Origin of the sequence: Caenimonas sp. SL110, from assembly GCF_001044395.1 — a bacterium.
Taxonomy (GTDB): Bacteria; Pseudomonadota; Gammaproteobacteria; order Burkholderiales; family Burkholderiaceae_C; genus Ramlibacter.
On sequence record NZ_JANU01000045.1, the window covers coordinates 1 to 55,154 of the forward strand.

Annotated in this window: 42 protein-coding genes, 1 tRNA gene and 2 pseudogenes; 25 read left to right on the plus strand and 20 right to left on the minus strand. The window is 62.1% G+C overall.

Annotated elements, in window-relative coordinates; translation table 11 throughout:
* Nucleotides 1-133: 133 nt before the first annotated feature.
* Nucleotides 134-247: pseudogene (locus AQ12_RS22845) on the plus strand (IS5/IS1182 family transposase); the annotation flags it as partial.
* A 290-nt stretch (nt 248-537) separates the two neighbouring features.
* Complete coding sequence (locus AQ12_RS22850; RefSeq protein WP_152682860.1) at nt 538-1,224, plus strand: hypothetical protein; 687 nt, start codon at nt 538-540, stop codon at nt 1,222-1,224.
* Nucleotides 1,225-1,742: 518 nt separating this feature from the next.
* Here the strand turns inward: AQ12_RS22850 and AQ12_RS18930 are convergent.
* The 6 genes from AQ12_RS18930 to AQ12_RS18955 form a co-directional block, all read right to left on the minus strand.
* Nucleotides 1,743-3,365: a hypothetical protein gene (locus AQ12_RS18930; protein ID WP_152682861.1), complete on the minus strand. Its 1,623-nt coding sequence runs from the start codon at nt 3,363-3,365 to the stop codon at nt 1,743-1,745.
* Between the two features lie 57 nt (nt 3,366-3,422).
* Nucleotides 3,423-4,547, minus strand: a complete 1,125-nt coding sequence (gene fic / locus AQ12_RS18935) for a protein adenylyltransferase Fic (RefSeq protein ID WP_048441528.1) — start codon at nt 4,545-4,547, stop codon at nt 3,423-3,425.
* Nucleotides 4,548-4,776: 229 nt separating this feature from the next.
* On the minus strand, nt 4,777-6,309 hold the full coding sequence (locus AQ12_RS18940) for a SpoVR family protein (protein ID WP_048441529.1): 1,533 nt from the start codon (nt 6,307-6,309) through the stop codon (nt 4,777-4,779).
* Nucleotides 6,306-7,592 (minus strand): YeaH/YhbH family protein, encoded by a 1,287-nt coding sequence (locus tag AQ12_RS18945; protein WP_048441530.1) that lies wholly within the window; start codon nt 7,590-7,592, stop codon nt 6,306-6,308. Before AQ12_RS18945 ends, AQ12_RS18940 begins: the two co-directional genes overlap by 4 nt.
* 17 nt (nt 7,593-7,609) lie before the next feature.
* Entirely contained in the window at nt 7,610-9,532 is a 1,923-nt protein-coding gene (locus AQ12_RS18950) for a PrkA family serine protein kinase (RefSeq protein ID WP_048441531.1), read from the minus strand.
* 334 nt (nt 9,533-9,866) lie between these two features.
* Nucleotides 9,867-11,057 carry an ATP-binding protein gene (locus tag AQ12_RS18955; protein WP_161799047.1) on the minus strand — a complete coding sequence of 397 codons (1,191 nt, stop codon included), beginning with the start codon at nt 11,055-11,057 and terminating at the stop codon, nt 9,867-9,869.
* 133 nt (nt 11,058-11,190) lie between these two features.
* Between AQ12_RS18955 and AQ12_RS18960 the strand changes: the two genes are divergently transcribed.
* Genes AQ12_RS18960 through AQ12_RS18970 form a run of 3 tightly spaced genes read left to right on the plus strand, consistent with a single transcriptional unit; the run spans nt 11,191 to nt 16,876 of the window.
* Nucleotides 11,191-12,696, plus strand: a complete 1,506-nt coding sequence (locus AQ12_RS18960) for a glycine betaine ABC transporter substrate-binding protein (protein ID WP_082151686.1) — start codon at nt 11,191-11,193, stop codon at nt 12,694-12,696.
* A 10-nt stretch (nt 12,697-12,706) separates the two neighbouring features.
* On the plus strand, nt 12,707-15,454 hold the full coding sequence (locus AQ12_RS18965; protein WP_152682862.1) for a pitrilysin family protein: 2,748 nt from the start codon (nt 12,707-12,709) through the stop codon (nt 15,452-15,454).
* A 6-nt stretch (nt 15,455-15,460) separates the two neighbouring features.
* Nucleotides 15,461-16,876: a M20 family metallopeptidase gene (locus AQ12_RS18970; RefSeq protein WP_048441533.1), complete on the plus strand. Its 1,416-nt coding sequence runs from the start codon at nt 15,461-15,463 to the stop codon at nt 16,874-16,876.
* A 212-nt stretch (nt 16,877-17,088) separates the two neighbouring features.
* Here AQ12_RS18970 and AQ12_RS18975 read toward each other — a convergent pair whose 3' ends face one another.
* Both AQ12_RS18975 and AQ12_RS18980 read right to left on the minus strand, forming a co-directional pair.
* Nucleotides 17,089-18,054: a tripartite tricarboxylate transporter substrate binding protein gene (locus AQ12_RS18975; RefSeq protein ID WP_048441534.1), complete on the minus strand. Its 966-nt coding sequence runs from the start codon at nt 18,052-18,054 to the stop codon at nt 17,089-17,091.
* 77 nt (nt 18,055-18,131) lie between these two features.
* Nucleotides 18,132-18,980: a FadR/GntR family transcriptional regulator gene (locus AQ12_RS18980; protein WP_082151687.1), complete on the minus strand. Its 849-nt coding sequence runs from the start codon at nt 18,978-18,980 to the stop codon at nt 18,132-18,134.
* A 168-nt stretch (nt 18,981-19,148) separates the two neighbouring features.
* Between AQ12_RS18980 and AQ12_RS18985 the strand changes: the two genes are divergently transcribed.
* Complete coding sequence (locus AQ12_RS18985; protein WP_048441535.1) at nt 19,149-19,757, plus strand: 2-hydroxychromene-2-carboxylate isomerase; 609 nt, start codon at nt 19,149-19,151, stop codon at nt 19,755-19,757.
* Here AQ12_RS18985 and AQ12_RS18990 read toward each other — a convergent pair.
* Entirely contained in the window at nt 19,706-21,607 is a 1,902-nt protein-coding gene (locus tag AQ12_RS18990) for an acyl-CoA synthetase (RefSeq protein ID WP_053076806.1), read from the minus strand. The two genes, AQ12_RS18985 and AQ12_RS18990, sit on opposite strands and share 52 nt — an antisense overlap.
* Complete coding sequence (locus tag AQ12_RS18995) at nt 21,604-22,473, minus strand: amidohydrolase family protein (RefSeq protein ID WP_048441536.1); 870 nt, start codon at nt 22,471-22,473, stop codon at nt 21,604-21,606. Before AQ12_RS18995 ends, AQ12_RS18990 begins: the two co-directional genes overlap by 4 nt.
* A gap of 104 nt (nt 22,474-22,577) precedes the next feature.
* Here AQ12_RS18995 and AQ12_RS19000 point away from each other — a divergent pair, with 104 nt between their 5' ends.
* From AQ12_RS19000 to AQ12_RS19040, 9 genes are all read left to right on the plus strand, one after another.
* Nucleotides 22,578-23,351, plus strand: coding sequence for a crotonase/enoyl-CoA hydratase family protein (locus AQ12_RS19000; RefSeq protein ID WP_048441537.1), 774 nt, complete (start codon nt 22,578-22,580; stop codon nt 23,349-23,351).
* Between the two features lie 4 nt (nt 23,352-23,355).
* Nucleotides 23,356-25,188: a feruloyl-CoA synthase gene (locus AQ12_RS19005; protein WP_048441538.1), complete on the plus strand. Its 1,833-nt coding sequence runs from the start codon at nt 23,356-23,358 to the stop codon at nt 25,186-25,188.
* Nucleotides 25,185-25,949, plus strand: a complete 765-nt coding sequence (locus AQ12_RS19010) for an SDR family NAD(P)-dependent oxidoreductase (protein ID WP_048441539.1) — start codon at nt 25,185-25,187, stop codon at nt 25,947-25,949. Before AQ12_RS19005 ends, AQ12_RS19010 begins: the two co-directional genes overlap by 4 nt.
* A 38-nt stretch (nt 25,950-25,987) precedes the next feature.
* On the plus strand, nt 25,988-26,974 hold the full coding sequence (locus AQ12_RS19015; RefSeq protein ID WP_048441540.1) for a Bug family tripartite tricarboxylate transporter substrate binding protein: 987 nt from the start codon (nt 25,988-25,990) through the stop codon (nt 26,972-26,974).
* 65 nt (nt 26,975-27,039) lie between these two features.
* The gene (locus tag AQ12_RS19020) at nt 27,040-28,032 is read left to right on the plus strand and encodes a Bug family tripartite tricarboxylate transporter substrate binding protein (protein WP_048441541.1); all 993 of its coding nucleotides are present in this window, start codon (nt 27,040-27,042) and stop codon (nt 28,030-28,032) included.
* Between the two features lie 28 nt (nt 28,033-28,060).
* Nucleotides 28,061-28,513 carry a MarR family winged helix-turn-helix transcriptional regulator gene (locus tag AQ12_RS19025; RefSeq protein WP_048441542.1) on the plus strand — a complete coding sequence of 151 codons (453 nt, stop codon included), beginning with the start codon at nt 28,061-28,063 and terminating at the stop codon, nt 28,511-28,513.
* Nucleotides 28,514-28,611: 98 nt separating this feature from the next.
* Nucleotides 28,612-28,938: a helix-turn-helix domain-containing protein gene (locus tag AQ12_RS19030; RefSeq protein ID WP_048441543.1), complete on the plus strand. Its 327-nt coding sequence runs from the start codon at nt 28,612-28,614 to the stop codon at nt 28,936-28,938.
* Entirely contained in the window at nt 28,935-30,104 is a 1,170-nt protein-coding gene (locus AQ12_RS19035; RefSeq protein ID WP_048441544.1) for a fumarylacetoacetate hydrolase family protein, read from the plus strand. The genes AQ12_RS19030 and AQ12_RS19035 overlap by 4 nt, the downstream gene beginning before the upstream one ends.
* A gap of 23 nt (nt 30,105-30,127) precedes the next feature.
* Nucleotides 30,128-30,478 (plus strand): FKBP-type peptidyl-prolyl cis-trans isomerase, encoded by a 351-nt coding sequence (locus AQ12_RS19040; protein ID WP_048441545.1) that lies wholly within the window; start codon nt 30,128-30,130, stop codon nt 30,476-30,478.
* Nucleotides 30,479-30,573: 95 nt separating this feature from the next.
* On the opposite strand, the gene alaS is transcribed toward AQ12_RS19040, so the two are convergent.
* The 3 genes from alaS to AQ12_RS19055 all read right to left on the minus strand — a co-directional run bounded on the left by alaS (nt 30,574) and on the right by AQ12_RS19055 (nt 34,002).
* Nucleotides 30,574-33,198, minus strand: coding sequence for an alanine--tRNA ligase (gene alaS, locus AQ12_RS19045; protein WP_048441546.1), 2,625 nt, complete (start codon nt 33,196-33,198; stop codon nt 30,574-30,576).
* A 178-nt stretch (nt 33,199-33,376) separates the two neighbouring features.
* Nucleotides 33,377-33,706, minus strand: coding sequence for a type II toxin-antitoxin system RelE/ParE family toxin (locus AQ12_RS19050; RefSeq protein WP_048441547.1), 330 nt, complete (start codon nt 33,704-33,706; stop codon nt 33,377-33,379).
* Nucleotides 33,707-33,708: 2 nt separating this feature from the next.
* Nucleotides 33,709-34,002, minus strand: a complete 294-nt coding sequence (locus AQ12_RS19055) for a type II toxin-antitoxin system ParD family antitoxin (protein WP_048441548.1) — start codon at nt 34,000-34,002, stop codon at nt 33,709-33,711.
* A gap of 266 nt (nt 34,003-34,268) precedes the next feature.
* On the opposite strand from AQ12_RS19055, the gene AQ12_RS19060 reads away from it, so the two are divergent.
* The 5 genes from AQ12_RS19060 (at nt 34,269) to AQ12_RS19080 (ending at nt 39,167) form a co-directional block, all read left to right on the plus strand.
* Nucleotides 34,269-35,024: a hypothetical protein gene (locus AQ12_RS19060; protein WP_152682863.1), complete on the plus strand. Its 756-nt coding sequence runs from the start codon at nt 34,269-34,271 to the stop codon at nt 35,022-35,024.
* 698 nt (nt 35,025-35,722) lie between these two features.
* A complete protein-coding gene (locus AQ12_RS19065) occupies nt 35,723-36,511 on the plus strand; it encodes a hypothetical protein (RefSeq protein ID WP_048441550.1) in 789 nt (262 codons plus the stop codon).
* Entirely contained in the window at nt 36,504-37,430 is a 927-nt protein-coding gene (locus tag AQ12_RS19070; RefSeq protein WP_369799036.1) for a ThiF family adenylyltransferase, read from the plus strand. The genes AQ12_RS19065 and AQ12_RS19070 overlap by 8 nt, the downstream gene beginning before the upstream one ends.
* On the plus strand, nt 37,427-38,515 hold the full coding sequence (locus AQ12_RS19075) for a nitroreductase family protein (RefSeq protein WP_048441552.1): 1,089 nt from the start codon (nt 37,427-37,429) through the stop codon (nt 38,513-38,515). The genes AQ12_RS19070 and AQ12_RS19075 overlap by 4 nt, the downstream gene beginning before the upstream one ends.
* Before the next feature lie 112 nt (nt 38,516-38,627).
* Entirely contained in the window at nt 38,628-39,167 is a 540-nt protein-coding gene (locus AQ12_RS19080; protein ID WP_053076807.1) for a class I SAM-dependent methyltransferase, read from the plus strand.
* On the opposite strand, the gene AQ12_RS19085 is transcribed toward AQ12_RS19080, so the two are convergent.
* Nucleotides 39,164-40,141 (minus strand): alpha/beta fold hydrolase, encoded by a 978-nt coding sequence (locus AQ12_RS19085; protein WP_048441553.1) that lies wholly within the window; start codon nt 40,139-40,141, stop codon nt 39,164-39,166. The genes AQ12_RS19080 and AQ12_RS19085 overlap by 4 nt on opposite strands.
* An 85-nt stretch (nt 40,142-40,226) precedes the next feature.
* On the opposite strand from AQ12_RS19085, the gene AQ12_RS19090 reads away from it, so the two are divergent.
* Nucleotides 40,227-41,777, plus strand: a complete 1,551-nt coding sequence (locus AQ12_RS19090) for an amidase (RefSeq protein ID WP_082151688.1) — start codon at nt 40,227-40,229, stop codon at nt 41,775-41,777.
* 13 nt (nt 41,778-41,790) lie between these two features.
* Here AQ12_RS19090 and AQ12_RS19095 read toward each other — a convergent pair whose 3' ends face one another.
* Together AQ12_RS19095 and AQ12_RS19100 are read right to left on the minus strand one after the other, a co-directional pair.
* On the minus strand, nt 41,791-42,279 hold the full coding sequence (locus AQ12_RS19095) for a hypothetical protein (RefSeq protein ID WP_048441554.1): 489 nt from the start codon (nt 42,277-42,279) through the stop codon (nt 41,791-41,793).
* Nucleotides 42,245-42,847 carry a nucleotidyltransferase domain-containing protein gene (locus tag AQ12_RS19100; RefSeq protein WP_048441555.1) on the minus strand — a complete coding sequence of 201 codons (603 nt, stop codon included), beginning with the start codon at nt 42,845-42,847 and terminating at the stop codon, nt 42,245-42,247. The genes AQ12_RS19095 and AQ12_RS19100 overlap by 35 nt, the downstream gene beginning before the upstream one ends.
* Before the next feature lie 145 nt (nt 42,848-42,992).
* Here AQ12_RS19100 and AQ12_RS19105 point away from each other — a divergent pair, with 145 nt between their 5' ends.
* From AQ12_RS19105 to AQ12_RS19120, 4 genes are all read left to right on the plus strand, one after another.
* The gene (locus AQ12_RS19105) at nt 42,993-44,141 is read left to right on the plus strand and encodes an ABC transporter substrate-binding protein (RefSeq protein ID WP_082151689.1); all 1,149 of its coding nucleotides are present in this window, start codon (nt 42,993-42,995) and stop codon (nt 44,139-44,141) included.
* Between the two features lie 78 nt (nt 44,142-44,219).
* Nucleotides 44,220-45,548 (plus strand): TAXI family TRAP transporter solute-binding subunit, encoded by a 1,329-nt coding sequence (locus AQ12_RS19110; RefSeq protein WP_048441557.1) that lies wholly within the window; start codon nt 44,220-44,222, stop codon nt 45,546-45,548.
* Nucleotides 45,549-45,589: 41 nt separating this feature from the next.
* Nucleotides 45,590-48,973, plus strand: coding sequence for a DUF748 domain-containing protein (locus AQ12_RS19115; RefSeq protein ID WP_048441558.1), 3,384 nt, complete (start codon nt 45,590-45,592; stop codon nt 48,971-48,973).
* A gap of 85 nt (nt 48,974-49,058) precedes the next feature.
* A tRNA-Gly gene (locus tag AQ12_RS19120) sits at nt 49,059-49,132 on the plus strand.
* Here AQ12_RS19120 and AQ12_RS19125 read toward each other — a convergent pair.
* The 4 genes and pseudogenes from AQ12_RS19125 to AQ12_RS23040 form a co-directional block, all read right to left on the minus strand.
* Entirely contained in the window at nt 49,133-50,188 is a 1,056-nt protein-coding gene (locus tag AQ12_RS19125) for an acyltransferase (RefSeq protein ID WP_082151690.1), read from the minus strand.
* A 23-nt stretch (nt 50,189-50,211) separates the two neighbouring features.
* Nucleotides 50,212-51,174 (minus strand): glycosyltransferase family 2 protein, encoded by a 963-nt coding sequence (locus tag AQ12_RS19130; RefSeq protein WP_048441560.1) that lies wholly within the window; start codon nt 51,172-51,174, stop codon nt 50,212-50,214.
* A gap of 44 nt (nt 51,175-51,218) precedes the next feature.
* Nucleotides 51,219-54,734 carry an error-prone DNA polymerase gene (locus tag AQ12_RS19135; protein WP_048441561.1) on the minus strand — a complete coding sequence of 1,172 codons (3,516 nt, stop codon included), beginning with the start codon at nt 54,732-54,734 and terminating at the stop codon, nt 51,219-51,221.
* An 18-nt stretch (nt 54,735-54,752) separates the two neighbouring features.
* Nucleotides 54,753-55,154, minus strand: a pseudogene (locus tag AQ12_RS23040) (hypothetical protein); the annotation flags it as partial.

Genomic DNA, 55,154 nt, shown 5'->3' on the forward strand with positions numbered 1-55,154 from the left:
GCTCAATCCTCTCAGAGAATGGAGCCTCCTCAAATACCGGGGCGGTTCAGCTTGACACGTTGGCGGCGCCTTCGGAAGGCGGAACTGAGATGCGGCGCGCGTGAAGGTAGTTGGAGCCTCATTCATGCAGTCAGTCAAGCGGCAGTTCGGCTTAACCAAGGTGCGCTTTCGCGGTCTGCAGCAGAACACTGCGCATCTGCTGCCGCTGTTCGCGCTGTCGCACCTGTGGATGGCGCGCAAAAACTGATTGGGCTGAAGGGGCAGGTGCGTCCGAAGACGGCGTAATGGGCGAGCGAAGCGCCCAAATCTCACTTCCAAGCCTTCCAAACATGTCAATTTCGCATATTCACAAATCGACCGACGTCACAACGCGACCGCGTCCGAGTTGTTCTGACCGTCCTTAACCCATCGCGATTCATCATTTCAACTCGTTCTTCGAAAAATTCGCGAATTAATGTCAAGCATGTCCTGTCAATGTTGCAGTGCATCTTTTACTTTAATTCGCTTTTTTGAGACCATTGTTCTTTTGGAGGCGAGATGGCTGCTAATCAACGGAACGCGTTCGAGGTTCTTCGTGATCTGATTCCAGCTACGCAGCTGAAACAGTCAGGCGTTGTTTTTAATTCGGGGCGCAATGCATTTTCGGGAACTCGACCGCTCTACATACTCGGGCTCAACCCTGGAGGTGGCCCTGACGATCATCAACACGAAACGCTGGAGTCGCATACTCAGGCAGTGAGCGAACGAAACGCAGACTGGTCTTCCTTTCGCGACCAGTCGCTCAAAGGCAAGCCGCCAGGCACATTTGGATTTCAGCCTAGGGTTTTGCACCTCCTCGATGCTGTGCAGCAAAAGCCCAGCGATGTGCCAGCAAGCAATTTGATCTTTGTTCGCACAAAGCGGGAGAAGAATCTTGACGGGCGTTTAGATGCGTTGGCTGAGGAGAGCTGGCAGTTCCATGAGACCGCTATCCGCCTTCTTGGCGTAAAGGTTGTTCTCTGCTTTGGCCAGACAGCAGCACATTGGGTTCGGCGTAGGCTGGATGCAGACCCAAAGCCGGTAGCAACCTTCACTGAGACCAATGAGCGGCGGTGGACATCGTCCACTTACTACTCTCCTTCGAGAAAGATTTCGATCGTGGCTGCAACCCATCCAAGTATTGCAAAGTGGACCGTTGAAGCGACGGATCCGTCCCGATTAGTGCGCGACGCACTAGCTGTTTAGAAGGGCCTGCCTGATGCCGCGCAACATGATGGATGATTACTGGGATATCCAGACGGCCAAGGAAATCGTGCAATCGCGGTCGCAACCTCGAGTGCGCCAATCAGAGAGCTATTCACCCCCACCCTTCAGAGTAGACAGCCCGTCGCCGGCGCAGGCATTTTGGATACTAGTTCGTGTGATTTGGGCCATCGGCATGCTGGCGCCATGCGTCATTGGCTTCTTCGTCGTGGGCCGATGGTGGGGAGGCACAACGCTCTGGGGTGCGACTGGGGGCGCATTCGGATTTTTCGTCGTAGGAACGATGCTGGTTTCCTGGGCGGCGCGAAGGTAGCCTGTGACCTGCCCCCCCCGTACCAGCGCAATTTCCCACAGTTCCGTCATCCGATCACGTCCCACAACTCCGCGATCCTGTCGCGCCCGCTGACCACGTACAAGGCCAGCGGGAACGAGACGGCGCTGGCCCTCATCACATCGGCATCGCCTCTAGCCTGACGGCAGGTCACAACGAAGCCCTGGTTTTATCGGTGAACTGAGGCAGGAGGCCTCATCACAACCTGGGTAAATTCTGGATCTTGCAGTGATTTATCAAGCGATATTCCGGCCCTGACCGATGGCGGCATTCCAAGCTGGTCGAGGTAGCTATCCACGTGGCTCTTCAAGGCATGGATAACGACTGGGGACGCCCCCTTCGCTTGAAGCGTCCTCAGCAACGCAGGGCCCAAACTCAAAGCAACGTTGGCTTTGTAAGTCCATTCCACGGACTGACTGCTGCCTGAACCCTGTCGTTTGAACAAATTGAGAGTCTCGATCGCAACATCGCTCTCCAGATTGAACTTCAATTCACTGTCGAATTGCGCTAACGTGTGATCGATGGCGGGTTGCTGCCTGGCACGCTCATCCATCTTGTCCAACTGGGCGCGCATCGGCTGCGAAAGATCGCCGTGTCCTTGCCCATAGAGCTGGATTTCGAACAGCCTGTAGATTTCGCGCGCCTGGGCAAGGCTGTCGACTGGTGCCTGCGTCTGTTCGCGTTGCAGGTTCACGGCGGCCTTGACTGCCTGGGCGAATGCAACCGGCGGATCAGGTTGACGGATGGCTTGGTCCAGCAATCCGAGCACGATGGCACGCCGTTCATCCGAACCCGAAAGACTTGCGAGCACCGCTTCAAGCTCTTTCGCGACGGCTTGCTGAACGTCTGCTGGCATGCCTTCCGATAACGCCACGGAGATACGGTGAGCAGTGAGTGCCTTGTAGTAAGGCTCAGCGTCATCGGCCCCGGGATACGACTGAAGCATCCGGTCGTAGAGCTTGTGAAAGGCCGAGATCGAACGCTCAATGGGGTTCGTTGCGGTGGGTCCAACCGTGCAAGCGCTGGCACCGGGCGCGAGCCCGTGCTCTTCTTCGTGGGCGAATCGCAGCAGGTAGATCAAAGCCTGGTGACCGGGATGCCCGGTCTCGATCTCACTGATGAAATCCACGTGCTGTTCCGCCCTGGCTTCTTGCGCGCGGGCCAGGTGCTTTTCTGCGATGGTTGCCGCTCGCATTCGCTGCTTGAAAAGCTCGACACAATCCCAGACGGTGCGAGGAACTTGCCACGTCCGCAGATCCCACATGAATGGCGCGGGCTGGGAGGTTACGGCTGAAGAAGCTGTATTTCCGAGCGGACGCAGCTCGAATTCCAGCGCTGCTTCAATCGCCTGCTGAACGCTGCGGGACATCCCAATGGAAAGTTTGCGCGCCAGGCCACTAGCGAGCTGGGCCCTGCAGACATGACGAGCGACCGCGACGGGCATCCCGTCCCTGCGGGCACGCTCCGCCACTGAGCTTTGGAAGTCTGCGGACGAGGCCAGGCGCGTCAAGCCCAACCGGAATTGATCCAGCTTTTCGAGGGCTAGATCATCGTCATCGGATTCGTCATCGGTTTCGTGACCAGGAGAGGACGCGCTTTGCAGCTCCAAAGGGGGCTTGCCACGGGAGACTTCGGCAATTGCATCGCGCGTGAGCGAGAGATGCGATCCGGCAGGTTTCCCATCGTTGTGCGGTTGCAGTTCGAGCCGTGCAGCTTCGACCCTCTTGAGTTCGCCAACAAACCTGTTCGTGTTCGCGGCACTGATTTTTGAGTTTTTCATTACTGTTTTCATTCACCGTTGAATCTGGAAGTTGATGCCCGGCTGAGAGCCAGCTGAAGTCGTACATCTTCAGACGTAGTGCTCAATGCGATTGCTATCCCGGCTGAGTAGCTGCATCAGCTTGGGGTGTATGAAGAGCTTCTCCTTGCCGAGGTTCATCTCTCGCAGGACGCCCAAGGTGGCAAGCTCATGCAGGTAACGCGAAGCCGTCTGGCGCTGGCCGATGCCCTTGTCGATCAGGTTGCCAATGCGGCAATAGGGCTGTTCGAAGATGACGTCCACCAACTCCCGCGTGTAGATCTTGGGAAGGCGTGTACGCACGTGATCGGTGGTGTGGTCTGCCAATGCGCGGATGGCGGCGATCTTGCCCGTTGTCCACTTGGACGTGTCGGCCACAGCCTGAAGCATGAAAAGCAGCCAGGGCTCCCAGGCCTGGTCACGTGTGACGTTGAGCAGAAGACGGTAATAGTCGGCCTTGTGTGCGATCACGTGGCGGCTCAGGTACAGAATGGGCAGGGTCAGCAGGTCTTCCTGGATGAGGTAGAGGATGTTGAGCACGCGCCCGGTACGACCGTTGCCGTCGATGAATGGGTGGATCGCTTCAAACTGGTAGTGGCCCACGGCCATTCGGATCAACGGGTCCAGATCTGTCTGGTTGTGCAGAAAGCGCTCCCAGTTGGCGAGCATGTCGCGCAAGCGAGCTTCACCTTCTGGGGGGGTATAGACCACCTCCCCGGTCCGATCGTTGGCGAGCTGGGTACCGGGGGTACGGCGGATGTCCATGTCCACCCCTTTGAGGGTGCGGCAAATGTTGACGGCTGTGGCGGTGCACAGCGGACGTTCTTTGAGCGAGTGATAGCCCTGGTTCAAGGCAGTGCGATAACGCAGCGCTTCTTTGGTAGCGTGATCGGCGTTGCCGTGGCCCTGACCTTGCGCATACCGAAACAGCTGGTCGGTCGTCGTGACGATGTTCTCAATTTCCGAGCTGTCTTTGGCTTCCAGCAACGGAATCGTATTGATCAACATCGCCTGATTGGGAATGAGCTCTGCTGCTTGTTTCAGCTCAGCCAGCGCTGCACGAGCCTCAATGCAGGCCTTGAGCACAGTCCGGCTTTCAAGCTCGACTGCCGGAGGCAGCGGGGGCAGTTGGTTGTACGGGTGATCGGCTTGCCAAGCCAATGCTGCGTCCGTCATGATGAAAGAATCCGGTTTTGTCGACACGTCGGCAGCTTATGTCGAAGCCATCGACACGTCAACAAAACGTGTCGAAATTTCAATGAAATATCGACACGTATACCTTTCTAACTATTTCTAATGAACGATTTGCGGACTTACCTGTGCAGAAAATCTCTACAAACTGCAAAAAATCTCTATTTCCAGCCCATTTCTGCGAAAAATCTCTATTCCCGAACCCCCGCGCCCCTCAATGCCCATGCCCCACCGGCGTCACCTCCCAATGCTGCAGCGCCTTGTCCTGCGCATCCACGCTCTCCAGCCGCACCCGGAACCCCCACAGCCGCGCCACATGCTTGACCACTTCTTCCGCCCCACTATCGAGCGGTCGGTCGTTGTGTCGGGTATGCCTCAAGGTCAGTGACCGGTCGCCGCGCAGGTTCACGTTCCACACCTGGATGTTCGGCTCGCGCCAGTTCAGGTCGTACTGCCTGGCCAGACCCTCACGCACGCGCCGATATCCCGCGTCGTCGTGAATTGCCGCCACTTCCAGTTCCTTCTGCGCGGAGTCATCCACGATCGAAAACAGCCGCATGTCGCGCATCACCTTGGGCGACAGGTATTGCCCGATGAAGCTCTCGTCCTTGAAGTGCCGCATCGCGTAGTCCAGCGTCTTGTGCCAGTCCGATCCGGCAATATCCGGAAACCACACGCGGTCCTCGTCGGTCGGGTTCTCGCAGATGCGCCGCAAGTCGGTGAACATCGCAAAGCCGAGCGCATACACATTGATGCCGCCATATCGTTTGTCGCCCACGCCCGGCTGGAACACGACGTTGGTGTGCGAACTCAATATCTCCATCATGTAGCCGTCGGTCAGCAGGCCCTGGTCGTACATGTCGTTGAGCAAGGTGTAGTGCCAGAACGTGGCCCAGCCTTCGTTCATCACCTGCGTCTGGCGTTGCGGATAGAAGTACTGCGCCACCTTGCGCACGATGCGCACCACTTCGCGCTGCCACGGCTCCAGCAGGGGCGCGTTCTTTTCGATGAAATACAGGATGTTTTCCTGCGGCTCTTCGGGGTAACGCTTCTTCTCCTTCTTCGCGTGCTTGTCCGCTGATCTGGGCAAGGTGCGCCACAGGTCGTTGACCTGCTGCTGCAGATAGGCCTCACGGTCCTTGCGGCGCACTTCTTCTTCCACCATCGAAATCTTTTGCGGCCGGCGATAACGGTCCACGCCGTAGTGCATCAACGCATGACACGCATCGAGCAATTCCTCGACTGCATCGATCCCATGCCGCTCCTCGCATTCGGTGATGTACGCCTTGGCATAGACCAGGTAATCAACGATGGAGCTCGCATCGGTCCACATGCGAAAGAGATAGTTTCCCTTGAAGAACGAGTTGTGCCCGAAGCACGCATGCGCCATCACCAGCGCCTGCATCGGCATCGTGTTCTCTTCCATGAGGTAGGCGATGCACGGGTCGGAGTTGATGACGATCTCGTACGCAAGACCCATGTGGCCGCGGCGATAGTTCTTTTCGCTCGATATGAACTGCTTGCCGAACGACCAGTGACGGTAATTCACCGGCATGCCGACAGACGCATATGCATCGAGCATCTGCTCGGCCGATATCAGTTCGAGCTGTACCGGATACGTGTCCAGGCCGTGGCGCTGCGCCGTCTTGCGGATCGCCTCGAAGTATTGTTCGATGAGCTCGAAGGTCCAGTCCGATGGGCTGGGCAGCTTCTTGCTGTCAGACGGTGTTTCGAAGACAGCGCTCATAAAACCCCCGCCGGACTCTTCTTGAACAGGTCGCGAAACACCGGGAATATCTGCGAAGGCGTCACGATCTTCTGCATCGCAAAGTGCGTGTTGGTGTCACGAACCCGCGTGTACTCTTCCCACAGGTTCTGGTCTTCATCGGCCACCTGCACATACGCAAAGTAGCGGCACAACGGCAGCAGCTTGTCGTTGAGCAGTTCGCGGCACTTGGCCGAGTCCTGCTGCCAGTTGTCTCCGTCAGAAGCCTGCGCGCCGTAGATGTTCCACTCCGACCCCATGTAGCGATCACGAATGATTTCGTGCATGAGCGTGAGCGCGCTCGACACCACCGTGCCGCCGCTCTCGGTCGCATGGAAGAACTCGTCTTCGGTCACCTCGGCGGCCTGCGTGTGGTGACGGATAAAGATCACATCAGTGCGCTCGTAGTGCCGCGACAAAAACAGATACAGCAGGATGAAGAAACGCTTGGCCAGGTCCTTGCGCGATTCGTCCATCGAGCCCGACACATCCATCACGCAGAACATCACGGCCTTGCTCGTGGGCACAGGCTCGCGCACGCGGTTGCGATAGCGCAGGTCGAACGGATCGAGAAACGGCACGCGCTTCAGACGCGCCCTGAGTATTTCAATCTCTGCTTCCAGCGCCGCGATCTTCGTGCCGGGCGCATCCTGGTCCCCGAGCAGTTCAAGCTCGGCCTCCAGCTTGCGCAGATCGGTCCGAGACTCCCCGCCCATCGCGATGCGCCGGCCCAGCGCAACACGCATCGAGCGCACCACATGCAAGCTGGTCGGGTTGCCTTCCGAAACGAATCCTGCGCGGCGGTTCTTCCATTCCGGTGCATCGGCGAGCAATTGCGTGCGAATGAGGCGCGGCAATGCGAGGTCGTCGAAGAAGTAGTTCATGAACTCTTCGCGCGTGATGCGAAACACGAAGTCGTCTTCGCCGCTTCCGTCCTGCGATGCGCCGTCGCCATTGCCCGAACCACCACCACCGGGCGGACGCGCGATGCGATCGCCCCGCAGGTATTCCTGGTTGCCCGGATGCACCATTTCGCGCTTGCCGCCTGCACCGTGATTGAACACGGGCTCGGACACATCGCGCCGGGGCAGCGTGATGTCGGTGCCCTCTTCCAGGTTCTTGATGCCGCGCTCGCCTACGGCCTTGCGGACCGCATCCTTGATCTGCTCACGGTAGCGACGCAGGAACCGCTCGCGGTTGCCAATGGATTTGTTCTTGCCACTGAGCCGCCTGTCGATGACCTGGTGGAGCAACGCCTTTGTCATTCAGGTGCTCCGCGTGGTCATGAGCTCTTGCGAACGCGCAGATACCACTCGCATAGCAATCTGACCTGCCTGTGCGTGTACCCCTTCTCGACCATGCGATTGACGAAGTCCTCGTGCTTTTTCTGTTCGTCGGCGCTGGCCTTGGCGTTGAACGAGATCACCGGCAGCAAGTCCTCGGTGTTCGAGAACATTTTTTTCTCGATGACTGTGCGCAGCTTTTCGTAGCTGGTCCACAGCGGGTTCTTGCCCGCGTTGCTGGCCCGCGCACGCAGCACGAAGTTCACGATCTCGTTGCGGAAATCCTTGGGGTTCGACAGGCCTGCGGGTTTTTCGATCTTCTCCAGCTCTGCGTTGAGCGCGGACCGATCAAAGATTTCGCCGGTATCCGTGTCACGGAACTCCTGGTCCTGGATCCAGAAGTCCGCATAGGTCACATATCTGTCAAAAATGTTCTGCCCGTATTCCGAATACGACTCCAGGTAGGCCGTCTGGATTTCCTTGCCGATGAATTCTGCATAGCGTGCCGACAGGTGTTCCTTGATATATGACAGGTACTTCTGCTCGGTCTCCGCCGGGAACTGCTCGCGCTCGATCTGCTGCTCCAGCACGTACATCAGGTGCACAGGGTTGGCAGCGACTTCGGTCGAATCGAAGTTGAAGACCTTGGAGATGATCTTGAACGCAAAGCGAGTGGAGATACCCGTCATGCCCTCATCGACTCCCGCGTAGTCGCGGTATTCCTGGTAGCTCTTGGCCTTGGGGTCGGTGTCTTTGAGGTTCTCGCCGTCGTAGATCTGCATCTTGGAAAAGATGCTGGAGTTCTCAGGCTCTTTCAGGCGAGTGAGCACGCCAAACTGCGCCATCATGCGCAGCGTGCCGGGCGCGCACACGGCATCCTTCAGCGAAGAATTGCGCAGCAGCTTCTCGTAGATCTTGACCTCTTCGGTCACGCGCAGGCAGTACGGCACCTTCACGATGTAGATGCGGTCGAGAAACGCCTCGTTGTTCTTGTTGTTCTTGAATGCCTTCCACTCGCTTTCGTTCGAGTGCGCCATCACGATGCCATCAAACGGTATGGCGCCAAAGCCTTCGGTGCCCTTGAAGTTGCCTTCCTGCGTAGCCGTGAGCAAGGGATGCAGCACCTTGATCGGCGCCTTGAACATTTCCACGAATTCGAGCAGGCCCTGGTTGGCCAGGCACAGGCCGCCCGAGTAGCTGTACGCATCAGGGTCATCCTGCGCATAGGTTTCGAGCTTGCGGATGTCGATCTTGCCAACCAATGACGAGATGTCCTGGTTGTTCTCGTCGCCCGGCTCTGTCTTGGCGATACCGCATTGCTTGAGGATCGACGGAAAGCGCTTGACGACCTTGAACTTGCGGATGTCACCGCCGTATTCTTCGAGCCGCTTCACGGCCCACGGCGACATGATGCGTTGCAGGTAACGCGGCGCGATGCCGTATTGCTCTTCGAGGATGGGCGCGTCTTCGGCGTTGCTGAAAAGACCTAGCGGCGACTCGTTGACGGGCGAGCCCTTGATGGCGTAAAAAGGCACCTGTTCCATCAGCGCCTTGAGCCGCTCTGCGATGGAAGATTTGCCGCCGCCTACCGGGCCGAGCAGATAGAGAATCTGCTTTTTCTCTTCGAGTCCCTGGGCCGCATGGCGAAAGCACGAGACGACCTGCTCGATGGGTTCTTCCAGGCCGTAGAAGTCCTTGAAGGCAGGATAGATGCGAACCATCTTGTTGCCGAAGATGCGCGACAGGCGCGGATCGTGTCGGGTGTCGACGATCTCTGGCTCGCCTATGGCCTTGAGCATTCGTTCCGCTGCGGTCGCATACGCGAGCGGCTCACGTTTGCACAGGTCCAGGTATTCCTCCAGGCTCATTTCTTCTTCGCGCGTCTGCTCGTAACGCTGCAGAAAATTCCGGACTACATCCATGAAACCTCCTAAGAAGTCAGTTGGCCGTGCGCCTGTTTAACGCTGAGCCATGATCGCAATCTGATCCCCAAATTTCTCACCCACCTGTCGGAAGAACGCTGCCTTCACTGTAGGTCAACGATAGATAAAAACAAGAGCCCAAGGTTCCTAGGTGGAAACGCTGTCGTCCGTTTTTCAGGTGGCTGCTGGAGCACACGCAAGCGCCGTGCCCGGGGGGCTGTCATGCCGGACTCGATCCGGCATCCACCGCGAAGCGGATGCGGCGCTTGATCAGTCATGGATTGCGGGTCAAGCCCGCAATGACAGTTCACGGGTCACGCCCGCAATGACAGCCTTACGAGGCCGCAGGTTCGCGCTGTCCGAGCGTGAAGTAAAAGCTCGCGCCTTCGCCTGGCGCAGAGCCCGCCCACACGCGCCCGCGATGGCGTGTCACGACCTTGCGCACGATGGCCAGGCCCATGCCGGTTCCTTCGTAGTCGGCCACGGGATGCAGGCGATGAAAGGGCTCGAACATTTTCGAGGCGTAACCCATGTCAAAACCCGCGCCGTTGTCGCGCACAAAGTACACCACCTCGTTGCCGGCGTCCTGCTTCATGCCGATCTCGATCTGCGCGTTCGCGGTTCGCGACGAGAATTTCCACGCATTGCCCACCAAGTGGTTCATGACCTGCATCAACAGGCGCTCGTCGCCATACGCGGGCATCGCAGCGGGTATCGAAACCTCGACCTGCCGCTTGCCCGAACGCTCACGGCAGGCCATCACCGCACCATGGGCCAGGTCGGCCAGGTCCACTTCTTCCAGGACCAGGCTGGTGCGCGACAGGGTCGATAGCGTGAGCAGCGCATCGGTGAGTTCGGACATCTGGCGTACACCGGCCCGAATCCGCGACAGGTAATGCCGACCGCGGTCAGACAGATCATCACCGGCGGCTTGCTGCAGCATCATGCTGAAGCCGTCCATCGAACTGAGGGGCGCACGCAGGTCGTGCGCGATGGAGTAAGAAAAAGCTTCCAGTTCCTGGTTGGCCGTCTCCAGTTGCGCCGTGCGTTCGCTCACGCGCCTGGCCAGCGCCGCCGCCAGCTGCTCGGCCATGTGCAACTCGCGCTCGGCCGCACGCCGCGTCTCCGATATGTCCTGCATGGCGCCTTGCAGCCGGCACACCCTGCCGTCCACATCCCACTGCGCTTCGCCGATCGCGCGGACCCACACGCGTTGCCCACGGGCAGTGATGATTTCGCCTTCTATATCGAACGGCGTTCCATCGGCCAGGCTCTTGCTGATCATGGCCGACATGGCATCGCGATACTCGGGCGAAAAAAAGGCCAGCGCCTCTTCAGGCGTAGGCCGTGCGCCGGACGCCAGGTGATGGATGGCGCAGACCTCTTCGGACCAGGTCACGCACCGCTCACCCACTACATAAGACCAGGCGCCCAGCCTGCCCATCTGCGCCGCCATGTGCAGCAGCGACTGCATCTCGCGCAACTGGTCTTCGGCGCGCTCCGCCCGCTGCCGTTCCGCAGCCACCTGGGGAGTTTCCGCATTCGCGATCAACTCAAGGAGGGGCGAAACAGAGGGTGGCATCACGCCCGGGAGTATCGTTTTCCCTGCATGCGCAGCCTTAGGGAATTTTCTTAAGGCACCCCCATAATCAGTTCGCATGAAACGCCTGGTGCTACTCGCCTGCCTGCTGGCCGGGCTCACGATCTGGACGCTCCCGGCGCCAGCGCAAGATGCAGGTGCAACGCTGCGGGTGGGCTCCAAACGATTCACCGAGTCGTACATCCTGGCGCAGGTGTTGGCGCAGACGGCGGCGCCGCATCTGCGTGAGCCGCCGCAGGTCAGGCAGGGCTTGGGCAACACCGCTGTCGTGTATGAGGCGCTGCGCTCCAACGCCATCGATCTCTATCCCGAATACGCGGGCACGATTGCCCTTGAAATCCTCAAGGCCGACAAGCCGATGTCGCTGCAGGCCATGCGGGACGCGCTGGCGGCGCTCGGGTTGGGCGTGGCGATTCCACTCGGTTTTAACGACGGCTACGCGCTGGCACTTCGGGAAGGTGATGCAGCACGGCTTGGCATTCGCACCCTCAGCGATCTGGCCAAACATCCGCAGCTGAAGCTGGGCCTGTCCAACGAGTTCATCGGCCGCGCCGACGGCTGGGCGGGGCTGGCCCAGCGCTACGGCCTGAAGCAGCAACCCACCGGGCTGGACCACGGGCTTGCCTATGACGCGATCACTGCGGGCCAGATCGACGTGATGGACATCTACACCACCGACGCGAAGATCGGCCACCTCAAGCTGGCCGTGCTGCGCGACGACCAGAACTACTTTCCGCGTTACGACGCGCTGGTGCTGTACCGGCTCGACGTGCCCCAGCGTTTTCCCCAGGCATGGGCCGCCCTCACCCGGCTTGAAGGCAGCATCGACGAGGCCCGCATGATCGCGATGAACGCGCGCGCCGAACTCGACAAGCAAGCTTTCGATGTGATTGCGCGCGACCATCTTTCGGGCAAGGGCAAGGCTGCGCAAAATGCTGCGCCGCGCGGGTTCGCGGCCAAACTGTTCGGGCCGGACTTGTGGCGGCTGACGGTGCAGCACGTGGGCCTTGTGATCGGCTCTGTGCTGATCGCCGCCATCCTTGCGATTCCTTTGGCACTTTTGACCTATGCGCGGCCGCGCGTTCGCGCCGCGTTGCTGGGCGTCACCGGCCTCTTGCAGACGATTCCTTCGCTGGCGATGCTCGCCGTGCTGATCTGGGCTGTCGGCGCGATTGGCATCGTGCCGGCGCTGATCGCGCTCACCATGTACGCCTTGCTGCCCATCATGCGCAACACCGTCACCGGACTTGGCGAAGTGCCGCAAGGCTTGCGCGATGCCGCATCGGCGCTGGGCATGAGCCACTCGCAACGGCTGCGCCTGGTCGAGTTGCCTTTGGCCTGGCCCACCATCCTGGCGGGCATCCGCGTGGCGACGACCATCGCCATCGGCACTGCGACCATCGCTGCGTTTGTCGGTGCCGGTGGATACGGCGAGCGCATCGTCACCGGGCTGGCCATCAACGACACCGGCTTGCTGCTGGCGGGCGCGGTTCCTGCTGCCGCGTTGGCCCTGCTGGCAGAAGGCTTCTTCGAGATCCTCGCGCGTGTTCGCGGGCGGCTATAGACTCAAATCCATGCGCACGTTTCTATTTTTCATCGCATTGCTGGCGTCGCTTACATCGCTTCCGGCCAGCGCCCTGCCCGCCAATGTCGAACATGTGGAGACGTTTCGCGGCGTCGCGCAGTACCGGCTCAAATCCAACGGCATGACGATCCTGGTGCTGCCGCAACGGGCCGCACCAGTGTTCACATTCATGGTTGTTTATCACGTGGGCTCGCGAAACGAGTCGCCGGGCAACACGGGCTCGGCTCACTTGCTCGAGCACATGATCTTCAACAAGTCCACGCAGAACTTCGGCCGCGCGAACGGGCACAAGACATTCCAGGAAGTGATCTACGAAGCAGGCGGCGACGCGGCCTCTTCCAACATGACGACCTGGTACGACCGCATGACGGGCTACTCGACCTTTCCGTCGGACAAGCTCGAACTCGCGATGCGCATCGAAGCCGAGCGCATGAGCCGCGCGCTCATCCTGGACGAGGAACGCAAGTCCGAAATGTCGGTGGTGCGCAATGAATTCGAGATCGGCGAGAACCAGCCGTCGCGCGTGCTGGCCAAGTCGGTGATCGCCTCCGCGATACAGGCGCATCCGTACCACTGGAGCACGATCGGCTATCGCTCGGACATCGAGGGCGTGACCACGGAGAAACTGCGTGAGCACTACAAGACCTTCTTCCATCCCGACAACTCCTCGGCCATCCTGATTGGCGACTTCGATACCGAGGCCGCGCTCACCGCATTTGATCGACAGTTCGGCGCGATTGCGCGCGCACCCCATCCCATCCCGCCGGTCATCACCGTCGAGCCGCCGCAGGAAGGCGAGCGGCGCGCCAGCGTCAGGCGGCCCGGAACCGTCGGCCTGGTTCATGTCGCCTACATGCGCCCTGCTGCCTCACATCCGGACTTCATGGCACTCGAAGTGCTGGGCGTCATCCTGGGGGACGGGGTCAATTCACGGCTGTACCGGTCGCTGGTCGATGAGGGACTCGCCACCAGCGTGGACGTCAGCAACTGGGCGCTGCGCGATCCCTTTGCGTTCTACATCACCGCGAGCAATGCGCCGGGACGCCCGCACCGTGATGTGGAAGCGGCGATCAAGTCGGTTGTGGCAGGCGTTGCAGACAAGGGCGTGACCGAGGTGGAACTTGCGCGCGCAAAGCGCCAGATTGAGATCGCCCACGTCCGCTCGCGTGAAGGCTCCAACAACCTGGCGCGCAACATGGCAGAGGCTGTGGCATCGACCGACTGGAAATGGTTCCTGACCTATACCGACCGGATCGCCGCCGTGAGTGCGGAAGATGTGAAGCGGGTGGCGGCGACATATCTGGTGACGGATCGCGCGACGGTCGGATGGTTCGAACCGACCCCGGCTTCCACTGCGCCAGGCACGCCAGCAGCCGGCATCGCTGCCCCGCCACGCACCTCCGCGCCCGGTGCATCCATAGCTGAAGCCGCAGCAAGCAGCGGCAGCGAACAGCGCCTGCCCTTTGCACAACGCACCTCCCGCAAGGTGCTTGCCAACGGCCTCATCGTCGACGTGGTGGTCAATCGCGCGCTGCCAACCGTCAGTGTTCGGGGCCTTGTAACCGCAGGCGGCATCACGAATCCACCAACGCAAGCTGCGCTGTCCGATCTCGTGGGCAAGATGCTCTCGCGCGGCACCACGCTGCGCACCAAGGAGCAGATCGGCGCGCTGCTCAATGATGCGGGCGCTACACGGCGCTACCTGCCGCAACTCGCGGAGCTTGGCATCGAGGCCAACGGCATGGCGCGTGATTTGCCCATGATGCTGGGCGTGCTCGCAGAAGAATTGCGGCAGCCCGCTTTCACCGCCGCCGAACTCGCCCGCGCCAAACGAGAACTCGAAAACGATTACCTGCGCGCCGACGACGACACTTCGTTTCGTGCGCAGGAGCGACTGGCGCAGCTCTCGTTTTCAGCAGGGCATCCGTACCATGCGCCGGGTCGTGAAGCGCGAGCTCGCAGCCTGGCAGCGCTGACGCAAGCCGACCTGCAAGCGTTCCACAAGGCCCGATTCGGCGGCGCTTCAATGATCCTGGCGATCGTTGGCGATGTGGACGCGAACGCCACGATTGCGTTGGTCGAGAAACTGTTCGGCAGCCTTGCGCGCGGGGACCGGCCTTCGTTCGCTTCGGTCGCACGCACCACACCTGCAGCGCAGCCTGCACGCGAAGCAGTCACGCTGCGAGGCAAGGCCAACATGAACATCATCATGGGCATGCCCAGTGGCCTGCGCCGCACCGATGCCGACTTCGAAGCTGCACTCGTCGGCAATGCCGTGATGGGCCAGAACGCGTTGTCGTCGCGCATCGGCAAACGCGTGCGCGACACCGAAGGCCTGAGCTACTCGATCTACTCGCGCTTTTTGCAGAGCGACGAACTGGACGGCGTGTGGCTGGTCAATGCCAACGTCGCGCCGCAAAACGTCGCCAAGGCGATCCGCTCCACGCGCGAAGTGATCGAGCTCTACGCGCGCGAAGGCGCAAGCGACGCAGAAGTCGCGGTGCAAAAGAGCTACTTCGAAGGCAACTTCAAGATCGCGCTGGGAACCAATTCAGGCATTGCATCCAACCTGGTCGCCGCCGAAAAATTCGGCTTCGGCCCGGCGTACCTGGACGAGTTTCCCAAACGCATCGCAGCCGTTACCACCGCGCAGGCCAACGAGGCCATGCGCAAACACTTTTCCCCTGCCAGACTCCACCTGGTCGTTGCAGGCGACCTCGACAAACTTCCGGATTGAACACACATGGATCGTTCGCAAGCTCCTTCCCGAGTGGAAGCCATTCACCGTTCCGAGCAGTCATTCGACTCCGGCGAATTCCGCGAGCTGATCGCGCGGCGCATCGCCATACCGACCGAGAGCCAGAACCCCGAGCGCGGCAGCGAACTGGCGGCCTACCTGCACGATGAAATCCAGCCCGCATTCGAGGCCATGGGCTTTGAGTGCCGCACGCTCACGCATCCCAAGGCGCGAGCGCCGTTTCTTTTTGCGCAGCGCATTGAAGGCGCCAACCTGCCGACGGTGTTCGGCTACGGTCACGGCGATGTGATCCGCGGCCTGGAGCCCGAATGGAAAGAGGGCCTGTCGCCCTGGAAGCTGACCGAGCGTGACGGCAACTGGTACGGACGCGGCATTGCAGACAACAAGGGCCAGCATTCAGTCAACATGCTCGCGATGGCGAACGTGCTCAAGCTGCGCGGCAAGCTTGGCTTCAACGCGAAGTATCTGGTCGAGATGGGCGAAGAAACCGGCTCGCCGGGTCTGCGCGAACTGTGCGAGGAGCACAAGCAACTGTTCGACGCCGACTTGCTGCTTGCATCTGACGGGCCGCGCCTTCGCGCCGACAGGCCGACGATCTTTCTGGGCACGCGCGGTGCGCTCAGTTTTGATCTGGTGATCGAGGCGCGCAAGGGTGGGCATCACTCGGGCAACTGGGGCGGGCTGATTTCCAACCCCGGCATCCAGCTTGCGCATGCGATTGCGAGCATCGTTTCGCCGACCGGCCAGATCCGCATCCACGAGTGGGTGCCCAGGGAGTTGCCTGCTTCGGTGCGACGGGCGCTTGCCGATTGCGAAGTCGATGGCGGCGCCGACGGCCCCGAGATCGAGGCGTGGTGGGGCGAGCCGGGACTGTCACCGGCCGAGCGCGTGTTTGGCTGGTGCTCGTTCGAGGTGCTCGCATACAAGACCGGCAATCCGCAGACGCCGGTCAACGCCATTCCGCCGACCGCGTGGGCGCGATGCCAGTTGCGATTCGTGGTCGGGCCGGACCCGAAGGAGTTCATGCCGGCACTGCGCAGGCACCTGGATCGGCAGGGTTTTCCGATGGTGAAGATCGTGCTGACGAAAGACGAGATGTTTGCGGCGACGCGCATCGACCCCGAAGACCCGTGGGTTCAGTGGACGGCTGCGTCGATTGCGAAGACGACGGGCAAGAAGCCCGCTGTGCTGCCCAACCTCGGCGGCTCACTGCCCAACGACATCTTCACGGACATCCTGGGCCTGCGCACGGTCTGGGTGCCGCACTCGTATCCGGGCTGCTCCCAGCACGCGCCCAATGAGCACCTGCCGCCGGAGCTGCTGCGCGAAGCGCTGTCGGTGATGACGGGGTTGTATTGGGATATGGGTGATGGGGCCACGCCGAAGGCCAAAACCGTTTAGCAGAAGCCGTCATTGCGGACTCGATCCGCAATCCACCGCGAAGCGGCAGCGGCTCTTGATCAACCGCTGCATGGATGCCGGATCAAGTCCGGCATGACAACCGGAATAAAGGCTGTCATTGCGGACTCGATCCGCAATCCACCGCGAAGCGGCAGCGGCGCTTGATCCATTGCGGCATTAATGCCGGGTCGTGGCCCGGCATGACGGCCCCGTCACTCCAGCTTCACGTTCCCCGCCGCCACCACCTGCGCCCAGCGCGCGCGTTCGGTCACGAAGAACTTGTCCTGTTCACCCGACGTCATCGTGACCACTTCAGCGCCCTGCCCTGCAAGCCGCGCGCGAATGTCGGGCGAGCGGATCACGCGGATCAGTTCTGCATTGAGCCGCTGAACAATCGCATCGGGCGTGCCGTTGGCAACCAGCATGCCCTGCCACGTGCCCGACTCGAATCCGGCGATGCCCTGCTCTGCAATCGTCGGCACCTCGCCAATCAGCGGCATGCGGGTCCTCTTGGAAACGCCGAGCACCTTGAGCTTGCCCGACTGCACATGCGGCAGCGTGGCGAGCATGCCGTTCATCAGCACCTGGGTCTGGCCTGCAACCGTATCGAGCACCGCCTGCACGCCGCCCTTGTACGGCACGTACTGCCAACGCGCCCCACTCGCACGTTCGAGCGCGACACCCGCCAGATGCGGCGCGCTACCGGTCGCCGTCACTGCGAAGTTGAGATCCTTCTGTTTCGACAGCGCCACCAGTTCCTTGAGGTTGGACGCAGGCACCGACGGATGCACCACCAGCAAATGTGGCGAATACGCAAGCATGGTCACGCCACGCAAATCCTTTGACGGATCGAAGGCGAGCTTCGTGTACACCGACGGGCTGATCGCCAGGGCGCCGGTGTCGCACAGCAGCATGGTGTAGCCGTCGGGCGCGGACTTCGCAACGAGCTCCGCACCGAGGTTGCCGTTGGCCCCTGCCCGGTTTTCCACGATCACCGATTGCTTGAGCGCGTCGGAGAGCGGCTGGCTGATCGACCGCGCGATGATGTCTGACGACCCGCCCGGTGGATACGGCACGATGATGCGCAGCGTCTTCGAAGGCCACTTGTCCGCCTGGGCATGCAGGGCAGGAGCCGCAACCGCTGCAGCGACCGCGATGAATGTGCGTCGTTGAATCATGAAAACCTCAAAGTCATTGATGTTGTATGTTATCGTACAACTAAGCTTGGCAAGTCGCAATCTGGGGTTTCACCGGATCAGGCTTTGCCGGAAGCTGCGGAAGGTGCCCGGCCCTGCCGCGCTTCCTGCCTTTGCGCATCTTCTTGCGCAACACGCAACCGCTCGCGACTGTTGGTGAGGTGGATGCGCATGGCCGCGCGGGCCGAATCGCTGTCGCGCCGCGCGATCGCCTGGAAAATTTCTTCGTGTTCGCGATGGACCCTGCGCAGGTATTGCCCCATGTCTTCATGCGCCACGCGCGACGAGTCGATGCGGGTGCGGGGAATCACCGTCGATCCCAGGTGGGTCATGATGTCCGCGAAGTACCGGTTGCCGGTTGCGTTGGCGATCGCGAGGTGAAAGCGGAAATCGGGCGAAACCGCATTGCCCGGCACATCGACATTGGCCTCGAACGCGTCGAGCGCTGCCCTCATTTCCTTGAGCTGCGCCTCTGTACGGCGCTGCGCCGCCAGCCCTGCGGATTCGGTTTCGAGGCTGACTCGCAACTCCAGCACCGCCATCACGTCCACGGCCGTCGCGATGTCGGCCGGGTCGATTCCGAAGCCCTGCGAGCGGCGCGCTTCCAGCACAAAAGTGCCGATGCCATGACGCGTTTCAACCAGGTCGGCGGCCTGCAATTTGGATAGCGCCTCGCGCACGACAGTACGACTCACGCCATATGCCTGCATGATCTCGGACTCGGTCGGCAGCTTGTCGCCGGCCTTGAGGACCTGCCCGCGAATCTGGGCGCCTATGCCTTCGACCAGGTCGTGAGCGAGGCTGCGCGAGCGCCTGCGCGCGGGCTGGGGTTCGCGCTCAACCGCCCTGCTTTTTTCGGCAGGATTGTCTGGATTGCGTGTGTCGCGCGCTGCTGATGACGTCGCCATGCGAGCCATGATAATTCAAACCAGTTGTATGACGACTGATAACGAAGATGGATTGCGGATCGAGTCCGCAATGACAGCCTCTTGTCTGGTTGTCATGCCGGACTTGATCCGGCATCCACCGCGAAGCGGACACTGCGCGCCACTAGCGGCGCGATTATCCTAGCGCCCATGCCCTCCCCGCTCCACTTCCATTTCGACTTCATCTCACCCTACGGCTGGCTCGCGAGCCTGCGCATTGCCGAGCTGGCGGCGCGTCACGGCCGTGACGTGAACTGGAACGTGATGCTGCTGGGCGTTTCAGTGCTCAAGGTCATGGGCCTCAAACCGCTGCTCGACACACCGCTCAAAGGCGATTACGTGCGCCGCGACATCCCGCGCCACATTCGCAAACTCGGCCTGAAGATGGAGCGCGATCTCGACGCGCCCGTCAGCAATCCGCTGCCCGCCGCACGCGCTTTCTGCCTGGTCAAGCACCACCACCCTCATCTGCAGGCGCCGATGGCGCAAGCGCTCTATCACGCGTACTGGGCTCAGGGAAAAGACCTGTCCACACCGCAAGCGGTGGCGTCAGTTCAGCTGCCCGACGGCATGGATGCGAAGTGGCTCGAAACCGAAGTGCAGGGCGAATTCGCCGCGACGCTGCTGCGCCGCGAAGTGGATGCCTCCCTGCGCGCGGGCGTGTTCGGCTCGCCCACCTTCATCATCGACGGCGAGATGTTCTGGGGTTACGACCGGTTGCCCGATGTCGAGGAGTGGCTGGCCACCGGCGGCTGGTGATCGAACGCGAACGAGACTCGCACTGCAATCGCGCCTAGTGCATCGCGCAGCCGCTGGACCAGCGCTTCGTCAGCATCGCCAGAGATGCGCACTGCCGTGCCGCCCTCCGTTGACGAAACATCGAGACTGCGCGGCCCTGCGATCGGTGACAACACTTCGAGCAGCTTCAACTCGATGGCCTTCAGCCGCAGCGCAGGCTTGAACACCTTGCCAATGGCCGTGAGCGGCAACGCATCGAGCACCACAACACGGCGCGGCGTCGCAGGCCGTTCATAGACCTGCGGTGACACGGCAGCGAGCACCGCATCGCCAGTCACTTCCATGCCGGGCTTCAAGGTAACGAATGCAACCGGCACTTCACCCGAATGCGCATCGGGCTCACCGACCACCGCGCACATCGCCACCGCAGGGTGCGCCAGAAAAGCCTCTTCAACGAGACCCGGATCAATATTGTGCGAGCCGCGAATGATGACGTCTTTCGCGCGGCCGGTGACGTGGATGTAGCCGTTCGCGTCGATGTGCCCGAGGTCACCGGATATCAGCCAACCGCCCTCAAACATGCCCGAGTTGCGAGCGGCGTCGGTGTACCCGGGGCTCACGTTCGGGCCGCGCAGCACAATCACGCCGGTCTCGCCTGCGCCGCAGGGTTCATCAAGTTGCACGGAGTCGCCGCGCCACTTCACGGCCTTGACTTGCGAATACGGCAGCCTCAATCCAGCCGACCCGGGCACGCGCGCCGCACCCACGGGTTCGATCGAGACGAGGCCCGCGCATTCGGTCATCCCCAGGATGTTGCGCACAGCGATCCCGGTCGATGCCTCGAAGCGCGATGCCAGTTCATGGGGCAAGGGCGAACCGCCGGTGTACGCAACCCGCACGCTGCTGATGTCGGCGTCGACGGGCAGGTTGCAAAGCCCCGCGAGAATTGTCGGAACGCACGCGAGCGCGGTGACCTTCTCGCGCTCGCAGAACTTCCAGTAATTGCGCATGAACGCCGCATTGCGCATGCCGGTGACTGTGGGCAGCAACTGCGCCGCACCGATGGCGAGCAGCGACAGGCCATAGACGAACGCGCCTGCAACATGGAAGAGCGGGAAGCCGTTGATCTCGACCGTGTGCTCATCGAACCCGTAGAACTGGTGCGCGAACCACGCCGTGTGCGCCTCGTTGCCATGCGTGTGCTGCACGAGCTTGGGCGCACCGGTGGTCCCGCCGGTATGGAACAGCGCGGCGATGGACTCGTGCGAGAGCTGCGGATCGAACTGCAGTTGATCAGGCTGGGCGGCCAGCGCTGCTTCGAATGAATCCGAAGATGCCGCAGATGCCGCAGATGCCGATAACGCGCCCTCCCCGATCCGCAAGACCTTGAAATCACCAATGCCCGGCACACGCGCAACCGTGCCCCACACATCGAGCTGCGGATGCGGCCCCAAGGCCACCACCACTTTCGCACCGCTGGCCTTGAGCAGCGCAGCAATGTGATCGGGCTGCAGCATGAAGTTGATCGGGCACGCGCGACCTGCGACCTGCGCGCCCCACAGCGCGTACTGCGTGGACGGAACATTCGGCGCAAGGATGGCGACAGCGTCGTTGCGCCCCACACCGAGGCTGCGAAACAGGTTGGCCGCGCGATGGATCTGCGCCAGGAGCGCTGCATAGCTGATGCGCTGCGCCACCGCATCCAGCTCGCCAGACGCCAGATACGCGAACGCCGTGCGATCGCCAAATCGCTGCGCTGCGCGCGCGATCAGCCCGTAGGTCGTTCGAGCGGGAATCGCCTCTTCGTACGGCGTTCGCTCCAGCGCGTCGATGTCGGCCAGGCTGCGAAAAAAGCCGCCCGGCACGGTCATTCCTTATCCAGTCCCAGCAGGCGAACCGCGTTGCCCTTGAGGATGCCGGGCATCACCTCGGGCTTGAACCCCGCCTCTTCAAAATCCTTCATCCATCGCTCAGGCGTGATGAGCGGATAGTCGCTGCCGAACAGCACGCGGTCCTTGAGCAGCGTGTTGGCGTACTGCACGAGTTGCTTCGGAAAATACTTCGGGCTCCAGCCGGACAGGTCGATCCACACATTGGGTTTGTGGGTTGCAACCGACAGCGCCTCGTCTTGCCACGGAAAGCTCGGATGCGCCATCACGATCTGCATGTCGGGAAACGAGATCGCCACATCGTCCAGGTGAATCGGGTTGCTGTACTCCAGCCGAAGGCCGCCACCGCAGCGCATGCCCGAGCCGATGCCGCTGTGGCCCGTGTGAAAAATCGCGGGCAGCTTGTGCTCGTTGATGACCTCGTAGATCGGCCACGCCATCTTGTCGTAGGGGTGGTAGCCCTGCACTGTCGGGTGGAACTTGAAGCCCTTCACGCCATGCTCCTTGATGAGCCGCTCGGCTTCGCGCGCGCCCATCTTTCCCTTGTGCGGATCGATGCTGGCAAAGCACATCATCATGTCGCTGTTTTCTTTGGCAGCCTGCGCGATTTCCTCGTTGGGAATGCGGCGGCGGCCCAGGTTGGACTCGCTGTCCACCGTGAACATGACCAGGCCGATCTTTCGTTCACGGTAGTAAGCAATCGTCTCGGCGATGGTGGGCCGGCGGTTCGAGCGAAAGTACTTGTCGGCGGCGCGGTCGTACTCTTCGCCGTAGTTGTCAAAGGGGTTCCAGCAGCTGACTTCTGCGTGTGTGTGTACGTCAATCGCGATGAGGTTCTTGTGGTCCATGCTTGTCTCCGTCATGCGGTCCGCGGCTAGGGTAAGTCCTAGTCCGCCGGCCTTGAATTGGTTATTATTTATAACAATAATCAACCCGATTGGCAAACCCCGACATGACATCCAAAGACGTTCAACTCGAAATCCACGACGCTGTAGCCGTCGTGCGGCTGACCCGCCCCGCCAAGCGCAATGCGCTGTCCGATGGGCTCATCCTGGCCGTGCGCAAGATGTTCGAGGAAATGCCCGCCAGTGTGCGCGCAATCGTGCTCGATGGCGAGGGCGAACACTTCTGCGCGGGGCTGGATCTGTCGGAGCTGAAAGAGCGCGACGCAGGCGCCGGCATGCACCACTCGCGCATGTGGCATGCCGCCCTGGAAGCCGTGCAGTACGGTCCTGCGCCGGTCATTGCGGCGCTGCATGGCGCGGTGGTGGGCGGCGGTCTTGAACTGGCAAGCGCCTGCCACATCCGCGTCGCAGACGAATCGACCTTTTACGCCCTGCCCGAAGGCTCGCGCGGCATCTTCGTGGGCGGCGGCGGCGCAGTGCGCATCCCCCGTCTGATCGGCGCGGCGCGCATGGTGGACATGATGCTCACCGGCCGTGTCTACAACGCCCAGGACGGCGAGAAGATCGGCCTGGCCCAGTACCTCGTACCGCAGGGCACGGCCTTCGACAAGGCCATGGAACTGGCCAAACGCGTCGCGACCAATGCGCCGCTCACCAACTACGCGCTGATGCATGCCCTGCCCCGCATCGCCGAGCAACCCGCCGACCAGGGCTTTCTCACCGAAGCGCTCATGGCCGCGATTGCACAGAGCGCCCCCGAAGCCAAAAGCCGCGTGAAGGACTTCCTTGAAGGCCGCGCGAGCAAAGTCAAGAAAGCCTGAACACGTGAGCACTGTGTCGCCCCGCTATCGGCCCCTGGAGTTCGGCGTCACCCGCGTGACGGTGCGCGAGGGTGTTGGCGGCATCCGTTATCTGCGTGCCGACCAGGACCTGCAAGACTGTGCGCCACGCATCACCGATCGGCTGGTTCACTGGGCGCAGACCGCGCCCGACCGCACCTTCATTGCACGTCGCACTCGCAACGCCGATGGCACGCCCGGTGCATGGCAACACATCACCTATGCGCAAGCGCTCGACAAGGCACGACGTATCGGACAGGCCCTGATCGATCGCGGCCTCGACGCTCATCGCCCGGTCGCGATCCTGAGCGAGAACAGCCTGGAGCACGCGATGCTGGCGCTGGGCTGCATCTACGCCGGTGTGCCCTATTGCCCCGTGTCGCCTGCGTATTCACTGGTCAGCCAGGACTACGACAAGCTGCGCCACGTCCTTGCCACGCTCACACCCGGACTCGTATTCGCAACCGATGAAGCCCGTTACGGCAAGGCTGTGCGTGCAACCGTCGGCGAAGGCACCGAAGTGATCTACGGCCAGCCGCCCGAGAGCGAGCCGACGCCTGCCGTCGATGCCGCCATGCAGGCGACCGGCCCCGACACCATCGTCAAGTTCCTGTTCACATCCGGCTCGACCAAGCTGCCCAAGGCTGTGGTCAACACCCACGGCATGTGGTGCGCCAACCAGCAGCAGATGCGCCAGTCGATGCCGGTGCTGGCACAAGACGCGCCAGTGCTGATCGACTGGTTGCCCTGGAACCACACCTTCGGCGGCAACCATAACTTCGGCCTCACGCTCTACAACGGCGGCACGCTGCACATCGACGACGGCAAGCCCACGCCTGCGCTGGTGGCCGAGACGCTGCACAACCTGCGCGAGATTGCGCCCACCGTTTACTTCAATGTGCCCACCGGCTTTGAAGCCATCGCCAATGCGATGAAGACCGATGACCAGCTGCGCCGCAACCTGCTGTCGCGCGTGCAGATGTTTTTCTATGCAGGCGCTGCGCTCGCGCAGCCGGTGTGGGACGCGCTGCACGAGAGCCAGGAGCGCGAGATCGGCGAACGCATCGTGATGGGCACGGGTCTTGGCATGACCGAGTCGTCGCCCTTCGGCATCTTCATCACCAACCCGAGCGTGAAGTCGGGCTACCTCGGTGTTCCGACGCCGGGCCTCGAACTCAAGCTGGTGCCGACTGACGGCAAGACCGAGGTTCGCTACAAGGGTCCGAACATCACGCCGGGTTACTGGCGCAATGTTGAAGCGACCCAGGAGAGCTTCGACGAGGAAGGCTTCTTTTGCACCGGCGACGCCGTGCTGTGGATCGATGAAAGCGATGTGCACCAGGGCCTGAAGTTCGATGGGCGCATCGCAGAAGACTTCAAGCTCGCGACCGGCACCTTTGTGTCCGTGGGCCCGCTTCGCGCCAGGATCATCGCGGCAGGCGCGCCCTATGTGCAGGACGCGGTCATCACCGGCCTGAACCTCAACGAAGTCGGTGCGCTGATTTTTCCGACGCCTGCGGTGCGCAAGCTTGCAGGCCTGGCCCACACCGCATCGATGAAGGACGTGCTGGAAAGCGCGCCCGTTCAGGCGCACTTCCAGAAAGTGGCCGACGAGCTTGCAGCGACTGCAACCGGCAGCGCAAGCCGCGTCGCGCGCCTGCACCTGATGCACGAGCCGCCTTCCATCGACAGGGGCGAAGTCACCGACAAGGGCTCGATCAACCAGCGCGCCGTGCTCAAGCATCGCGATGCATTGGTCAATGCGCTGCACGACGGCAGCTTGCCCTTCACATTGAAACCGCAAGGATCAAAGTCATGAACATCCAGGGACAGGCAGCCCTCGTCACCGGTGGCGCATCGGGTCTTGGCGAAGCGACGGCGCGTGAACTCGCACGTCTTGGCGCGAAGGTCGCCGTGCTTGACGTGAATCTTGAGCTGGCGCAAAAGGTCGCTGACGAGATTGGCGGCGTCGCCTGTCAGTGCGACATCACCAACGCCGAAAGCGCGATTGCTGCGCTGGCGAAAGCATCCGCTGCGCACGGCCCAGCCCGCATCCTGATGAACATTGCAGGCATCGGCTCGGCCAAGCGCATCGTGCAGAAGGACGGCTCGCCCGCAGCGCTGGAAGACTTTGCGCGCGTGGTCAACGTCAACCTGATCGGCAGCTACAACATGAGTCGGCTCTTCGCTGCCGAGTGCGCCAAGCTGGCGCCACTGGAAGACGGCGAGCGCGGCGTGATGATGTTCACCGCATCGGTTGCCGCCTTCGACGGACAGGTCGGCCAGCAGGCCTACAGCGCCTCGAAGGGCGGGCTGGTCGGCATGACGCTGCCGATGGCACGCGACCTCGCGCAACACGCGATTCGCGTTTGCACCGTCGCACCGGGCCTGTTTGCCACGCCGCTGATGAAGCAGTTGCCCGAAGCCGTGCAGCAATCGCTTGCGGCGTCGATTCCCTTCCCGCCGCGTCTGGGCAAGCCCGAAGAGTTCGCCCAGCTCGCCTGCCACATCGTCACCAACAACCACCTCAACGGCGAAGTGATCCGCCTTGATGGAGCGCTGCGCATGGCGCCGCGCTAGGGCACACCGATCACAACTTTCGATAAACGGAGACAACCATGACATCACGTCGCGATTTCGTGAAATCCTCGGCGGCTTTGGCCGCCCTGGGTGCCACCGGACTTTCCCTGCCCGCGCACGCGCAAAGCCTGGATCTGGCCAAGATTCTTTGCGGTTTTCCGCCGGGCGGCACGAGCGACGCAATTTCGCGCCGCATCGCAGAGAAGCTGCGCGGCAACTACGCCAATAACGTGGTCGTGGAGAACAAGCCCGGCGCAGGCGGGCAGATCGCCATCACCCTGCTCAAGGACAGCCCTGCCGATGGCAGCACGATGGTGCTCACGCCGTCGTCGATGCTCTCGATCTACCCCTACGTTTACAAATCGCTGCCCTACAAGCCGCTGGAAGATGTGCAGCCGGTGTCGCTCGCCTGCTACTTCAACCATGCATTCGGTGTGGGTCCCGCAGTGCCCGAGAGCGTCAAGACGATCAAGGACTTCCTGGCCTGGTCCAAGGACAATCCGACCAAGGCCAACTACGGCTCGCCGGGCGCGGGCTCCATGCCTCACCTGATCGTCGCGCTGCTGAACAAGCTCACGGGGCAAGACCTCAAGCACATTCCGTATCGCGGCTCCGCACCCGGTATCCAGGACTTGCTGGGCGGCCAGATCTCGGCGATGTCGTCGCCTGTGGGTGACTACCTGCCCTACCTCAAGACCGGCAAGCTGCGCCTGCTCGCGATTTCCGGCCAGAACCGCAGCCGCTTCGTGCCCGAGGTTGCCACCTATCGCCAGCAGGGCTTTCCGATCACGGTTCGCGAGTGGTATGGCGTGTTCCTGCCGGGCAAGGCAAAGCCCGAAGTCGTGCGCCGCGCGGCTGCTTACCTGCAACCCGCGCTCGCGCAACCCGACCTCATCTCCAGCATGGCCCAGGTTGGCATGGAGGTGGAGTCGTCTTCGCCGCAAGTGCTTGGCGAACTGCTGCGTGCCGACGCCGAAGAATGGCGCCGCCTGATCAAGCAGATCGGCTTCACGCCTGAATCCTGATAGAAAATCTGCCCCGCGCACTACGCCCCACGCATGACACAACGCCATACACAAGGAGACCTTCAGTGACCACGACCCGCCGCCAGTTCGTTCAATCCGCAGCTTCGCTCGCCGCCATCAGCGCGTTCCCCATGGCCGCCTTCGCGCAAGCGCTGGAAGCCGTGAAGATCATCAACGGCTTTCCTGCAGGCGGCACGGCCGACAGCACCAGCCGTCGCGTTGCCGAAAAGCTCGGCGGCACGGCGTACTCGAAGAACGCCGGTGTCGTGGAAAACAAGCCGGGCGCAGGCGGACGCATCGCATGCGAAGTCGTCAAGGCAGCGCCTGCCGACGGCTCCACCCTGCTGCTCACGCCTTACTCGTGCATGTCGATCTACCCGTCGATCTACAAGACGCTGAGCTACGACCCGTTCAAGGATTTCGTGCCGGTTTCGATGGGCGCCGTGATGACGCACGCGCTGACCGTGGGACCCATGGTTCCTGCCAGTGTCAAGACGGTGAAGGACTACCTGGCGTGGGCCAAGGCCAACCCGAAGGACGCGAGCTACGGCTCGCCCGCAGCAGGCTCCACGCCGCACTTCATCGGCGCGCTGCTGGGCCTGAACAATGGCGTGGACCTCAAGCACGTGCCCTATCGCGGCTCGCTGCCTGCGGTTGCCGACATGATCGGCGGCACGCTGGCATCGACCTGCACGCCTACCGGTGATGCACTGGCCAATCACAGGGCGGGCAAGGTTCGCATCCTGGCAACGTCCGGTGCCAAGCGCACGCAGTTCACGCCAGAAGTCGCCACGTTCGCCGAACAGGGCTTCTCCGAGCTGACGACCGAAGAATGGTTCGGCTTCTATGCGCCTGCCCGCACGCCGGCCAACGTGGTGGCCAACGCCAACGCAGCGATCAATGCAGCGCTCAAGGACAAGGCCGTCATCGACTCGCTGGCCGTGATGGGCCTGGTTGCCCAAGGCTCGACCGCTGCCGAAATGGACAAGAGCCAGCGCGACGAGTTCACGCGCTGGGCACCGCTGGTCAAGAAGATCGGCTTCACCGCTGAATCCTGATCGCAGCGCCAACCGAAACAGGTTCGCGATGACCGGCAAGTGCGTGCCCGCCGTTGAACAGGTCGATTCAAGCTACCTTGAAGATCTGATCGGCTACAACGCGCGGCGTGCGGCGCTGTCGGTGATCGAGGTGTTCCTGGACCGGATGCAGGTCTATAACCTGCGTCCGGTCGATTTTTCGGTGCTGTCGCTCATCACCCACAATCCGGGCATCACGTCGCGGCAGTTGTGCTCCACACTGGGCATCTTGCCGCCCAACCTGGTAGGCATGGTGAACGCCCTTGAAAAGCGCGAACTGATCATGCGCCAGCCTCATCCGCGTGACGGCCGCGCCATGGGTCTGCACCTCACGACGCCGGGGCAAAAGCTCATGCGTGATGCAGAACGCACCGCTGCCGAACTCGAAGCCGAGGTCGCCGGGCGCCTCACACCCACCGAATCGCGCACGCTCATTCGCCTGCTCAAGAAAATCTATCAATAGGGGAAACCTCTGCTATTGTTTGCATAGCAGGAGTTGCGTACACTCCCCTTCCCCGCACCAAGAACACTATCAGAGCGGGACGAGGAGTGCCCCAGCGTATGAGTTCGAAGGAAACTGCCGCCATCAGCCAATTGCTGGGGCTGCTGGAGTCGCGTTATGCGATTCGTGTGCTGTGGGCCCTGCGAGACGGCCATGCGCAAACGTTTCGACTGCTGCAAGACAGCGTAGGCGGCATCACGCCCAACACCCTCAACACCCGGATCAAGGAAATGCGCGAAGCAGGCCTGGTCACGCATGGCACCGATGGCTACATCATCACCGCCATGGGCGCCGACCTGCTCAAGCGCCTGGGTGAACTGCCCGCCTTCGCTGCCAAATGGGTTGCGGCGCAGGCCAAGAAAAAATCTTCAACACCGCCGCCATGAAAAACATTCTTGATACCGCATCGGCCTTGCCGGTGGATGCCGCTGACGCACTGCTCGTGGGGCGCGTGCATGTCGCGGGCCGGGGAGCGACGCTGGTGCGGGTCACTGCCGAATCCGTGTTCGACATCTCGGGGCTGGCAGCGACCAGCAGCGAACTGCTTGAGCTGCAAGACCTGGCAGCGTTGCTGCGCTCGCATCGCGGTGAGCGGCTGGCATCGACTGCTGATGTGCTGGCCAACTCCGCGTTCGATGCGCGTCGTGAGTCGATGCCGTGGTTCCTCGCGCCCTGCGACCTGCAGGCGATCAAGGCGGCAGGCGTGACCTTTGTTTCATCCATGCTCGAACGCGTGATCGAAGAACAGGCGCGCGGCGATGCATCGCGGGCCGAGGCCGTGCGAGCCGCAGTGGTCGCGGTGATCGGAGACAACCTCGGGGCAGTCGTGCCCGGTTCACCCGAGGCAGCCAAGCTCAAGGATGTGCTGATCGCCCAGGGCATGTGGTCGCAGTACCTCGAAGTGGGTATCGGCCCCGACGCGGAGATCTTCACCAAGTCGCAGCCCATGAGCGCTGTGGGCACCGGGTCCGAAATCGGCATCCATCCGGCCAGCTCATGGAACAACCCGGAGCCCGAGATCGTGCTGGCCGTGAACAGCCGCGGTGAAGTTCCCGGCGTGACCCTGGGCAACGACGTGAACCTGCGCGACTTCGAAGGCCGCAGCGCGCTGCTGCTGGGCAAGGCCAAGGACAACAACGCAAGCTGCGCCATCGGCCCTTTCATCCGGATCTTCGATGACGGTTTCACGATGGACGACGTGCGGCAGTGCGACCTCGCTATGAAGGTCGCGGGACCGGAGGGTTTTGTGATGGAAGGCGCGAGCGCCATTTCGATGATCAGCCGCGATCCCCTCGACCTCGTGTCGCAGGCGATCGGTGCGAATCACCAGTACCCCGATGGGTTCGTGCTCTTCCTTGGAACCATGTTCGCGCCCACGCAGGACAGGCATGGTCCGGGCCAGGGATTCACGCACGTGGCAGGCGATGTAGTCACCGTTTCGACCCCTCGTCTGGGTACACTGGCAAACCGCGTCAACACCAGCGACCGCATCGCGCCGTGGACCTACGGAATCACCGCGCTCATGCGCGATCTTGCACGGCGCAGCCGCTGAAACTTACATCAAAAGGAACGACCATGATCACCAATCCATCCGGCCTGCAATACGAAGACACCAAGGTCGGCGACGGAGCCGAAGCGAGCAAGGGCCAGCACGTGCATGTGCACTACACCGGCTGGCTCTACAACGACGGCCAGCAGGGCAAGAAGTTCGATTCAAGTGTGGATCGCAACGACCCGTTTGCGTTCTCGCTGGGTGCCGGCATGGTCATCAAGGGCTGGGACGAAGGCGTCGCCGGCATGAAGATCGGCGGCAAGCGCACGCTGATCATTCCGCCGCAGCTGGGCTACGGCCCGCGCGGAGCCGGCGGTGTGATTCCGCCGAACGCGACGCTGAAGTTCGATGTGGAGTTGCTCGACGCGCATTGATAGGCCGTAGCCGCTGCGCGGTGGATGCCGGATCGAGTCCGGCATGACATCCAAAGACAGGTTGTCATTGCGGACTTGATCCGCAATCCATGTCTTCAGGCCCGCTCAGCCACCCACGCCTGCACCGACTGCAACGCTGCCGCAAGCTTGCTCGGGTCCGTGCCCCCGGCCATCGCCATGTCCGGCTTGCCGCCGCCCTTGCCGCCGACCTGCTGCGCCACGAAGTTCACCAGGTCGCCGGCTTTCACCTTGCCCATGCTGTCGGCCGTGACGCCGGCTGCTATCTGTACCTTGCCGCCGTCGACAGTCGCCAGCACGATGGCGGCGGTTTTGAGCTTGTCTTTGAGCTTGTCCATGGTGTCGCGCAAGGTCTTGGCATCGGCGCCATCCAGCCGAGCCGCCAGCACGCGAATGCCTTTCACATCAACCGCCTGCGACACCAGCTCATCACCCTGGGATGAAGCAAGCTTGCCCTTGAGCTGGGCGACTTCCTTCTCGAGCGCGCGCACATGCTCCAGCACTTGCGAAACGCGGCCCTGCAACTCGGTCGGCGCCGACTTCAGCGTGCCGGCCATCGTGTTGACGGTGGACTCCAGCTCCTGCAGGTAGCGCAACGCATTCGCGCCGGTCACGGCCTCGATGCGCCGGATGCCGGCAGCCACGCCGCCTTCCATCACGATCTTGAACAGGCCGATGTCGCCCGTGCGCTGCACGTGCGTGCCGCCGCACAACTCGCGCGACGTGCCGATGTCGAGCACGCGCACCGAGTCGCCGTACTTCTCGCCAAACAGCATCACCGCGCCTGTCGCCTTCGCAGCCTCGATCTCCATGACGCGAGCCTGCGTCTGGCGGTTCGCCAGGATCTCTTCATTCACGCGCTTTTCAATCTCGCGCACCTGGTCGTCCGACACGGCCTGGTTGTGGGTGAAGTCAAACCGCGTCTTGTCGGCATCGACCAGCGAGCCTTTCTGCTGCACGTGATCGCCGAGCACTTCGCGCAGCGCCTTGTGCATCAGGTGCGTGACGCTGTGGTTGCGCATGGTCGCGTTACGCGTGGCCAGATCGACCTTTGCCACGACCGCATCGCCTACCTTGAGCGCGCCGTGCGTCTGCGTGCCGTGATGGCCGAACACATCGGACTTGATCTTCTGCGTGTCTTCAACCCCGAACTGCACACCCTCTACTGCCAGCACACCGCTATCGCCCACCTGACCGCCGCTTTCGGCGTAGAACGGCGTGGTGTCGAGAACGACCACGCCCTGCTCGCCTTCGTTCAGCTGCTGCACCGGGGCGCCGTCGCGATAGAGCGCAACAACCCTTGCAGGCTCTTCGAGCTTGTCATAGCCAGTGAACGCGTTGCCAGCGCCCGTGTAGTCGAGCGCGCGGTCCATCTTGAATTTGCCCGCTGCGCGACCGGCAGCTTTCTGCTTTTCCATCGCGGCGTTGAAGCCGTCTTCATCGACCGTCACGTCACGCTCGCGGCACACGTCCGCAGACAAATCGAGCGGAAAACCGAACGTGTCATGCAGCTTGAAGGCCACGTCGCCCGGCAACACCTTCTGGCCGCCGGCCAGTGCCGTATCCAGAATCTGCATGCCGTTTTCGAGCGTCTCGAAGAAGCGCTCTTCTTCGGCCTTCAACGTGGCGATGATCTTCTTCTCGTTGGCCTTCAGGTTGGGGTATGCATCGCCCATCAGCCTGACGAGATCGGGCACCAGCTTGTGGAAGAACGGCGTCTTCTTGCCGAGCTTGTAGCCGTGACGGATCGCGCGGCGGATGATGCGCCGCTGCACATAGCCGCGACCTTCGTTCGAAGGCGTCACACCATCGGCCACCAGGAACGACGTCGCGCGGATATGGTCGGCGATCACGTTGAGCGACTTGTTGCCCAGGTCCTTCTCACCCGTTTCGCGCGAAGCCGCCTTGATGAGTGCATCAAAGATATCGATCTCGTAGTTGCTGTGCACATGCTGCAAGATGGCGGCCAGACGCTCCAGGCCCATGCCGGTATCGACGCAAGGCGCAGGCAGGTTCTTGACGCTGCCGTCGGGCTGCATGTCGAACTGCATGAACACGTGGTTCCAGATCTCGATGTAGCGGTCGCCGTCCTGCTCGGGCGAGCCGGGCGGGCCGCCTGCGATGTGCGGGCCGTGGTCGTAGAAGATTTCAGAGCACGGACCGCACGGCCCGGTGTCGGCCATCATCCAGAAATTGTCCGACTGGTACTTGCCGCCCTTGTTGTCGCCGATGCGAACCACGCGCTCGGGCGGCACGCCGATTTCCTTGGTCCAGATGTCGTAGGCCTCGTCGTCATCGATGTAGACGGTGGCCCAGAGCTTGTCGGCGGGCAGCTTGTAAACCTGTGTGAGCAGCTCCCATCCCCACTTGAGCGAGTCGCGCTTGAAGTAGTCGCCAAAGCTCCAGTTGCCCAGCATCTCGAAGAAGGTGTGGTGACGTGCGGTGTAGCCGACGTTTTCCAGGTCGTTGTGCTTGCCACCGGCGCGAAGGCACGCTTGCACGGAAGCCGCGCGGACATAGGGCCGCTTGTCGGTGCCCAGGAACACGTCCTTGAACTGGACCATGCCCGAGTTGGTGAACATGAGCGTGGGGTCGTTGCCCGGCACCAGCGGGCTGGAGGCCACCACCGTGTGCGCCTTCGATGCAAAGAAGTCCAGGAAGGTCTTGCGGATGTCGGCGACGGAGATAGTGGGAGTGCTCATTTTTGGATGGAAAAGCGGATGAAAACGGGCGGTGAACTGGCGCGAATCGCGGCACGCAAAAGCGATCGCAAAAACACGCGCAACTGCTTGATTCAGCTGGGCTTTTGATTATAGGTGTGGGGCCTGCATTGCTCCCTCGCCGCCGGCCAGAGAGCATGGGGGTGAGAGGCAGCTGCGTTTAGCCGTCTAGCGTGTGCAGCCAATCAGCCATCTGGCGTGATCCATGAAGCACGCGCCAGACATCTATGTGCCCCGAAGCCTCGAAATAGAAAACCAGATGAGGAAACCGCCTGAGTCGCCAGCACCGCAGCCCGGCGACATCCAGCTCATGTGCGTACCTGGGTGAACCCGTCGCTGGATGGCGGGCGATGTGGGCGTATGCGGCCTCCAGGTCGTCGATGAAATCAAGCGCTGGCTGCTCGCCTGCTTCGGCCAGGTAGAAATCAACCGCTTCTTCCACATCGACAATGGCCCTGCGCCGGGGAACAACTGCCTTTGGGGTGGCCACGATCAGCGCGGACGTGCGGTTGTTGAGCGCCTCGCAACGGGACTGCGCCCACTTTTGCCACTCTTCCCACTCGCCCCAACGCGCGAGCGCAAACTTTTGAAATAGTTCGCGTCTGCTGCAGGTCCAGGCTCACTTGCGCCGCCCGCCAGGATGAGCTCGCGCAGCTGCCGACGCTCCTGATCCTTGCGAATCAGTTCACGCACGTATTCGCTGCTCGTTCCATATCCGCGCTCGCTCACCTGTTCATCGACGAACGACTTCATGGCATCAGGCAAGGAAATGTTCATGGTTGTCATCAGTCCAGTTTATGAGAGTTGGCAAATTTTGGCAATTTTGACATTTGCAGGGATGTTCCCTGCCTTGACGGTCGAGATTAGTTCCAAAGCATCAACACGACCACCTACCCCATCACCAACTCGCACCCGATGGAACGAACCAACAGCAGGCGTCACACACTTCAACTGCATCACCCATGGGAAGCTTCATGACCACCTCACGAACCGGATCGTTCTCGGGCGTCGCTGATGTCGCGGCAGCCTCCCGCCTGAGCATGGATCGCCCGATGCCTGCGAGCGACGGCGCGAAACCTGTCATGGCGGACATTCGAGAGTCGTTGTCGCAGTGGGCTCATGACGAACACGCAAACCCTGATGAACTGAATCTGAGAATCTATCTGGCGGACGACATCGCCCGCAGCATCGAAGAGGCACTTCCGTCGCAAGGTGACGACTGGTTGCGAAGCAGCGTCCAGATCGATATTCCACTGCCAGACCTCAGCCGCTTCAAGATCGACGTGCACTTCGCGCGTCCTGAACCAGAGCCCGCCGAGGTGCCCCAGGCGGAGCCGGGCGTCGTACGACTGGCAGATGTTCCGCGCGTCTCATCTCGCTCGGCGATCTACATCCAGAACCGCATCGCTTCGATGACCGTCCTGTCAAAGCTGCTGGGTCCGGACAACCCCGCGCAGCGCTCACGCAAGAACGCGCAGGAAATCGCGGACATCATGGGACCTTACCGAAAGCGTGTCGAAAACCAGACCCATGGCCTGGTGGTGCTGATCGAGCAGTTACCTGACGAAAACGAGAGACTGCAACTGCTCTTCCAACTGACGTCACGGTTGAACTCGCTGGGTGTGCGTTGTTTCGGCGGGCATCTTGAGCATCCCGCGATGGTCGCGGTCGGCGAGTCGATGGACGAGCATGTTCTGCCCGCGGTGCAAAGATTGGGCGACATGCAGCTGGAAGCCGCGAGCAACCTGCAACGTCGATTGCTGGGCGCCTTGGAGTTTCCGGTGCTGTTTTACCGGCAGTCGCTTTGACGCCACCTCGAATTGGGCGTCGACCCGAAGCGCGCCGCCTGATCGTCATGGAGTTCGAAGAGCCTGAGCACTTTCATGCAAGCATTGCACCCGTGCACGCGATGCTTTGAAGAGACGCCAGGCATTCCTGCATTTGCATTTAACAGTCGCCTGCGTGTCTGCGCCATATTGCCAAGTCAGCTCCTGCGAGAAAAACACGCCGGAGGGGGTGACGACTCGACCTGGCGGGGTGTTTACCGCAACCATCCCGATCATCTTCGATGCTGCGAATTCCAGGACCCGGCAGAGTGCGCATGATTGCCATGAGGAGCTTCAGGCGGTGGGAATAGAGAGAGGCTTTCCCCCCTATCGCCTTGGCATTGATTGCATGGCCCAACTGCATGAAAGTCCCGCCAACCAATCAGGTGCCACCTGGTGGTTATTGAAGAAGGCGTTGGACCCCAACGCAATCATTGCACCTGGTCGCTGTGTGAGTGCATGACGATCTTGCTTCCGCCTGCGGGCCGGCTCCGCAGCAAGGATGCAATCCATACGAAGGCCTCGCAAGACCTTCGCTGCGTTCCGATTCATGTGTCGCCCCTTCTACATTGATTTAACGCCGCTGCGAATTGGCTGGCGCTAAATGGCAGATATGCGGGCCTTCACGAGCCGCAGGTGCCGATCAAGGGTGGAATGGCTTTCGTTGGAAGGGCACTCCTATGAAATGGCATTCGGCAATCAGCAACTGGAGCGGCAGCATCAGCGTGCGCTCCTCGTCATCAGATCCTGAACTCTCGGCACACAGCGATACTTCGTCGCAGCAACAGACCCCGCCGGAGTCAACCTCCTACACGGTCTGCGTGGCCAACACCGACCAGCGTCGCGACCTGGCCGCATCCCTCATCGCAAACTCCTATGGAAAGCGCGGCTACGACACCAGCTTTCTGGAAGAGGCGCCCGAGCCGCAGGAAAAGCTATTGACGCTGCTGTTTTCAATCAACGACAGGCCAGAGGGAACCTTCAGCGTCCGTCTCGATACGCCTGATGGATTGCTGGCAGACCAAAGCTTCAAGGACGAACTCGCGGCTTTGCGCGCCGAGGGCCGTGAACTGATTGAACTGTGCCGTCTGGCGAGCGACCCTTCGCTGGTGCCCCAGGTGACCAGCGAGCTCATGGCGCTAAAGCTCCACATCCTGCTGATGCTGAGCAAACAATTCTCCGAGTCCCCCACATCGCTGGTCATTGAGGTGAACCCGCATCATGTCCGTTTCTGGCGCGGCATGGGCTGGGCGCGCAGCACAGGCGAACGCTGGTGCGATCGGGTGGGTGCAGCGTCAGTATTAATGTGGATCGACTGCGCGGAGTTCGTGGAACGCAGCGCCGCGTACTTTGAACGCGCCAGGCAATCATCGACCTGGAAACACTTCGCACGCTTCTCACCCCAGGAAGTCCACGCCATGACCGCGCAGCTCTATCTCGAGCTTGCAGACGGCGGCTTTGTTGAGTGAACTGCGACTCCACCAAAAAAATAGCATGAACACTTCCGAATTCAATTACGACCAGGCCTTCGCACGCAACCTGGGATGGGTAACGCCCGCTGAGCAGCGTGCGCTGCGAAACAAGACAGTCGCCATCGGCGGCATGGGGGGAGTCGGCGGACATCATCTGTTGGCACTTGTGCGGTTGGGCATTGGCAACTTTCGAATTGCAGACAACGATCACTTTGAACTGGCCAACTTCAATCGCCAGGCGGGGGCAACCATCGGCAATGTCGGCGCATCCAAAACCGAGACGATGGCGCGCATGGCCCGCGAAATCAATCCGCAGGTCAAGATAGAAATCTGGCACGACGGGCTTGGCCCGGACAACCTGTACCTGTTTCTTTCGGGTGCCGATCTCTACATCGACGGCCTCGACTTCTTCGCGTTCGACATTCGCGCGGCAACTTTTGCTGCATGTGCCCGACTGAAGGTGCCAGCTGTCACGGCAGCGCCACTAGGCATGGGCGCCGCCTGGCTGACCTTTATGCCTGGGAAGATGACCTTTGAACAATACTTCCAGTGGGGTGATCGCAGCCGGGTCGAAAAAGCGGCGCGGTTTCTGGTGGGGTTGACTCCGGGGATGCGACCGGACTACCTGGTGGACCCGAGCCGTGTTGACTTGGAAAGCGGTGCAGGTCCCTCAACGCCGATGGCATGCTACCTGTGCGCAGGTATCGCCGCCACCGAGGCGCTGAAGATTCTGCTGGGACGAGGGCGCATTGTCTGTGCGCCTTTCGGACTGCACTTCGATGCGTATAACTCGCGGATGGTGCGAACCTGGCAGCCTTTGGGCAATGCCAATCCACTGCAACGCCTGAAGATTGCCGTGGTGAAGCGACGCATGGCTCCCAAGTCAAAAACGCCAGCACTGGTGCCTGCACAATGAGCCCCAACGACGACAAAACATTGCGCGACGTGCTTGACCTTGCGCGCTGGGCTCCGAGCGGCGACAACACACAGCCGTGGCGATTTGAAATCGTCAATAGCAGGCGCGTGATCCTGCATGGCTTCGATATGCCATCGCCTTGCGTCTATAACCTGGACTACCGTGCGCCGCGACTTGCAGTCGGCACACTGCTGGAGACTATTTCTCTCTCGGCAGGCACCAGGGGCTGGGTGGCTGATATTCGTCGTCGCCCATCGCCTGGGGCTCACGCCCTCAGCTTCGATATTCGCTTCGAGCCGGGCAGCATCGTGCCGGACGCACTGTCAGAGCAGATTCGCAAGCGATCCGTGCAGCGGTATCCCATGAGCACAAAACCGCTGACAGCGCTGCAAAAGCAAACGCTCGAGTCGACGCTGGCCCCCGGCTATCGAATAGTCTGGCTGGAGAGCTTCGCCCAGCGCCTGCAAGCTGCTCGGGTGGCATTTCACTTTGCTCACCTGAGGCTGACGCTGCCCGAGGCGTACCCCGTGCATAGCAACATCATTGAATGGAACGCAACCGAAAGCGCCGACCGCATGCCCGATCGGGCGCTAGGAGTCAACACGCCGACGCTGAAGCTGATGCGATTCGTTCTTCAGAGCTGGCAGCGCGTCCAGTTTTTCAATCGCTTCCTGGCTGGCACCTGGATTCCACGCCTGCAAATGGACGTGTTGCCGGGCCTTGCCTGCGCTGCGCATCTGGTCGTTCTGCGCGATCGTCCAGCGGTCAGCGTTGATGAACAAGTCGAAGCTGGGCGCGTGGTCCAGCGCCTGTGGTTGACGATGACGCAACTCGATCTCTGGCATCAGCCCACGATGGCTCCCGTCTTGTTTTCAGGCTTCAGCAAAGCGGGCCTGGAATTTTCAAAGAATCAGTCCAGGTTGCGAGAAGCCGCAAGCCTGCGCGAACGGTTCGAACGCCTTATCCAGAACGACTGCGGCAACGCGATATGGATGGGGCGTCTTGGAACCGGACCTGCGCCTGAAGCTCGCGCGCACCGCTTGCCGCTTGAGCAACTTTGCGTTGAAAAAAGCATCAGCAACTAACTTCAAGGACCCACCAGGTTTTTCGACTCCAAGCTGCTCAGAACCGTCTTGCGCGAAGCCGCTCCGCGCGCCCCTTTCAAACGCACGCCGGAGAGTCAGCTGGTCATGAGCGATGAGACTGCAGATCAGCAATGTGGAGCTTCGTCTTGCAGACATGACGCAGCTCGGCGACTTTCACGATGGGAGCTTTAACGCTGTCGTTTCGTCAATGGCCCTTCATCATCTGCCAGACCTTGAGTCGCTGGACCAAACCTTTTTGGAGGTCAATCGCATCCTGCGCCCAGGAGGCGCAATCTATCTGAGCGACTTTGGCCGGCTCAAAAGCGCAGAGTCTGTCGACTATTTTGCGAGCCGTGCAGCTGACGGCGAAGAGCAGGCTCTGATCGATGACTATGTTCAATCTCTCCATGCCGCATTTTCCAGGAAGGAGTTCGAAGCAGCAGCAAAGCGCCACCTGAGCAAGCTTGCACGGGTCTATTCGACGATAGGCACGCCTCTTGGAGTTGTCATACGGGTGGGAGATTCCAGGATCCCCACGCTTGTCCGCAATGAGCTGAACAAGGTCTTTTCAAAGCTCCCAGCCGCACGCAAGAGCGACGTATCGCAGTTGAAATTGTTCTTCCTGCCTGGAGGCCTGCGAAGCGCGCTCTAGTTCAAGGCAGCGCGCTCCCCAAGATCCAGAAACCGCCTCACAACCGCAACCGTTCGGGCGGGATCTTCTTCCTGGGGCGTGTGGCCCAGGTCTTCGAAAACGACCAGTCTGGAGTTTTTGATGTTGCGCTCGAAGCGTTTGCCGAACTCCAGCGGGACGATGCGGTCTTTGCCGCCCCAGATGATGAGAGTGGGAACTGCGATCTTCTGGATGTGGAGAGGATCTCCGACATAGCCCTGCTCGATTCGTCGGACGAGGGCGCGCCGATTTCCCGCCCTGAGGGCCATATCCTCGTACAGATCGACAAGCTGCGCGGTCACCTTGTCGGGGTCGCCGTAAGCGCTGCGCACACTGCGTTCCACCACAAAGCGTGGCAGCGCGTACTCGGCGACCCGCTTGACGACCGGGGTTCGCGCAAGATGAAAACCCAGCGGGAGCACCTGCTCTTGGGTTCCAGATGTCGGGTCGTACCCGCTGGCATCCACCAAAATCATGCGCTCGACACGCTGGGGATGCGCAAAAGCCAGCGACCAGGCCACCTGCCCGCCAAGGGAGTTGCCGGCAATCACGAAGCGCCGCACGCCTAGCCTGTCAAGCAGCTCAACGACCATGCGCACATAACTGTCGACCGAGTAGTCATCGGTTGCGTTGGGCCCCGTAAGCCCGAACCCAGGAAGGTCCATGCGTATGACCCGCCGCTGTCCCCGAAGAGCGCCAGCCCAGCCTTCCCAGGTGTGAAGGCTGGCCGATGTGCCGTGCAAGAGCACGATAGGCACTGAATCGCTGCGGGGTCCTTCGTCACGCAGGTGAACCTGCAAATCACCGACGGAGACAAACTGCGAGGGCGACGCGGCCCAACGGCCCCTGAGTTCCTCGACAGTCTTGTCGGGACGCCATGACGCCCCGATTCCAATCACCGCAACGGCGGCCAAGGAAGCAACACAAATTGACAGGCGTTTTCGGACAAGGGCCATGAGGTATTCGCGCAATTCAATTGAAGATCAATGCCATGATGCGAGAGGACGCGTCGATCAACCTCCCTACAAACGTATTTTGACCATGCGAACATTTCTAGCCATCACTTTCGGGATCTGCGCGCACCTCTCCACTATGGCGGCCCCATCCGCCCCACCATCCCTCATCGAAGCCTCCATCGAACCCCTGCAGCGCGACATGGAGATGGGCCGCGCCACATCGCTGTCCCTGACGCGAGCATCCCTGGCCCGCATCGCGCGCCTGGACAAGGCGGGCCCCAGAACCCATGCCGTCCTCACGACCAACCCCGACGCCCTCGCCATCGCGCGCGCACTCGACGCCGAGCGCAAGGCCGGCAAGGTGCGCGGACCGCTGCATGGCATCCCGGTCCTCATCAAGGACAACATCGACACCGCCGACAAGATGATGACCACGGCGGGCTCGCTGGCACTGGTCGGTCCACCGGCATCGCGCGACGCGCACATCGTCAAGCGGCTGCGCGATGCAGGCGCGGTGATCATCGGCAAGACCAACCTGTCGGAGTGGGCCAACATCCGCTCGTCCAAATCATCCAGCGGCTGGAGCGCGCTCGGCGGGCAGACGCACAACGCGTACGACACGCGCCGCAACCCATGCGGATCGAGTTCGGGCACCGGCACGGCGATCGCCGCGAGTTACGCCGTGGTGGGCATCGGCACGGAAACCGACGGCTCCATCGTGTGCCCGAGCAACATGGCTTCGCTCGTCGGGCTCAAGCCCACGGTCGGACTGGTGAGCCGCGCGGGGATCATTCCGATTTCGCAGTCGCAGGACACAGCCGGGCCGATGACCCGCAGCGTGGTCGATGCCGCCATCGTGCTCACGGCCATCGCAGGCGTCGATGCGAATGACGCGGCGACCAAAGACGCGGCGGCGCACATCCCCAAAGACTACCGCCTGGCGCTCGAAGGCGGGCTGGCGGGCATGCGTATCGGCGTGGCGCGCAAGAAGGTCACCGGGTACAGCGTGCATGCCGACGCCCTCTTCGAAAAAGCCATCGCCGACTTGAAGCGCCTGGGCGCCGAGATCGTGGACCCGGCGGACTTCGGCTCGCTGGGCGATTACGACGAAGCCGAACTCGAAGTGCTGCTCTACGAATTGAAGGACGGCCTCAATCGCTATCTCGCCACGCGCAGCGGCATGCCCGTGCGCACGCTGGCCGATGTAATCGCGTTCAACCAGAAGCATGCGGACAAGGAGATGGTGCATTTCGGGCAGGACCTCTTCGAGAAGGCGCAGGCCAAGGGTCCGCTCACCGACAAGGCCTACCTCGACGCGGCAGCCAAGGCACGCAAGCTCGCGCGTGAGGGCATCGATTCGGTGCTGGCGCAGCACAAGCTCGACGCGATCGTCGCGCCGACCACCTCGCCGCCCTGGCTCACCGATCACATCAACGGCGATTCGTATTCGGGTTCGAGTTCATCGCCCGCCGCGGTTGCGGGCTATCCGACGATCACGGTGCCGATGGGGTTCCATCAGGGCCTGCCCATGGGCCTGTCCTTTGTTGGGACCGCATGGTCTGAAGGCAAGCTGCTCAGGGCGGCTTATGCGTACGAGCAAGGGACGCGGCATCGCAAGGCGCCGACGTTGAAGTAGACCCACGCTGGCGTCACTTGTTCCCGCGCTGACTCCCGACGCCGCCGGTGAGAGCGACACCACTTTCCAACAGATCGCCTCGATTGGCCTTGAGCCATGCGCGAACTTGCACCAGAAGTTCCTGGGCGCTTGCAAGGCATTCTGTAACTGCTGCGTCCGACACCAGGTCCCCCGAGTAATCAGACACATTTCGCTGCTTGCGCAACGCGTCGAGAAAGATCACTTGTTTCATCGGAACGCCAACCGTCAGATTCAACGTCTGAATCGCAGTTTGGTGATGCCCCGGCTTGCTGGTCAGCGTGCGATAGCCATTCGCATTAAGAGAAATCATCGCCAGCTGCATGATGGCTTTGTACGCCGCGTCAAATCGGTTCTCAGGGCTGAGCCCGGTGATCTGCGCATCAGCGATGTTGCGCGCGGCCGCCGCGAGCAACTTGCCGATCTGAGCCGCATCGGGTTTGATCTCGTCAAGGCTGATGCCCAACAAGTTCTTCAAGGTCATGTTCGGTTCCGATAACGAAAATCTTGGGCCGCGCCATCAGGTCAGCAAGGTATTGATCCTTGCGCGCCTTCGCCTGGAACTCCTTCGCAGACAACACCTGGGGGTTGATTTCCCGCCCGATTGTTTGCTGTGCGGGATATAGCACCTCAACTGCCTCCCTGAGTGTGAGATCGCCAATCAGCATCAGGTCAACGTCGCTGCCCGATGTCTCCTCGCCCCGGGCGATCGAGCCGAAGATGAAGGCCACGCGCAGCAATGGTGCCAACGGCATCAGTAACTGTGCGATGACATCAGCGATGCCCGAGGTCTTTCGCAGGATGCTGGCCAGTTCACTGTAGATTGGCGAAGCAGTATCTGCGCTGTAAACCTGCTGGTTTCCGCGCTTCTCCCGCTTGAGCAACCCGACTGCTGCCAGTCTGGTCAATTCGCGCGTAACGGTGCCCGCTGGCAAGCCCGCGCGGCGCGCAATTTCCCGGCCATGCAGCGCATCTTCAGGCCGCAGCAGCAGAAGCCCCAGGATGCGGCGCCGATATTCCGGGAATAGAACGGACGACAGAGTTTGATGCATTTAAGGCGTCAATTGTCGCTTTATTTGCATCACATGGCAATTGGCGAGTTCCTGCCGGCGCACCCCTTCAGTCCTTGACCTTTCTCAACGTAAGCGCCCCTTAAGCGCGCTTCAATAAGATGATTGAGTAACCAAAGGCCCGGGCATGAAAATACCAAGAAGACTATTGCTGCCACTGCTGCTGGCTGTGGCCGCGCAGCCGTCGCTTGCCCAGGGCAGCGACGGCGTGACCTCCACGCAGGTCCTCATCGGCCAGACCATCTCTCTGCAAGGCGGCAAGGACGAATACGGCACCGCTGTCCTGGCAGGTATCGAAGCCTACCTGCAGACAGCCAACCGGGCCGGTGGCGCTCATGGCCGCAAGATCGTGCTCAAGACTCTCGACGATGACGCCAAACCTGCCATCGCTGAAGCCAACGCAAGAAAGCTGGTGCAGCAAGACCGCGTGTTCCTGCTGTTCGGCTCCATCGAAGGCGGGCCATCCACCGCGGTGATGAACGCAGCGATCGATCTGAAGGTGCCCTTCTTTGCCCCCATCGCCGGATCGCCGGGCCTGCGCAAGCCGCACCAGCCGCTGGTGTTTCCGGTACGGGCCGAGCACCTGGAGGAATTTCGCGCGCTGCTGGCCTACGCGCAAAAGACCGGCATCACCCGCCCGGCGTTTTTCAGGGCCGACTCGGAGACGGGCCGGCAGCATCTGGCCAATTTCCAGGCCGTATGCGCGGCCCTGGGCATGCAGGCGCCCATCGACCTGCCCTTTGCCTCCGGCATCACCGATGAACAACTGGACGCCGTCGCCGCTCGCATCGCCTCCACGGGCGCGCAGGTTGTCATCAATCACGGCAGCGCAGGCGTCTACGAGCGGCTCATACGACGCGCCGCCGCACGCAACGTGCACACGAACTTTTTCGGCGTCAACTCCGGCTCTTCCCAACTGGTGCGCCACCTGGGCAACGCAGCCAGGGGCATGGTGTTTTCGCAGGTCGTGCCCAGCCCGTGGGAGCGCAAGACGGCCATCACCCGTGAATACCAGGAGGCATTCGCGCGCGAAAAACCGGGCCAGGACTTTTCGTACGGCAGCCTCGAAGGCTTTCTCACTGCCAAGGCGCTCGTTGCGGCGCTTCGCCTCGCGGGGCCCAAACTCACAAGGGAACAATTTGTGCAGGCACTCGACAACGGCGCCGTGTTCGACATGGGCGACCGCCTGAAAGTGACCTACAAGGCCGGCGACCACAGCGGCCTGACCAACGTCGATCTGGCCATCGTCACGAACGACCTGCGCTTTCGCCATTGATGGCAGCGCGGCAGCCATCGCCATCGCCGTTGTCCATAATCGCGCGATGCAACCTGCCTGCCTTCCGTGAAGCCGCACATGCCCCAGGCGCTTCGCGACACCCTGCTGTCGATACGTGAACTGCTGATCTCGGCCGGGCCGTTCGCCCTGCTGGCTGTCGGCCTGCTGGTGATGGCCTACCTGTGGCTCGACCCGACGCCGCCCAAGCGTGTGAGGCTTGCCACTGGCCCCGCGCAAAGCGCCTACGACGAGTTCGGACAGCGCTACCGCAAGGCGCTGGCCGCCAACGGAATCGAAGTGGTGCTCGTGCCCAGCCAGGGTTCGTCGCACAACCTGCATCTGCTGCGCCAGGGCGCGGTCGATTTGGGCTTCGTGCAAGGCGGCAGCAGCGAAGGTGCGGCGCCGACCGATTCTGCGCTGGAGTCCCTGGGCAGCCTGTTTGTAGAACCGGTGTGGCTGTTCTATCGCGAAGACTCCGCACGCAAGCTCACACCGGCCGCCACGCTCACGGCCCTGACCCAACTGAAGGGACTGCGCCTGAATGTCGGCGCCGCCGGCAGTGGTGTGCCACAGCTGATGGCAAAGCTGTTCGACGCCAACAACATCGACAAGTCCGGCATTACCTTGTCGCAGCTGGAACAGACGCCCGCAACGGTCGCATTCCTGGGCGGCGACATCGATGCGATCGTGTTTGCGTCCGCGCCTGAATCGCTGATGGTGCAGATGCTGCTGCAGACCCCCGGCGTGAAGCTGATGGATTTTGCGCAGAGCGAGGCGTATTCGCGCCGGTTTCCTTTTCTCACCCCTGCCCTCTTGCCGCGCGGCGTGGTGGACCTTGCACGCGACCTGCCGCCCACCGACCTGCGCCTGGTCGCCACGACCACCGAGATGCTCACGCGCGAACAGACGCATCCCGCGCTGCTTCAGCTGGTCACGCAAGCCGCGCGCGACATGCACGGCGCGGCAGGCTGGTTCAATCGGGCGGGTTCTTTCCCGACGCTCGAACACAGCGAATACCCGGTCTCGCGCGAGGCCGAGCGGGCCATCAAGGGCGGACAGCCCTTTCTGCAGCGGTACCTGTCGTTCTGGGTCGCCAACCTGGTCGAGCGCATGTGGCTGGCGCTGGGCATCATCCTGGCGATCTTGCTGCCGCTGTCGCGCATCGTGCCGCCGCTCTACCAGTTCAGGATTCGCTCGCGGGTGTTCAGGTGGTATGGGCAGCTGCGCACGATCGAGTCGGAGATGGAGGCGGGACAGGCCGATGCCACGCAACTTGCGAAAGAACTCGATTCGCTCGAAGCGAACGTGAGCCGGGTGAGCGTGCCGCTGTCGTATGCCGACGAGCTTTATGCGCTGCGCAACAACATTGCGTTGGTGCGTCAGCGCCTGCAGGGCCGCTCGGCCTGATCGCAACCCATGTGTATCCTGGCATCGAGGGCACGACGGCAATGAACGACAAACTGCACTGGAAGCGCTGGGCGGCAATCGCGGCTGGCGTGCTGGCCGCCTATTCGCTCGCGGGCTTCTGGCTGGTGCCCGCTGTCGCCCGCAACCAGCTGCCGAAATTCGGCCAGTCCGAACTGGCCCGCCGGCTGTCGGTCAGCGACCTGCAGTTCAACCCCTTCACCTTGCGCCTCGAAGCGAAGGACCTGCGCCTGGACGAAGCCGACGGCGCGCCGCTTCTTTCCATCGGCACCTTCGTCGCGCAACTGCAATGGCGGTCCGTCTTTAGGCGCGCGTGGAGTTTCACCGAAGTACGGCTGACGTCGCCCAGGGCCGACTTGCGCATCGCACCCGACGGCAGGTTCAACCTCGCCCAATTGCTGGAGACGCTGGCGCGGCGACCGCGCGAGCCTTCGACAAACGACAAGCTGCCGCGCGTGGTGATCGGGACATTCGCGCTGGAGCAGGGCCGCATCGACATGCGCGACCAGCGCGCCGGCTACACCAACGTGGTCTCGCCGATCGACTTTCGGCTCACCGACTTCAGCACGCTGCCCGACGAGGGCGATTCCCACACCTTCAGCGCGCAGGGCGCGGGTGGCGGCAAGCTGCGCTGGAACGGCACCGCCACGCTCGATCCCATTCGTGGCAAGGGTGAGCTCGTGCTGGAGAACTTGGCACTGCCCGAACTGGGGGTGTACCTGAAGTCTTTCACGCGCGCTACCGTGGCCGCCGGGCGGCTCTCGGCGGCATTGCCGTATTCGTTCTCATACGCCGACGGCAAGTTCGAAGCAGCGCTCGCGGGCGCGCGCGTGTCGATGCGCGACTTCGGCCTGGCACGCGAAGGCGTCAGCGATTCATTCGCGTCCCTCACTTCACTGGACGTGACGGGCATCGATGCAAGCCTGTCGCGGCGCGAAGTTTCCATCGCGCAGGTGCGGGCCGACGGCGGCGCGTTGCGCATCGAACGTGACGCCAGGGGCGAGCTCGACCTCGCCCAGCTCATGGTCGAAACCGCCGGTGCGAAAGCCGTGCCGGCAGGCGCGCCACCTTCCGTGCACGCCGGCGACTGGAAAGTAGGCATCAGGCAGGTCGTCCTGGACAAGCTGGCATTGAGCGCGACGGATCGCACGACAGCCCCTGCGTTGAAGGTGGACGCGGCAGTTGTCTCGGCGCAACTGCAATTGGCCGCCTCGCAGACCCGCGATGGCCTGCAGGTCACGATCGGCGATGCCGCGCTGACCGCTACGAATGCAACCATCGCTCGTGGCACCAGCGCGCCGATGAAGATTGCGCAGCTCGGGTTCGCGCAAGGCTCCATCGACCTGGCTGCACGCCGTGCCGAGGTCGGCCGCGTCTTCGCGCAGGGCGCGCGCCTGCGCGTCGTGCGGGACCGGGCGGGGGGATTGAACCTGGTGCAGATGTTGCCGCGCTTCGACTCACCCGCGACGACGCCAGCGGCAAGGCCATGGACCGCATCGATAGCGACGGTGGAGCTCGACAAGTTCGCCGCCGACGTGGACGATGAAGCGTCCGGCGTGAAGTTCCAGGTGGCAGATTTCGGCGCAAAGGTCAAAGGTGCGAGCAGCGACCTCTCGAAGGCCGTGAAGTTCAGGGCGACCCTGGCGATCCGCGAAGGTGGGCAGCTCGCGGCGCAGGGCAGCGCGGTGCCCGGCACGGGCCAGGTGCAGGCCGACGTGAAAGTCGCGCAGCTGTCGCTCGCGCCGGTTCAGCCGTTGCTCGCGCAGCACATCAAGCTGAAGATTGCCGGCGGCACGGTTTCAGCCAGGGGGCGCCTCACTGCGGGGGGTGGTGCCAGGTCCGCGGCCTTGCGCTATTCGGGCGCCTTCAACGTCGCCGGCCTCGTGCTGAAGGAAGACGATGGCGACCTCTTCGCTGCGTGGAAAGACGTGCGCGCCGACGCGATGACGCTCAGCCTCGCGCCGAACCAGCTCGACATCCCGGAGCTGCGCATGGTGGAGCCCAATGCGAAGCTGATCATCGAGCCGGACCGCAGCCTCAATGCCGCGCGCCTGCTGGTGAAGCAACCCGTGGCTGCCCCTGCCCCTGCCGCCGCCCCGGCATCCGCACCGACTGCCGAACCCTTCCCGATCCGGGTGCGCCGCATACGCCTGCAGGACGCCAAGCTGGACTTCGCCGACCTCAGTCTGCAGCCGCAGTTCGCCGCCAAGATGTACGAGCTCAATGGCGTGGTCAATGGCCTGTCGTCGAGTGCTGAATCGCGCAGCCAGGTCGAGCTCGACGCGCGGGTCGACGAGTTCGGCAGCGCGCGAATCCGCGGCGAGCTCAACCCCTTCGCGCCCACCAACAACACCGACCTGGCCGTGGTGTTCAAGAATGTCGACCTGGTGTCGACGTCTCCCTATGCGATGAAGTTCGCCGGCTACAGGATCGCGCAAGGCAAGATCTCGCTCGACCTTCAATACAAGGTGAGGCGCGGGCAGCTCGAAGGCGCGAACCAGATCGTCATCGACAAGCTCACGCTGGGCGAGCGCGTGGACAGTCCCGACGCGCTGAAGCTGCCGCTCGAACTGGCGATCGCGATCCTGAAGGACAGTGACGGGCGCATCGACCTGGGCCTGCCGGTCTCGGGCAACATCGAAGACCCCCAGTTCAGCTACGGGGCGATCATCTGGAAGGCCATCGGCAATGTACTGACCAAGATCGTCACCGCGCCGTTTCGCGCACTCGGCGCGCTGCTCGGCGGCTCGGGCGAAGAGCTGGAGTCGATCGACTTCGACCCGGGCAGCGACAAGGTGCTGCCGCCCGAACGCGAGAAGATCAAACAGATCGCGCAGATTCTGGCCAAGCGGCCGCAGCTCAAGATCTCCGTGCCGGGGCACTACAGCGATGCGGACGCCGCGGCCTTGCGGGCGCGCGCAGTGCGGGTTGAAGTCTCACGCGCCGCCGGCATCAAGCTCGAAGCGGGCGACGAGCCCGGCCCGCTCGATCTGGGCAGCCGCTCGGTGCGCAGCGCGATGCGCGATGTGTACGCCCGGCGTTTCGGCGACGAGGAACTCGACAAGGCAAAGAAGGCGGCGCAGGCCAGTGCTTCCGGCGCAGCGGGCACAGCATCCGCGCCACAGGCGGAACTTCCGATCTGGCAGCGGGTGGGCAAGATGGTTCAGGGCGAACCGCAGGTGGCCGATGCGAGCGCGTTCTACGGCAAGCTGCGTGAACGGCTTGAAGCGAACCAGGCACTGGAAGCCGATGCGCTCACGAAGCTGGGTGCGCAGCGCGCGGCAGCCATCGTTGCCGCGCTCAGGCAAGCCGGTGTGGATGCGGCGCGTGCGACTGCAGCAGCGCCTGAGAAGATCGTTTCTGGCAGCGGCAAGATGGTTGCGCTAAAGCCCGCGCTGGGAGCTTGAATTGCGCGAAACCGGAACATGGACCCGCGTGACGGAGCCAGGGCTCCATTCGCAGATCGCGGCACGATAGAATCGCCGCTGCCACGCGGGCGTCGTTCAATGGCAGGACTCTTGCTTCCCAAGCAAATAACGCGGGTTCGATTCCCGCCGCCCGCTCCACTAGCGCTGCCACGCGCCCCGTGCGGCAAGCCTGTCCACAACAGGCTTTTCGACCCACCGGTGAAACACAACGCCGACTACCAGGCACGCGCCAACTGCGAGGGCAAAGGCCCAGTTGCTGCCGATGGCAGGTACGTGATTCAGGAGCTTGCAAACAACGCTGAGCACTGGAAAGTGCGTCAGGTAGATCGCATACGAGGCATCGCCCAGCAATTGCAGCGGTGGCCACTTCATCCAGCGCAGCTTTCCGTTGTCTTCAGCATTGACCATGCCAAAGATCATCAGGGCGCTGGCAAGTCCGTATGACAAGGACGCCAGTTGCAGTGGCGCATCGATCCATTGCATGACATCGAACGCAGCAGTGCAGCAAAACAGCACGAGCCCAGCCGCAGCGAGACATCGCGGAAAACGGCGAATACGGCTCGCAGCCCCCCATTCGCGTAGCGCAGCAACGGCCGAGCCCAACGCAAACAGGAAAACGTAGGACTTGCCAACGAAGGAGGCCGGGTAAGTGCCGGCGTTCCAGCATGCAGCAGCGACGATCAGGAAGATGGCTGCAATCGCCGCGCCGATCTTGCGGTTGATGATCAGCAAGGCAAACAGCGCGTAGAACACGAGTTCGTACTGCAGCGACCATGCAACGGCCACGACCGGGGACCCTGTGCCGCCAACCGCAACCTTGTCCAGTGGCAACAGCAACAAGGCCGCGACGAGGGTTGGAGTGTCGTACCGCTGCTGCGTGCCCATGAACAACATGGCCGCACCGAGTGCCAGAAATACGATCCAGTACGCCGGGAAAATCCGGATCGCCCTTCTTGCCAGATAGCGACCCAGCGCTTGCGGCCGGCCCATGTCCTGCCAGTGGGCGGCGACGATGATGAAGCCACTGAGCACGAAGAAGAATTCCACTCCTGCATACCCGAACCCAAAAAAGCCGGCCAGCGGCTTCACACCGAAATACTTGGGCTCCGCGATGATTCCGGTCGCGTGAAACAGCACGACCAGGCTTGCCGCCGCCGCCCGTCCGGCCTGCAAAGTGAAGTATCGACCTCTCATCGTCTGGTGTGAGGCCGACGTGGTCACTTCAAGCGCGAATACAGCAGCCCCGTGTCCGCCAGGTCCTGCCGCGAGCGGTATTCGCGCGAGACCGGGCCTTTCAACGACCAGTCGGCCAGGTTTCGCACGGCCAGGTCGAGAAACCGGTATTCGATCGCGCCCTGCCAGTGCACGCTCTTTTCAACCGCTTCTGCGATGCGCGCCTCGTAGCCCGGATAGAACTTGAAGTGGGCCAGCACCAGTTGCACCTGGTCCGACGCCGGGACTGTGTTGCGGTGGCCCGATAGCGCGCGCGCATTGCCTTCCCAGAAAAACAGCGGCACCTTGTTGACGTTGGCGAACCGGTAGGTGCCGCCCAGCGGCGACAGGTCCACCCGGGTCTTTTGCAGGCGTTCGAGCATTCGCGGGCGAATGCCCTCCATCACACTGATGTTCGACACATTGGGCGCCTGGTCGGGCCACTCCAGCACGCTCCAGGGATCGAAGTTGGGCGACATCACGAAGGGGCTGGTCGTCATGGGCACCTGCTCGACGCCCTTCAGCTTCGCGGGGAAAAAATCCATCATCAGGGCCCGTGCGATCTTGAGCTTGTTCGCTTCAAGTGCTTGCGCCAGTTGCGGCACGGTGTCATAGGGCGGCGGCAGGATCAGGAACTCGTCGGCGTCCACCGTCAGCACCCATCGGTTCATCAGCAAGGCGCGCGGCACGAGGGTCTTGACCGCCGCGCCAAAGGGCTGGTCACCCACCTTGTCGCCGAAGCTCAGGTTCGAATGCACGATGCCGCAATCGGGCTGCTGGCGCAGGTACTCGGCCGAGCCGTCGTCGGAGCGATCGTCGAGAAACCAGAACTCGCTGATGCCCAGCTTGCGGTAGTGATCCAGCAGGTGCGGCAGGAAGTAGATCTCGTTGCGAATCATCGCAAAGAGCGCCACCTTGCCTTTGGCCTGGGGTTGCTTGCGGATGATGAGTTTGGGTTCGGTGGCCATGGGTTGCGTCGCTTTGGAAATGGATGATGCCAGAGGTGCATCTCCTAGTGAAAATCGCGACTGCTGTTGGTCTGCTCGCCCAGCCGCCCCAAAAGCGGCGTGAGATTGGTGAGCTTCTTCGCAATCAGGTTGCGCACCTGCCCCCCGGATTCCTGGTCGCGCTGCCAGGTGCCTTCAACAGCGAGCAGGCGCGATTTGAGCAAGGCCTCACGCTGGCCTTCGCGCACCGACTTCCACACGATGACATTCACCGGACCGGTCTCGTCTTCGAGCGTGAGAAAGATCGTGCCATGCGCCGTCTGCGGCTGCTGGCGAACGGTGACGATGCCACACGCGCGAACCTTGCGCCCACTGGGCAGGTCGTGCAATTCGGCGGCGCTTTGCAGCTTCATGCGCTTGAGGCGCGGCCGCAGGAGCGCGAGCGGATGACGGCGCAGCGTGAGGCCCAGCGAGGCGTAGTCGAAAACAATCTCTTCGCCTTCGTGCGAGGGCTGCAACTCCAGCGGCTCTTCATTGATCGGCGCATCGCGCAGCAGCTCGGGCGACTTGCGCAAGGCCGATGCGTCCCACACCTGCTGGCGCCTGTGCCCGGACAGCGACATCAAGGCATCGCCTGCGGCGAGCGCCTTCAAGTCGCCCGCATCGAGCTGCGCGCGCAGGGCGAGATCTTCGGTGCTGGTGAAAGGCGCTTGCCGGCGAGCCTCGACCACGCGCCTGGCCCCCGCCTCGCTCAGGCTGCCCACCTGCCGCAGGCCCAGTCGGACAGCGGGTTGTTTGGCTGTCATTGCGGGCTCGACCCGCAATCCATGCTCAATCTGGCGCGGCTCCCGCTTCGCGGTGGATGCCGGATCGAGTCCGGCATGACAGTGGGCTGAATAATTGGAATCTGACCCCAATTGTTTGGCTGAGGGTTGTTTGGCTGTCATTGCGGGCTTGACCCGCAATCCATGCTCGATCTGGCGCGGTTCCCGCTTCGCGGTGGATGCCGGATCGAGTCCGGCATGACGTAGCGAGTTTTCCAGCGTCGAGTCCCAGTCGCTGTGCGAAACATCCGGGGGCAGCACGACGATGCCGTGGCGTTTGGCGTCTTGCACCAGCTGCGAGGGCGAATAAAAACCCATGGGCTGCGAGTTGAGCATGGCGGCCAGGAAGCACTCGGACTCGTGGCATTTCAGCCAGCTGCTCGAATACGCCAGCAGCGCAAAACTATAGGCGTGGCTTTCAGGAAAGCCGTACTCACCAAAGCCCAAAATCTGCTTGAAGATCGCTTCGGCGAACTCGCGGCGATAGCCGTTGTTCAGCATGCCTTCGATGATGGGTTCGTAGAACTTTTCCACCCCGCCCTTGCGCTTCCAGGCGGCCATCGAACGGCGCAGCGCATCGGCTTTTTCGGCGGTGAATCCGGCGGCGATCATCGAGATCTGCATCACCTGTTCCTGGAAGATGGGCACCCCCAGCGTGCGTGCCAGTGCCGCCTTCAACTCGGGCTTTTCGTAGTGCACGTCCAGCCCCGCCCGGATGCGGTCGCGCGCCTTGAGAAACGGATGCACCATGCCGCCCTGTATCGGCCCCGGCCGCACGATCGCCACTTCGACCACCAGGTCGTAGAACACGCGCGGCTGCAGGCGCGGCAGCATCGACATCTGCGCGCGGCTTTCGATCTGGAACACGCCCACCGTGTCGGCCTTGCAGATCATGTCGTAGGTAGCAGGATCTTCTTTCGGGATATCGGCCAGGTCCCACTCCTTGCCGCCTTCAGCAGCGCGCAACTGGTTGCGAAAATCCAGGCAACGCCGAATCGCCGTGAGGATGCCCAGCGCCAGCACATCGACCTTCATCAGGCCCATGTCTTCCAGGTCGTCCTTGTCCCACTGGATGATGGAGCGGTCTTTCATCGACGCCTTTTCCACCGGCACCAGCCGCGTGAGCTTGTCCTGCGTGAGCACGAAGCCGCCCACATGCTGCGACAGATGGCGCGGTGACCCCATCAGCTGCTGCGTGAGCTCAAGCCACAGCCGCGCCTTCGTTTCATCGATCGCTTCGCCCACCTGCGCGGCCAGCTCGCACAGCCGCTGCGAAGCCAGCTTGTCGTCGAACCACTGGTGTTCTTTCGCGAACGCCTCGATGAGTTTTTCTTCCACGTCCAGCGCCTTGCCCACATCGCGAATCGCACTGCGCGTGCGGTAGCTGATGACCACCGCCGCAATCGCCGCGCGCTCGCGCCCGTACTTGCGGTAGATGTACTGGATGACCTCTTCGCGCCGCTCGTGCTCGAAGTCCACGTCAATGTCGGGCGGCTCGTTGCGGCGTTCCTTGCTGATAAAACGCTCGAGCAGCGGGTTGGAATGCATCGGGTCCATCGCGGTGATGCCCAGGCAAAAGCACACCACCGAGTTGGCCGCCGAGCCGCGTCCCTGGCAAAGAATCTTCTTGCTGCGGGCAAAGCACACGATGTCGTGCACCGTCAAAAAGAACATCTCGTACTTGCACTCGGCGATCAGGCGCAGCTCTTTCACCAGATGCCGCTTCACCCTCACCGGAATGCCATCCGGGTAGCGCATGTGCGCGCCTTCTATCGTGAGCTTGCGCAGGCCCTCGGTCGGCGTGAGGCCAGCGGGCACCGTCTCTTGCGGATAGTTGTACTGGATGCTTTCGATCTCGAAGCTGCAACGCCCGGCGACGATCAACGTCGCTTCCAGCAAATCCGGCGGATAGATTTCCCCAAGCCGCATCCGCGAGCGCAAATGCTTCTCGGCATTGCCCTGCAGCTCGTAGCCGCACTGGTCGACGGGCTTGCCCACCCGCACCGCCGTCATCACGTCCTGCAGGCGCTTGCGCGAGCGCACGTGCATGTGCACGTCGCCTGCGGCAATCAGCGGCACACCCGTTGCCATGCTCGCGTCGCGCATCGAGGCCAGCCACAGGTCGTCATCGAGCGCGTGATGCAGCTCGACCGCGAGCCACAGCCCCTGCCCGTACAGCTGGCGGCATTGCGCAAGGCGCATGCACAGGGCATCGAGGTCGAACGCATCGCCAACCCGGCGATGCGGCACGAACAGCACTTCGCAGCCCTGCAAAAGCGTCATGTCGCTGGTCTCCCAGCCGACGCGGTATTGGCCCTTTTGCGCAGTCGTGTTGCGCGCGGCCGTGATGAATTCGCACAGGCCGCCCCAGCCTTGCTTGTCGCGGGCGATGGCCACCAGGCGGCAATCGCCCATGTCGAACTCGCTGCCGTAGAGCAGCTTGAAGTCGCGGCTTCGCCTCTGGTGGGGATAGTCTGCTTCCAGCGATCGGATGAATGCCTGGTACTTTTTGAAGCCCGACCAGCCGCGCACCACGCCCGCCAGCGAGCATTCGTCGGTGAGCGCGAACGCCTGGTAGCCCAGGTTGTACGCGCGCTGCACGAGCTCTTGCGGATGCGATGCGCCGCGCTGGAAGCTGAAGTTGGAAAGCGCATGCAGCTCGCAGTAGGCCGGCAGGCCGTCGGGCCAGTCGGTGATGACGGGCGGGAGGGACCCGTCGTCGATGTCCAGCGGGGGTTTTTCGTTGGTTTCAGGCATGCGCTCTCTGTACGCGTGTCATGCGTACAGGCCTTGAAGGAACCAGCGGTAGTCGCGTTGCTGGAAAAGTTGCGCCTGATCGGGGATGGATTGCGGATCAAGTCCGCAATGACAGCCTTTAGGACAGCCTTCAGGACTTGTCACGCCGGATTCGACTGCGCAATGACCGCCTTTAATACTTGTCATGCCGGACTCGATCCGGCATCCACCGCGAAGCGGAAGCCGCGCTTGCCGCTCGCGAAAAATCCAGACCAGCCCCGCCTCTTGGCTGCTCGCAATGAAATAGTCGCGCAGCACCGCAGCGCCCTCGCGGCTTTCTTCCCACCAACCCGTCTCCACCCGATAAAGCCGCGCGAGCCGGCGCAGCGGCCCGCCCCATTGCGGCACATGGTTTTTCACTTCCAGCCGTATCGGCTTTGG

Excerpts from the sequence above, each read along its gene's own strand:
- AQ12_RS18975 (WP_048441534.1), bottom strand. The coding sequence starts at position 18,054 with ATGATTCAACGACGCACATTCATCGCGGTCGCTGCAGCGGTTGCGGCT.
- AQ12_RS19100 (WP_048441555.1), bottom strand. The coding sequence starts at position 42,847 with ATGCATCAAACTCTGTCGTCCGTTCTATTCCCGGAATATCGGCGCCGC.
- AQ12_RS18950 (WP_048441531.1), bottom strand. The coding sequence starts at position 9,532 with ATGGATGTAGTCCGGAATTTTCTGCAGCGTTACGAGCAGACGCGCGAA.
- AQ12_RS18965 (WP_152682862.1), top strand. The coding sequence starts at position 12,707 with ATGCGCACGTTTCTATTTTTCATCGCATTGCTGGCGTCGCTTACATCG.
- AQ12_RS18940 (WP_048441529.1), bottom strand. The coding sequence starts at position 6,309 with ATGAGCGCTGTCTTCGAAACACCGTCTGACAGCAAGAAGCTGCCCAGC.
- AQ12_RS18985 (WP_048441535.1), top strand. The coding sequence starts at position 19,149 with ATGCCCTCCCCGCTCCACTTCCATTTCGACTTCATCTCACCCTACGGC.
- AQ12_RS19135 (WP_048441561.1), bottom strand. The coding sequence starts at position 54,734 with ATGCCTGAAACCAACGAAAAACCCCCGCTGGACATCGACGACGGGTCC.
- alaS (WP_048441546.1), bottom strand. The coding sequence starts at position 33,198 with ATGAGCACTCCCACTATCTCCGTCGCCGACATCCGCAAGACCTTCCTG.
- AQ12_RS18930 (WP_152682861.1), bottom strand. The coding sequence starts at position 3,365 with ATGAAAACAGTAATGAAAAACTCAAAAATCAGTGCCGCGAACACGAAC.
- AQ12_RS19130 (WP_048441560.1), bottom strand. The coding sequence starts at position 51,174 with ATGGCCACCGAACCCAAACTCATCATCCGCAAGCAACCCCAGGCCAAA.
- AQ12_RS19055 (WP_048441548.1), bottom strand. The coding sequence starts at position 34,002 with ATGACAACCATGAACATTTCCTTGCCTGATGCCATGAAGTCGTTCGTC.
- AQ12_RS19065 (WP_048441550.1), top strand. The coding sequence starts at position 35,723 with ATGAAATGGCATTCGGCAATCAGCAACTGGAGCGGCAGCATCAGCGTG.
- AQ12_RS19105 (WP_082151689.1), top strand. The coding sequence starts at position 42,993 with ATGAAAATACCAAGAAGACTATTGCTGCCACTGCTGCTGGCTGTGGCC.
- AQ12_RS18960 (WP_082151686.1), top strand. The coding sequence starts at position 11,191 with ATGAAACGCCTGGTGCTACTCGCCTGCCTGCTGGCCGGGCTCACGATC.
- AQ12_RS19095 (WP_048441554.1), bottom strand. The coding sequence starts at position 42,279 with ATGACCTTGAAGAACTTGTTGGGCATCAGCCTTGACGAGATCAAACCC.
- AQ12_RS19035 (WP_048441544.1), top strand. The coding sequence starts at position 28,935 with ATGAAAAACATTCTTGATACCGCATCGGCCTTGCCGGTGGATGCCGCT.
- AQ12_RS19125 (WP_082151690.1), bottom strand. The coding sequence starts at position 50,188 with ATGAGAGGTCGATACTTCACTTTGCAGGCCGGACGGGCGGCGGCGGCA.
- AQ12_RS19075 (WP_048441552.1), top strand. The coding sequence starts at position 37,427 with ATGAGCCCCAACGACGACAAAACATTGCGCGACGTGCTTGACCTTGCG.
- AQ12_RS19110 (WP_048441557.1), top strand. The coding sequence starts at position 44,220 with ATGCCCCAGGCGCTTCGCGACACCCTGCTGTCGATACGTGAACTGCTG.
- AQ12_RS19090 (WP_082151688.1), top strand. The coding sequence starts at position 40,227 with ATGCGAACATTTCTAGCCATCACTTTCGGGATCTGCGCGCACCTCTCC.
- AQ12_RS18945 (WP_048441530.1), bottom strand. The coding sequence starts at position 7,592 with ATGACAAAGGCGTTGCTCCACCAGGTCATCGACAGGCGGCTCAGTGGC.
- AQ12_RS18980 (WP_082151687.1), bottom strand. The coding sequence starts at position 18,980 with ATGGCGACGTCATCAGCAGCGCGCGACACACGCAATCCAGACAATCCT.
- AQ12_RS19030 (WP_048441543.1), top strand. The coding sequence starts at position 28,612 with ATGAGTTCGAAGGAAACTGCCGCCATCAGCCAATTGCTGGGGCTGCTG.
- AQ12_RS19115 (WP_048441558.1), top strand. The coding sequence starts at position 45,590 with ATGAACGACAAACTGCACTGGAAGCGCTGGGCGGCAATCGCGGCTGGC.
- AQ12_RS19025 (WP_048441542.1), top strand. The coding sequence starts at position 28,061 with ATGACCGGCAAGTGCGTGCCCGCCGTTGAACAGGTCGATTCAAGCTAC.
- AQ12_RS19000 (WP_048441537.1), top strand. The coding sequence starts at position 22,578 with ATGACATCCAAAGACGTTCAACTCGAAATCCACGACGCTGTAGCCGTC.
- AQ12_RS19085 (WP_048441553.1), bottom strand. The coding sequence starts at position 40,141 with ATGGCCCTTGTCCGAAAACGCCTGTCAATTTGTGTTGCTTCCTTGGCC.
- AQ12_RS18990 (WP_053076806.1), bottom strand. The coding sequence starts at position 21,607 with ATGACCGTGCCGGGCGGCTTTTTTCGCAGCCTGGCCGACATCGACGCG.
- fic (WP_048441528.1), bottom strand. The coding sequence starts at position 4,547 with ATGACGGACGCAGCATTGGCTTGGCAAGCCGATCACCCGTACAACCAA.
- AQ12_RS22850 (WP_152682860.1), top strand. The coding sequence starts at position 538 with ATGGCTGCTAATCAACGGAACGCGTTCGAGGTTCTTCGTGATCTGATT.
- AQ12_RS19040 (WP_048441545.1), top strand. The coding sequence starts at position 30,128 with ATGATCACCAATCCATCCGGCCTGCAATACGAAGACACCAAGGTCGGC.
- AQ12_RS19015 (WP_048441540.1), top strand. The coding sequence starts at position 25,988 with ATGACATCACGTCGCGATTTCGTGAAATCCTCGGCGGCTTTGGCCGCC.
- AQ12_RS18970 (WP_048441533.1), top strand. The coding sequence starts at position 15,461 with ATGGATCGTTCGCAAGCTCCTTCCCGAGTGGAAGCCATTCACCGTTCC.
- AQ12_RS18995 (WP_048441536.1), bottom strand. The coding sequence starts at position 22,473 with ATGGACCACAAGAACCTCATCGCGATTGACGTACACACACACGCAGAA.
- AQ12_RS19010 (WP_048441539.1), top strand. The coding sequence starts at position 25,185 with ATGAACATCCAGGGACAGGCAGCCCTCGTCACCGGTGGCGCATCGGGT.
- AQ12_RS19060 (WP_152682863.1), top strand. The coding sequence starts at position 34,269 with ATGCCTGCGAGCGACGGCGCGAAACCTGTCATGGCGGACATTCGAGAG.
- AQ12_RS19080 (WP_053076807.1), top strand. The coding sequence starts at position 38,628 with ATGAGACTGCAGATCAGCAATGTGGAGCTTCGTCTTGCAGACATGACG.